Annotated in this window: 47 protein-coding genes and 1 riboswitch (1 of these 48 cut by a window edge); of the genes, 29 read left to right on the top strand and 18 right to left on the bottom strand. The window is 71.6% G+C overall.

Features of this window, described 5'->3' with window-relative positions; genetic code table 11:
- Nucleotides 1-1,116 carry the 3' portion of an MBL fold metallo-hydrolase gene (locus ACLQ2T_RS11730; RefSeq protein ID WP_425766033.1) on the top strand. 24 nt of this gene lie to the left of the window's left edge, so only the last 1,116 of its 1,140 coding nucleotides appear in the window; its start codon lies off the left edge, out of view; the stop codon is at nucleotides 1,114-1,116.
- 87 nt (nucleotides 1,117-1,203) lie between these two features.
- Nucleotides 1,204-1,866, top strand: a complete 663-nt coding sequence (locus ACLQ2T_RS11735) for a NeuD/PglB/VioB family sugar acetyltransferase (RefSeq protein ID WP_425766034.1) — start codon at nucleotides 1,204-1,206, stop codon at nucleotides 1,864-1,866.
- Between the two features lie 9 nt (nucleotides 1,867-1,875).
- Here ACLQ2T_RS11735 and ACLQ2T_RS11740 read toward each other — a convergent pair whose 3' ends face one another.
- Nucleotides 1,876-3,387: a deoxyguanosinetriphosphate triphosphohydrolase family protein gene (locus tag ACLQ2T_RS11740; RefSeq protein ID WP_425766035.1), complete on the bottom strand. Its 1,512-nt coding sequence runs from the start codon at nucleotides 3,385-3,387 to the stop codon at nucleotides 1,876-1,878.
- Nucleotides 3,388-3,446: 59 nt separating this feature from the next.
- Between ACLQ2T_RS11740 and ACLQ2T_RS11745 the strand changes: the two genes are divergently transcribed.
- The 10 genes from ACLQ2T_RS11745 to ACLQ2T_RS11790 all read left to right on the top strand — a co-directional run bounded on the left by ACLQ2T_RS11745 (nucleotide 3,447) and on the right by ACLQ2T_RS11790 (nucleotide 15,777).
- Nucleotides 3,447-5,900 (top strand): Tex family protein, encoded by a 2,454-nt coding sequence (locus tag ACLQ2T_RS11745; RefSeq protein WP_425766036.1) that lies wholly within the window; start codon nucleotides 3,447-3,449, stop codon nucleotides 5,898-5,900.
- Between the two features lie 124 nt (nucleotides 5,901-6,024).
- Complete coding sequence (locus ACLQ2T_RS11750; RefSeq protein WP_425766037.1) at nucleotides 6,025-6,441, top strand: hypothetical protein; 417 nt, start codon at nucleotides 6,025-6,027, stop codon at nucleotides 6,439-6,441.
- Between the two features lie 197 nt (nucleotides 6,442-6,638).
- Nucleotides 6,639-7,271: a sugar transferase gene (locus tag ACLQ2T_RS11755; RefSeq protein WP_425766038.1), complete on the top strand. Its 633-nt coding sequence runs from the start codon at nucleotides 6,639-6,641 to the stop codon at nucleotides 7,269-7,271.
- A complete protein-coding gene (locus tag ACLQ2T_RS11760) occupies nucleotides 7,268-8,416 on the top strand; it encodes a DegT/DnrJ/EryC1/StrS family aminotransferase (protein ID WP_425766039.1) in 1,149 nt (382 codons plus the stop codon). The genes ACLQ2T_RS11755 and ACLQ2T_RS11760 overlap by 4 nt, the downstream gene beginning before the upstream one ends.
- Before the next feature lie 34 nt (nucleotides 8,417-8,450).
- The gene (locus ACLQ2T_RS11765; protein WP_425766040.1) at nucleotides 8,451-9,296 is read left to right on the top strand and encodes an FkbM family methyltransferase; all 846 of its coding nucleotides are present in this window, start codon (nucleotides 8,451-8,453) and stop codon (nucleotides 9,294-9,296) included.
- Between the two features lie 43 nt (nucleotides 9,297-9,339).
- The gene (locus tag ACLQ2T_RS11770; protein WP_425766041.1) at nucleotides 9,340-11,142 is read left to right on the top strand and encodes an ABC transporter ATP-binding protein; all 1,803 of its coding nucleotides are present in this window, start codon (nucleotides 9,340-9,342) and stop codon (nucleotides 11,140-11,142) included.
- A 17-nt stretch (nucleotides 11,143-11,159) separates the two neighbouring features.
- Nucleotides 11,160-12,320 carry a glycosyltransferase family 4 protein gene (locus ACLQ2T_RS11775; protein WP_425766042.1) on the top strand — a complete coding sequence of 387 codons (1,161 nt, stop codon included), beginning with the start codon at nucleotides 11,160-11,162 and terminating at the stop codon, nucleotides 12,318-12,320.
- The gene (locus tag ACLQ2T_RS11780) at nucleotides 12,317-13,423 is read left to right on the top strand and encodes a polysaccharide pyruvyl transferase family protein (RefSeq protein WP_425766043.1); all 1,107 of its coding nucleotides are present in this window, start codon (nucleotides 12,317-12,319) and stop codon (nucleotides 13,421-13,423) included. The genes ACLQ2T_RS11775 and ACLQ2T_RS11780 overlap by 4 nt, the downstream gene beginning before the upstream one ends.
- Nucleotides 13,416-14,651, top strand: a complete 1,236-nt coding sequence (locus ACLQ2T_RS11785; protein WP_425766044.1) for a hypothetical protein — start codon at nucleotides 13,416-13,418, stop codon at nucleotides 14,649-14,651. The genes ACLQ2T_RS11780 and ACLQ2T_RS11785 overlap by 8 nt, the downstream gene beginning before the upstream one ends.
- Nucleotides 14,638-15,777, top strand: a complete 1,140-nt coding sequence (locus ACLQ2T_RS11790; RefSeq protein WP_425766045.1) for a glycosyltransferase — start codon at nucleotides 14,638-14,640, stop codon at nucleotides 15,775-15,777. Before ACLQ2T_RS11785 ends, ACLQ2T_RS11790 begins: the two co-directional genes overlap by 14 nt.
- Before the next feature lie 10 nt (nucleotides 15,778-15,787).
- Here the strand turns inward: ACLQ2T_RS11790 and ACLQ2T_RS11795 are convergent, their stop codons facing one another.
- Nucleotides 15,788-16,792, bottom strand: coding sequence for a glycosyltransferase (locus ACLQ2T_RS11795; protein WP_425766046.1), 1,005 nt, complete (start codon nucleotides 16,790-16,792; stop codon nucleotides 15,788-15,790).
- A 272-nt stretch (nucleotides 16,793-17,064) separates the two neighbouring features.
- On the opposite strand from ACLQ2T_RS11795, the gene ACLQ2T_RS11800 reads away from it, so the two are divergent.
- Nucleotides 17,065-19,065 (top strand): heparinase II/III domain-containing protein, encoded by a 2,001-nt coding sequence (locus ACLQ2T_RS11800; protein ID WP_425766047.1) that lies wholly within the window; start codon nucleotides 17,065-17,067, stop codon nucleotides 19,063-19,065.
- Complete coding sequence (locus ACLQ2T_RS11805; protein ID WP_425766048.1) at nucleotides 19,062-20,231, top strand: glycosyltransferase family 4 protein; 1,170 nt, start codon at nucleotides 19,062-19,064, stop codon at nucleotides 20,229-20,231. Before ACLQ2T_RS11800 ends, ACLQ2T_RS11805 begins: the two co-directional genes overlap by 4 nt.
- Nucleotides 20,232-20,240: 9 nt before the next feature.
- Here the strand turns inward: ACLQ2T_RS11805 and ACLQ2T_RS11810 are convergent, their stop codons facing one another.
- Nucleotides 20,241-22,406: a bi-domain-containing oxidoreductase gene (locus ACLQ2T_RS11810; protein WP_425766049.1), complete on the bottom strand. Its 2,166-nt coding sequence runs from the start codon at nucleotides 22,404-22,406 to the stop codon at nucleotides 20,241-20,243.
- Between the two features lie 187 nt (nucleotides 22,407-22,593).
- Here ACLQ2T_RS11810 and wecB point away from each other — a divergent pair, with 187 nt between their 5' ends.
- Entirely contained in the window at nucleotides 22,594-23,667 is a 1,074-nt protein-coding gene (gene wecB, locus ACLQ2T_RS11815; protein WP_425766050.1) for a non-hydrolyzing UDP-N-acetylglucosamine 2-epimerase, read from the top strand.
- A 49-nt stretch (nucleotides 23,668-23,716) separates the two neighbouring features.
- On the opposite strand, the gene pgm is transcribed toward wecB, so the two are convergent.
- Both pgm and glgC read right to left on the bottom strand, forming a co-directional pair.
- Nucleotides 23,717-25,369, bottom strand: coding sequence for a phosphoglucomutase (alpha-D-glucose-1,6-bisphosphate-dependent) (pgm, locus tag ACLQ2T_RS11820; protein ID WP_425766051.1), 1,653 nt, complete (start codon nucleotides 25,367-25,369; stop codon nucleotides 23,717-23,719).
- 108 nt (nucleotides 25,370-25,477) lie between these two features.
- Nucleotides 25,478-26,710 (bottom strand): glucose-1-phosphate adenylyltransferase, encoded by a 1,233-nt coding sequence (gene glgC / locus ACLQ2T_RS11825; protein ID WP_327026918.1) that lies wholly within the window; start codon nucleotides 26,708-26,710, stop codon nucleotides 25,478-25,480.
- A gap of 71 nt (nucleotides 26,711-26,781) precedes the next feature.
- On the opposite strand from glgC, the gene glgA reads away from it, so the two are divergent.
- Nucleotides 26,782-27,978 (top strand): glycogen synthase, encoded by a 1,197-nt coding sequence (glgA, locus tag ACLQ2T_RS11830; RefSeq protein ID WP_425766052.1) that lies wholly within the window; start codon nucleotides 26,782-26,784, stop codon nucleotides 27,976-27,978.
- Between the two features lie 71 nt (nucleotides 27,979-28,049).
- On the opposite strand, the gene ACLQ2T_RS11835 is transcribed toward glgA, so the two are convergent.
- A complete protein-coding gene (locus ACLQ2T_RS11835; protein ID WP_425766053.1) occupies nucleotides 28,050-29,201 on the bottom strand; it encodes a helix-turn-helix domain-containing protein in 1,152 nt (383 codons plus the stop codon).
- Between the two features lie 457 nt (nucleotides 29,202-29,658).
- Here ACLQ2T_RS11835 and ACLQ2T_RS11840 point away from each other — a divergent pair, with 457 nt between their 5' ends.
- The 4 genes from ACLQ2T_RS11840 to glgB all read left to right on the top strand — a co-directional run bounded on the left by ACLQ2T_RS11840 (nucleotide 29,659) and on the right by glgB (nucleotide 35,360).
- The gene (locus ACLQ2T_RS11840) at nucleotides 29,659-29,886 is read left to right on the top strand and encodes a winged helix-turn-helix domain-containing protein (RefSeq protein ID WP_357530859.1); all 228 of its coding nucleotides are present in this window, start codon (nucleotides 29,659-29,661) and stop codon (nucleotides 29,884-29,886) included.
- A gap of 385 nt (nucleotides 29,887-30,271) precedes the next feature.
- The gene (locus ACLQ2T_RS11845; protein ID WP_425766054.1) at nucleotides 30,272-31,117 is read left to right on the top strand and encodes an SDR family oxidoreductase; all 846 of its coding nucleotides are present in this window, start codon (nucleotides 30,272-30,274) and stop codon (nucleotides 31,115-31,117) included.
- A 62-nt stretch (nucleotides 31,118-31,179) separates the two neighbouring features.
- The gene (locus ACLQ2T_RS11850) at nucleotides 31,180-33,270 is read left to right on the top strand and encodes an alpha-1,4-glucan--maltose-1-phosphate maltosyltransferase (RefSeq protein WP_425766055.1); all 2,091 of its coding nucleotides are present in this window, start codon (nucleotides 31,180-31,182) and stop codon (nucleotides 33,268-33,270) included.
- Complete coding sequence (glgB, locus tag ACLQ2T_RS11855; protein WP_425766056.1) at nucleotides 33,258-35,360, top strand: 1,4-alpha-glucan branching protein GlgB; 2,103 nt, start codon at nucleotides 33,258-33,260, stop codon at nucleotides 35,358-35,360. Before ACLQ2T_RS11850 ends, glgB begins: the two co-directional genes overlap by 13 nt.
- Nucleotides 35,361-35,413: 53 nt before the next feature.
- Here glgB and ACLQ2T_RS11860 read toward each other — a convergent pair whose 3' ends face one another.
- Nucleotides 35,414-36,454 (bottom strand): App1 family protein, encoded by a 1,041-nt coding sequence (locus ACLQ2T_RS11860; protein ID WP_425766057.1) that lies wholly within the window; start codon nucleotides 36,452-36,454, stop codon nucleotides 35,414-35,416.
- Nucleotides 36,455-36,637: 183 nt separating this feature from the next.
- On the opposite strand from ACLQ2T_RS11860, the gene ACLQ2T_RS11865 reads away from it, so the two are divergent.
- From ACLQ2T_RS11865 to ACLQ2T_RS11880, 4 genes are all read left to right on the top strand, one after another.
- A complete protein-coding gene (locus tag ACLQ2T_RS11865) occupies nucleotides 36,638-38,263 on the top strand; it encodes an ArnT family glycosyltransferase (protein ID WP_425766058.1) in 1,626 nt (541 codons plus the stop codon).
- Nucleotides 38,264-38,329: 66 nt separating this feature from the next.
- A complete protein-coding gene (gene yaaA / locus ACLQ2T_RS11870; RefSeq protein ID WP_425766059.1) occupies nucleotides 38,330-39,124 on the top strand; it encodes a peroxide stress protein YaaA in 795 nt (264 codons plus the stop codon).
- 99 nt (nucleotides 39,125-39,223) lie between these two features.
- Complete coding sequence (locus tag ACLQ2T_RS11875) at nucleotides 39,224-39,898, top strand: hypothetical protein (protein WP_425766060.1); 675 nt, start codon at nucleotides 39,224-39,226, stop codon at nucleotides 39,896-39,898.
- A 99-nt stretch (nucleotides 39,899-39,997) separates the two neighbouring features.
- The gene (locus ACLQ2T_RS11880; RefSeq protein ID WP_425766061.1) at nucleotides 39,998-40,960 is read left to right on the top strand and encodes a TAXI family TRAP transporter solute-binding subunit; all 963 of its coding nucleotides are present in this window, start codon (nucleotides 39,998-40,000) and stop codon (nucleotides 40,958-40,960) included.
- Nucleotides 40,961-40,969: 9 nt separating this feature from the next.
- Here ACLQ2T_RS11880 and ACLQ2T_RS11885 read toward each other — a convergent pair whose 3' ends face one another.
- From ACLQ2T_RS11885 to ACLQ2T_RS11905, 5 genes are all read right to left on the bottom strand, one after another.
- Complete coding sequence (locus tag ACLQ2T_RS11885) at nucleotides 40,970-42,433, bottom strand: sensor histidine kinase (RefSeq protein WP_425766062.1); 1,464 nt, start codon at nucleotides 42,431-42,433, stop codon at nucleotides 40,970-40,972.
- A gap of 10 nt (nucleotides 42,434-42,443) precedes the next feature.
- Nucleotides 42,444-43,100 carry a response regulator transcription factor gene (locus ACLQ2T_RS11890; protein ID WP_425766063.1) on the bottom strand — a complete coding sequence of 219 codons (657 nt, stop codon included), beginning with the start codon at nucleotides 43,098-43,100 and terminating at the stop codon, nucleotides 42,444-42,446.
- 102 nt (nucleotides 43,101-43,202) lie between these two features.
- Entirely contained in the window at nucleotides 43,203-43,514 is a 312-nt protein-coding gene (locus ACLQ2T_RS11895) for a hypothetical protein (protein WP_425766064.1), read from the bottom strand.
- Nucleotides 43,515-43,654: 140 nt separating this feature from the next.
- On the bottom strand, nucleotides 43,655-46,021 hold the full coding sequence (locus ACLQ2T_RS11900) for a DUF6077 domain-containing protein (protein ID WP_425766065.1): 2,367 nt from the start codon (nucleotides 46,019-46,021) through the stop codon (nucleotides 43,655-43,657).
- A 159-nt stretch (nucleotides 46,022-46,180) separates the two neighbouring features.
- Nucleotides 46,181-46,780: a TetR/AcrR family transcriptional regulator gene (locus ACLQ2T_RS11905; protein ID WP_425766275.1), complete on the bottom strand. Its 600-nt coding sequence runs from the start codon at nucleotides 46,778-46,780 to the stop codon at nucleotides 46,181-46,183.
- Nucleotides 46,781-46,999: 219 nt separating this feature from the next.
- Between ACLQ2T_RS11905 and ACLQ2T_RS11910 the strand changes: the two genes are divergently transcribed.
- The 5 genes from ACLQ2T_RS11910 (at nucleotide 47,000) to ACLQ2T_RS11930 (ending at nucleotide 52,417) form a co-directional block, all read left to right on the top strand.
- On the top strand, nucleotides 47,000-47,899 hold the full coding sequence (locus tag ACLQ2T_RS11910; RefSeq protein WP_425766066.1) for an ABC transporter permease: 900 nt from the start codon (nucleotides 47,000-47,002) through the stop codon (nucleotides 47,897-47,899).
- A gap of 10 nt (nucleotides 47,900-47,909) precedes the next feature.
- On the top strand, nucleotides 47,910-48,710 hold the full coding sequence (locus ACLQ2T_RS11915) for an ABC transporter ATP-binding protein (protein WP_425766276.1): 801 nt from the start codon (nucleotides 47,910-47,912) through the stop codon (nucleotides 48,708-48,710).
- Nucleotides 48,711-48,858: 148 nt separating this feature from the next.
- Nucleotides 48,859-50,361, top strand: coding sequence for a D-ribitol-5-phosphate cytidylyltransferase (locus ACLQ2T_RS11920; RefSeq protein WP_425766067.1), 1,503 nt, complete (start codon nucleotides 48,859-48,861; stop codon nucleotides 50,359-50,361).
- Between the two features lie 33 nt (nucleotides 50,362-50,394).
- Nucleotides 50,395-52,092: a CDP-glycerol glycerophosphotransferase family protein gene (locus ACLQ2T_RS11925; protein WP_425766068.1), complete on the top strand. Its 1,698-nt coding sequence runs from the start codon at nucleotides 50,395-50,397 to the stop codon at nucleotides 52,090-52,092.
- Between the two features lie 103 nt (nucleotides 52,093-52,195).
- Complete coding sequence (locus ACLQ2T_RS11930) at nucleotides 52,196-52,417, top strand: hypothetical protein (protein ID WP_425766069.1); 222 nt, start codon at nucleotides 52,196-52,198, stop codon at nucleotides 52,415-52,417.
- A gap of 10 nt (nucleotides 52,418-52,427) precedes the next feature.
- Here ACLQ2T_RS11930 and ACLQ2T_RS11935 read toward each other — a convergent pair whose 3' ends face one another.
- The 6 genes from ACLQ2T_RS11935 to ACLQ2T_RS11960 form a co-directional block, all read right to left on the bottom strand.
- Entirely contained in the window at nucleotides 52,428-53,171 is a 744-nt protein-coding gene (locus tag ACLQ2T_RS11935; protein WP_425766070.1) for an alpha/beta fold hydrolase, read from the bottom strand.
- A gap of 107 nt (nucleotides 53,172-53,278) precedes the next feature.
- On the bottom strand, nucleotides 53,279-54,151 hold the full coding sequence (locus tag ACLQ2T_RS11940) for a C39 family peptidase (protein ID WP_425766071.1): 873 nt from the start codon (nucleotides 54,149-54,151) through the stop codon (nucleotides 53,279-53,281).
- A gap of 228 nt (nucleotides 54,152-54,379) precedes the next feature.
- A riboswitch (cyclic di-AMP (ydaO/yuaA leader) is annotated at nucleotides 54,380-54,521 on the bottom strand.
- A 300-nt stretch (nucleotides 54,522-54,821) separates the two neighbouring features.
- The gene (locus tag ACLQ2T_RS11945; protein ID WP_425766072.1) at nucleotides 54,822-55,160 is read right to left on the bottom strand and encodes a hypothetical protein; all 339 of its coding nucleotides are present in this window, start codon (nucleotides 55,158-55,160) and stop codon (nucleotides 54,822-54,824) included.
- The gene (locus tag ACLQ2T_RS11950) at nucleotides 55,138-55,575 is read right to left on the bottom strand and encodes a hypothetical protein (RefSeq protein ID WP_425766073.1); all 438 of its coding nucleotides are present in this window, start codon (nucleotides 55,573-55,575) and stop codon (nucleotides 55,138-55,140) included. The genes ACLQ2T_RS11945 and ACLQ2T_RS11950 overlap by 23 nt, the downstream gene beginning before the upstream one ends.
- Nucleotides 55,576-55,728: 153 nt before the next feature.
- Complete coding sequence (locus ACLQ2T_RS11955; RefSeq protein WP_425766074.1) at nucleotides 55,729-56,145, bottom strand: hypothetical protein; 417 nt, start codon at nucleotides 56,143-56,145, stop codon at nucleotides 55,729-55,731.
- Nucleotides 56,146-56,246: 101 nt separating this feature from the next.
- Nucleotides 56,247-57,482, bottom strand: a complete 1,236-nt coding sequence (locus tag ACLQ2T_RS11960; RefSeq protein WP_425766075.1) for an acyltransferase family protein — start codon at nucleotides 57,480-57,482, stop codon at nucleotides 56,247-56,249.
- Nucleotides 57,483-57,671: the final 189 nt, after the last annotated feature.

The raw sequence follows: 57,671 nt of genomic DNA on the forward strand, positions 1-57,671 counted from the left end.
GGTCGACGGGTCAGTGCATCGATGGCCGGGCTCGCGGCCCTGGCCGGGCTGGCCGGCCTGGCCTGGGCGGCCCGGGAGGTCCCGGCCGCCCTGGGTGGTCGGCTCACCGGCCCCCGGGCGGACCGGGCGGCCCGCTCGCCGCAGTTCCGCGAGGGGGTCTTCCACAACCGGCCGGGTACCCCGATCACCGCCCCGGCCCCGGACCGTAACCTGCTGCGGGAACTGCTCTTCGGCAAGCAGAAGCGCCGCCCGAGCGCCCCGGTGCCACTGGTCCGGGCCGCCCCGTTCACCCCGGTCGACCCCGCCCGGGAACTCAACGTGGTCTGGTACGGCCACGCCACCACCCTGATCGAGATCGAGGGACGGCGGGTACTGCTGGACCCGGTGTGGAGTCAGCGGTGCTCGCCCTCGGCGGCCCTGGGCCCGCACCGGCTGCACGAACCGCCGGTACGCCTGGACGAACTGCCCCGCCTGGACGCGATCCTGATCTCCCACGACCACTACGACCACCTCGACATGGCCACGGTGCGGGAACTGACGGCCCGGCAGTCGGCACCGTTCCTGGTGCCGCTGGGAGTGGGCGCCCACCTGGACCGGTGGGGGGTGCCGGCCGACCGGATCGTCGAACTGGACTGGGGGCAGACCCACCGGCTGGCCGACCTTCAGATCACCTGTGCCGCCGCTCAGCACTTCTCCGGTCGAGGACTGCGCCGCAACGGCACCCTGTGGAGTTCCTGGGTGGTGGCCGGGCAACAGCGCCGGGTGTACTACACCGGGGACTCCGGCTACTTCCCCGGCTACGCCGAGATCGGGGCGGCGCACGGTCCCTTCGACGTGACCCTCATCCAGATCGGGGCGTACGACCGGGCCTGGCCGAGCATCCACATGTTCCCGGAGGAGGCGGCCGCCGCCCACCTCGACCTACGCGGCGGGCTGCTCGTACCGGTGCACTGGGGGACCTTCAACCTGGCCCTGCACGACTGGTCCGAGCCGGTGGACCGGCTCTGGGCCGAGGCCAAGGCCCGCGACCTCCGACTGGCGGTGCCCCGACCGGGCGAGCGGGTGGTGGTCGACGACCCCCCTGCGGTCGACGGTTGGTGGCAGGCGGTCGCCTGAGACTCGCCGAGTCGGCCGGATGAATCCGACCTTTGACGGCACACTGGCTAATCTGCTCCCAGATCGGTCAGCGGTCGAAGGAGGGACATGCGGGTACCTGGGCAGGACGGTACCGGTCTCGTCATCGTCGGCTGCGGCGGCCACGGGCGGGAGATCGCCCAACTGGTGGCCGCGGTCAACGAGGCGGCGGGCCGGCTGATCTGGCGGCCGGTGGGGTTCGTCGACGACGCCCCCTCGGAGGTCAACCGTAAGCGGGCGGAGGGCACCGGCCTGCCGTACCTGGGCACCCTGGCCGCGCTGGCGGACCTGCCCCCGCAGACCCATCTCACCCTGGCCCTGGGTGACCCCCGCATCCGGCGGACGGTGGCCGCCCGGGTCGAGGGGTTCGGCCTGCCGGTGGCCAGTCTGGTGCATCCCGACGCCACCGTGGGTGCCGATCTGGTCTGCGCCGAGGGTCTGGTGGTGTTCGCCGGGGCCCGGATCACCACGAACGTCACCGCCGGACGGCACCTGCATGTCAACCAGAACGCCACCCTCGCGCACGACTGCGTGGTCGGCGACCATGTCTCGCTGCACCCGCTGGCCGCCGTCTCCGGCGACTGCCGGCTGGACACCGCCGCGCTGATCGGCGCGGGGGCGGTGGTGCTGCCCGGGCTGCGGGTGGGGGCCGGCGCGACCGTGGGCGCCGGGGCCTGCGTGGTCCGCGAGGTGCCGCCGGAGACCGTGGTCAAGGGGGTCCCGGCCCGCTGAGTCACCCCCTCACAGCACGAAGGCGTCCGTCCACAGGGCACCGGAGCGGCCGGAGAGGGCGTCCAGCATGGCCACCGCCTGCCCGTCGGTCAGTTGGGCCACGAAGTCCACGATGGCCCGGCCCCGGGCCTTACCGATCCGATCCGGGGTACGCGGATGCAGTTCCGCCTCGGCCAACTCGACCAGGTCGTGCAGGCGTCGGGGCAGGCGGGACTCCTCCTGCGGATCGAGCAGCCACTCCAGCAGCGCCTCGACCAGGGTGCCGAGCAGCCGGGCCTGGCCCCGCTGGTGCAGGGCCAGGTCGGGGCGGGCCAGCACGAACCGGTGGTGGACGAACTTGAGCACCTGCACCTCGTGCCACTGCGGTGGGGCCAGCAGCACGTGCCCGGAGCGCAGCGACGGCTTCTCGGTGAGGGTGATCGCGTCGACCAGCCGGGTGGTCCACCGGGCGGAGAACCGGGCCACATACTGCTCCGCCTCGATCGAACCGTCGAACGGCATGGCCAGCAGCCCCTCGACCAGTTCCTCCCGGACGTGTTCGACCGCCGAGGCGAAAGCCGCGTCGTCGGCTACCCAGCCGTCCTTGCGGTGCAGTTGGCGGCGCAGCCGTTCGATAGCCGCTCCGGGGCGGCGGGCCGAGGTGGCCAGCGCCGCGTCCGTGATGGCCCGCAGGTGCCCACCCTCGCGCTGCCAGGCCATCAGTTCGGCGGCCACCGCCCCCTGCTGGAGCACCCCCACCCGGTAGAAGTCCTCCACGTCGTGGATGGCGTACGCGATGTCGTCGGCGATGTCCATCACCGAGGCCTCGACGGTCTGCTGCCAGTCGGCGATCCGCCCGACGAAGGGTGCCCGGGCCTGCCGCAGATCGTCCAGCTCGGTGCGGTACGCCCCGAACTTCGCCGAGCCGCTGTCCGGGTCCTCCGGCAGCGGGGCCGCCCCGCGTGGCGGCGGATCCATCAGGCGCGGGTGGGGGTCGGGGTGGTCCAGCCGGGTCCAGGGGTACTTCAGCATGGCCGCCCGCACCGCCGCGGTCAGGTCCAGGCCGGTGGTCGCCGCCCCCCGGATCTCGGTCGAGGTGACGATCCGGTACGACTGGGCGTTGCCCTCGAAGCCGTCGGTCAGGCCGAGCCGGTGCCGGGCCAGCCGGTCCAGCACCCGCTCCCCCAGGTGCCCGAAGGGTGGGTGACCGAGGTCGTGGGCGAGGGCGGCGGCCTCGACCACGTCCGGGTCGCAGCCGCCCAACTTCTCCGCCAGGTCACGCTGCCAGCCGTCGGCGGTCAGGCGTTCGGCTATCGCCCGGGCCACCTGGGCGACCTTGAGGCTGTGGGTCAGCCGGTTGTGCACCAGCAGCCCGGACCCGCCGGGGCTCACCACCTGGGTGACCCCGCCGAGCCGGGCGAAGAACGGCGAGCCGATGATCCGGTCCCGGTCGGCCCGGAAAGGGCTGGTGGCCAGGTCGCCGAGGGCCCGGGCACTGCCGCCGAACAGTCGCCGCGCCCGGGGCTCCACAGGTGCTTCCATGATCGCCACGGTAGCCCGGCAGAATGCACGGCGGAACCCACATCAGAAGGCGGAGCATCGTGACCCTCTCTGTTCATCAGCGCATCGCCGGGGAGCTCGGGGTCGCCGAGCACCAGGTATGCGCGGCCGTCGACCTGCTCGACGGCGGCGCCACCGTGCCGTTCATCGCGCGGTACCGCAAGGAGGCCACCGGGCTGCTCGACGACACCCAGCTGCGCACCCTGGAGGAGCGGCTGCGGTACCTGCGCGAGCTGGACGAGCGGCGGGCCGCGGTGCTGGAGTCCATCCGCAGCCAGGGCAAGCTGGACGAGGCCCTCGAGGCGCAGATCATGGCCGCCGAGTCGAAGTCCCGGCTGGAGGACATCTACCTGCCGTACAAGCCCAAGCGGCGCACCCGGGCCCAGATCGCCCGGGAGGCCGGGCTGGAGCCCCTGGCGGACACCCTGCTCGGTGACCCGACCCAGGACCCGAAGACGGTGGCGGCCGGGTTCGTCGACGCCGACAAGGGGGTGGCGGACGCCGCCGCCGCGCTGGACGGGGCCCGGGCCATCCTGATCGAGCGGTTCGCCGAGGACGCCGACCTGATCGGCACCCTGCGGGAGCAGATGTGGTCGCGGGGTCGACTGGTGTCCCGGGTACGCGAGGGGCAGGAGACCGTCGGGGCCAAGTTCGCCGACTACTTCGACTTCGCCGAGCCGTACCCGAAGCTGCCCTCGCACCGGATCCTGGCCATGTTCCGGGGCGAGAAGGAGGGCGTACTCGACCTGACCATGGACCCGGAGGCCGACGGGGACGCCGATGCGGTCGTCACCGGCCCGACCCGGTACGAGGCCGCGATCGCCGGCCGGTTCGGGGTCACCGACCAGGGGCGGCCGGCCGACAAGTGGTTGACCGACACGGTGCGTTGGGCATGGCGTACCCGCATCCTGATCCACCTCGGGGCGGATCTGCGGATGCGGCTGTGGCAGGCGGCCGAGGAGGAGGCCGTCCGGGTCTTCGCCACCAACCTGCGGGACCTGCTGCTCGCCGCGCCGGCCGGGGCCCGGCCCACCATGGGGCTGGATCCGGGTCTGCGGACCGGGGTGAAGGTGGCCGTGGTGGACGCCACCGGCAAGGTGGTCGCCACGGACACCATCTACCCGCACGAGCCGCGTCGGCAGTGGGACGCGTCCCTGCACACCCTGGCCACCCTGGCCGCCGCGCACCAGGTCGAGTTGATCGCCATTGGCAACGGCACCGCCAGCCGGGAGACCGACAAGCTGGCCGCCGACCTGATCAAGCGGCACCCCGAGCTGAAGCTGACCAAGCTGGTGGTCTCCGAGGCGGGCGCGTCGGTCTACTCCGCCTCCGCGTACGCCTCGCAGGAGCTGCCCGGATTGGACGTGTCGCTGCGTGGTGCGGTCTCCATCGCCCGCCGCCTCCAGGACCCGCTGGCCGAACTGGTGAAGATCGACCCGCGTTCCATCGGGGTCGGGCAGTACCAGCACGACCTGTCCGAGGTGAAGCTCTCCCGGTCGCTGGACGCCGTCGTGGAGGACTGCGTCAACGCCGTCGGGGTGGACGTCAACACCGCCTCGGCTCCCCTGCTCACCCGGGTCTCCGGCATCGGCGCCGGTCTGGCCGAGAACATCGTGCTGCACCGGGACGCCAACGGCCCCTTCCGCACCCGGGCCGAGTTGAAGAAGGTGTCCCGGCTGGGCCCGAAGGCGTTCGAGCAGTGCGCCGGCTTCCTGCGCATCCCCGGCGGCGACGACCCGCTGGACTCCTCCAGCGTGCACCCGGAGGCGTACCCGGTGGTGCGCCGGATCCTCGCCTCCACCGGTCAGGACCTGCGCTCGATCATCGGCCGCAGCGCCATCCTGCGGGGGTTGCGCGCCACCGACTTCGTGGACGACACCTTCGGTCTGCCCACGGTCACCGACATCCTCGCCGAGTTGGAGAAGCCGGGCCGCGATCCACGCCCGGAGTTCAAGACGGCGACCTTCGCCGAGGGGGTGGAGAAGATCAGTGACCTGACCGCCGGCATGGTGCTGGAGGGTGTGGTCACCAACGTCGCCGCCTTCGGCGCGTTCGTGGATGTCGGGGTGCATCAGGACGGCCTGGTACACGTGTCGGCGATGTCGCGCACCTTCGTCAAGGACCCGCACGAGGTGGTGAAGTCCGGCGACGTGGTCCGGGTCAAGGTGCTGGACGTGGACGTACCACGCAAGCGCATCTCGCTGACCCTGCGCTTGGACGACGAGGCCGAGCCGGGCACCCGCGGCGGCCAGGACCGGCAGGGCCGGGGCGGCCAGGGTCGGGGTGGTCAGGGCCGGGACGACCAGGCTCGCGGTGGTCAGGGCCGGGAGGGCCAGGGTCGCGGCGGCCAGAATCCGCAGGGCCGCGGCGGCCAGGGCCGTGGTGGCCAGGATCGGCAGGGGCGCGGTCAGGTACGGCAGGGGCGCGGCGGGGCGTCGCCGGCACCCGCCGACAGCGCGATGGCCGACGCGCTGCGCCGCGCCGGCCTGCTCTGAACCGACGACCCGACGGGCTCGACGCACGGCGGCTCGGCGGTGAGGGTGTCTCACCGCCGGGCCGCCGCACGTCGGGCGTACCCGCCTGGTGCCGGGTCGGGATCGGTGGGCGTACCGTCTGGGTGTGGGTGACGACGACTGGCAGACGGCGCGGGCGCACGCGGTGCTGGCCCATGCGGCCGCCGCCGAGCGTCGCCGCCTCGCCGAGCAGGCCGAGGCGGCGACCCTGGTCAGCGAATTCGTCGCCGAGGCGCGGCGGCGCGGGCTGCCCACCACCCGCCTGGTCGCCCGGTCCTCCGACGGGCGGGCCCGCTACCGGACGCGTCTGCACGGTTGGTACATCGACCGGGCGCGCAGCCGGGCGATCGATGTGGACGGACGTTTCCATCTGCTGACCGTGCCGCGTACGCTGCGCGCCCGGCTGTTCGGCGCCGATCCCCAGCCCAGTGCGGCGCCGCTGATCGTCGGCGCGGGCGGGCGCGACGGCGAATCCCTGCCGCTGCGCACGATGCTGCAACGTCGACTCGACGACGGACACTGAGCCGCCCTCGACACATCGACCGGCGCGATCCGACGCGCCGACAGACCGCATCCTTTCCTTCCGTTCGCGGGTTGTTGTGCCCGGGATCAGCCTCGCTGTCGCCATTTGCCCTCGCAGATAGTGATCGAGCTGATACAACCCTTTAGAGCGCAATGACCGTTTGACGGACGGAGATCAACACCGTGCCGGTATCCTCGGTGGCTACACCCGCACACCCGCGCCGGGCCGTCCGATCCGAGGATCGGACGAAACGAATATTCGACGTCGTCGTGGCGGCCGTACTGCTGCTGCTGACCGCACCGCTCATGGCGGTGGTGGCCGTGGTGGTGGCCGTCGGGTTGGGCCGACCGGTGCTGTTCCGGCAGTGCCGGATCGGGCTGCACGAGCAGCCCTTCGAGCTGGTCAAGTTCCGCTCCATGCACGAGCCCCGGGGCAACCGGGTCAGCGACGCCGATCGGCTCACCCCGCTGGGTCGCTGGCTGCGCTCCACCAGCCTGGACGAACTGCCCTCCCTGTGGAACGTGGTGCGCGGCGACATGAGCCTGGTCGGCCCCCGACCCCTGCTGCCGCAGTATCTGAGCCGGTACTCCCCCCGGCAGGCCCGACGCCACGAGGTCCGGCCCGGTGTCACCGGCCTGGCCCAGGTCAGCGGTCGCAACAGCCTCGACTGGGAGGTCCGGCTGGGCCTGGACGTCGACTATGTCGAGCGCCGCACCTTCCGCCTGGATCTGGCGATCCTGATCGCCACCATCGGTACCACCCTGCGCCGGGAGGGGATCTCCGCCGAGGGCCACGCGACCGCCCCGGAGTTCCTCGGGAGCCGACGATGACCGAGCCCATCTACCTGTCCACACCGGATGTCGGGGCGTTGGAGGAGTCGTACCTGATCTCGGCGCTGCGATCCGGCTGGGTGACCCCCTTCGGGCCGGATGTCGAGGCCTTCGAGCAGGAGGTGGCGGCCCGGGTCGGCACCAGCGGTGCGGTCGCGGTCAGTTCGGGCACCGCCGCCCTGCACCTGGCCCTGCTCGGGCTGGGCGTCGGGCCGGGGGACGTGGTGCTCGTGCCGACCCTGACCTTCGTCGCCACCGCCAACGCCGTCTCCTACACCGGCGCCCGGCCGGTCTTCGTCGACTGTGACCCGCACACCGGCAACCTCGATGTCGGGCTGGTCGCCGACCTGCTGCACCGGCTGCGCAGCCGGGGTGAGCGGGTCGGGGCGGTCATTCCGGTGGACCTCTTCGGCTCCTGCGCCGACTACACCGCCCTGCTGCCGGTCTGCGCCGCCGCCGACGTACCGGTGGTGGAAGACGCGGCGGAGGCCCTGGGCGCCACCCATCTGGGTCGTGGTGCCGGTTCCTTCGGCCGGGTCGGTGCCCTCTCCTTCAACGGCAACAAGATCATGACCACCTCGGGGGGTGGGATGCTCGTCGGCGACGACACGGCCCTGCTCGCCCGCGCGCGGCACCTGGCCCATCAGGCCCGCGAGCCGATGATCCAGTACGAGCACCGGGAGATCGGCTACAACTACCGGCTCAGCAACCTGCTGGCCGCCCTGGGCCGAGCCCAACTGGCCCGGCTGGACGAGATGATCGACCGCCGGCGACGACTACGCGACCGGTACGCGAAGCTGTTCGCCCCGGTGCCCGGGGTGGAGCTGATCGGCGCGGAGGACTCCGGGTCCAACTGCTGGCTCACCGCCGTCCGGGTACACCCCCGGCGGTCCGGCTGGCAGGCCGCCGACCTCGGCGCCCACCTGGCCGAGCGGAACATCGAGACCCGCCAGGTGTGGAAGCCGATGCACCGACAACCGGCGTACGCCGACGCGGAGAACCTGCTCACCGGGGCCGCCGACACCCTGTGCGCCGAGGGACTGACCCTGCCCAGCGGCAGCGCCCTCACCGAGGGGCAGATCAGCCGGGTGCTCGGCGCCATCGACCGATTCCTGACCGCCCGGACCCCGGCCTCCTCCAGATGAGAACGCTGATCCGGCTGAACCCTGGGGAGAACGGATGAACTGGGCCGTCCCATCCACCCTGCGCAACAGCGGCAAGGTGCTGCACTACGTGTGGACCCACCCCGCCAACCGGGGGGCCCGACTCAGCGGGGTGGCCCGTGCGGTCCGCTTCCAGCTACGCGGTCGGATGGGTCTGCGTACCCTGACCCGGGTCGGGCGGGGCGGCCGGATGTGGGCCGAGCTGCACTGCAGTGCGGCCTCGAAGGTGGTCTACGCCCCGCCTCCGGACTGGAACGAGATGCTGGCCTGGCGGCGGATCCTCAAGCCGGGTGACCTGTTCGTCGACGTGGGCAGCAACGTCGGCGCGTACGCCCTGTGGGCCGCCGACGCGGGCGCCGAGGTCATCGCGGTGGAGCCGGGCCGCGACGCGGCCCGACGCCTGCGGGAGAACGTGGACCTCAACGACTTCCCGATCACCGTGCTGGAGTGCGGGCTGGCCGACCGGCCGGGGCGGCTCCAGTTGACGGTCGGCCGCGACTCGACCAACCACCTGCTGCTGGATCCGGCGGATGCCGGGGAGTCGATCGAGGTGGACACCCTGGACAACATCCTCGGCGACCGGTTCGCGACAGGCGTGAAGATCGATGTCGAGGGTGCCGAGCGGCTGGTGCTCGACGGTGCCCGCGAGGCCCTGCGGCAGCGCCGGATCGGGGTGCTGCAACTGGAGTGGAACCACCTGAGCCACCGGCTGCTGGGCGAAGACCGGATGCCGATCGCCGCCCTGCTCAGCGAGTGCGGCTACGAGTTCGTCCGCCCGAATGAGCAGGGGCTGTTCCAGGACACCGAGGTCACCGCGACGGCGGCGGAGGACATCTTCGCCGTGCTTCCGGAGTACCGGTGACGCAATGCAGGCGACGGATGCGGGCCGCGGGGGCGGCGGCGGGATGACGCGTACGCTGCGCCGTGCCGTGGCGCTGCTCGATCGCCGCTCGCGCCGTCGCTACGCGCTGGCGGTGCCGGCCGCGCTGATCGTCATGGTGCTCGAACTGGTCGGCTTCATAGCGTTGGCCGCCGTGGTGCAGGTGCTGACCACGCCTAGCCTGCTCACCACCGCCGGGCCGAGAAGCCTGATCGGCCTCGCTCAGAACATCGTGGGGGCGCAGTCACCCACCGGCTTCGTCGCCACCGTCGGGGCGTTCGCGGTCGGTCTGCTCATCGCCCGGGGCGTGTTCGCCTCGATCGTGGCGTGGTGGCAGGCCGGCGTACTGGCCCGGGCCGAGGCGGTGCTGTCGACCCGGCTGTTCCGCACGTTCCTCTCCGCCGACTACGGCTTCCACCTGGAACACCACTCGGCCGACCTGACCCGCACGGTGGCCCAGTCCGTACGGTCGCTCATGGGCCGGGTGCTGCTGCCCGGCGCGGCCGTGGTCATCGAGGGCGCCCTCATCGTCGGGCTCGGTGCCGCACTGGTCATCATGGAGCCCGCGCCGGCCCTGACCTCGATGACCACCCTGGGGCTGGCGATGGCCGGCTACCTGGCCGTCGTCCGCCGCAAGGCACGGCGCATCGGCATCGAAGACGAGCAGCTCAACGCGGCCGATCAGCGGATCGTCCAGGAGGGTCTGGGCGCGGTCAAGGTGCTCACCATCCTCGAACGGCGCTCGCACGTGATCGCCCGCTTCGACACCTCCCGCCACCGGCACGCCCAGACCCTGCGCGGGTTGCTGTTCATGTCCAACTTCTCGCGCTACTACCTGGAGGCGGTCGTTCTCGTCATGGCCGCCACGATCGCCGCGGCGGCCCTGTCCAGCGGTCAGGCGGCGGCGCTCGGCTCGATCGGGGTGATCCTCGCCGGTTCGATGCGCCTACTTCCCTCGGTCCAGCGGATGATGACCGCGCTGAACACCATCAGGGTGGGCGCCGGCAGCATCGACACCATCGAGCGGGACCTGCTGCTGGCCAACTCCAGCACGCCGGAACAGCCACGGTCGACACCGCCGGCGCCCGTCCCGTTCCGCCGGCACATCGAGTTCCGCGACCTCGCCTACCGGTATCCGTCCGCGGCGACACCCGCACTGCACGACATCAACCTGACCATCCGGTACGGCGAATCGGTGGGCATCGTCGGCACTTCGGGTTCGGGGAAGACGACTCTCGTGGACGTCCTCACCGGCCTGCTGCCGCCCTCGGAGGGTGCTCTCCACGTCGACGGTACGCAGATCACGCGCGCGAACCTGCCGTCCTGGCGCGCCCAGATCGGCTACGTGCCGCAAGAGACGATCGTCGTGGACGACACCGTCCGGCGAAACGTCGCCCTGGGGCTCGACGACGCGGACATCGACGACCGGGCGGTCTGGCGGGCGCTGGAGCAGGCGCAGTTGCAGGACCTGGTCGAGGCGCTGCCCGATGGCCTGGACAGCCGCCTCGGCGAGCGTGGCGTGCGCATGTCGGGTGGGCAGCGCCAGCGCATCGGCATCGCCCGCGCGCTGTATCACCACCCGCGGGTGCTGGTGCTCGACGAGGCGACCGCCGCCCTCGACAGCGGCACCGAGAGCCAGATCGTCTCCACCATCGAACGGCTCCACGGTGCGGTCACCATCATCATGATCGCCCACCGGCTCAGCACCATCGAGCACTGTGACCTGCGCGTACGCCTGGAGCACGGACGCATCGAGACCGTCCGCGCCCGCTCGGCGGTGCAGCCGCCGCACCAGCACGCACTGCCCGAAGTACCCGCGACCGGCTGAGTGGGAAGCGAGCACCCGTGACCGTACGCACCGCCGCGGACCGCCAGCTGACGGTCGCGGTCTTCACACCCTGGTATCCCGAACCCGAGCGGCCGTGGGACGGCACGTTCGTCGCCAACCAGTGCGACGCCCTGCGCGACCTAGGCGTACGGATCCGGGTGTTCAAGCTGACCCGCGACGGCCTGACCGCGCGGATGCACGAGATCGACCCGGCCGACCGTACGGCGGTCCCGCACACCCGGCGTCGGATTCTCGGCGCGCACCACCTGGCGTCGCTGGTGCACGGCGGACGCCTGTGGTCCGCGCCGGTCGACGCCGTGCTGGCCGAAGGGGTGTGGGCGAGCAGCCTGCTGCGCCGCGTCGTGGCGCCGATGGTGGTGGTGGTGCTGCACGGGCGGGCCCCGATGACGGCTTCCGGCGCGCGCACCGACCCGGTGCGACGCAGCATCATCGCCGGCTCGTTGCGGCGGGCCAAGGCGCTGGTGGCGGTGGGTCCCGACATCGTCGACGACCTGCCACCCGAGCTTCGGACCGGGTGCCACGTGGTGCCCAACGGGGTGCTGCTCGACGCCTTCGCCCCGCGCGCCGGGTCCGCCTCCCAGCGCCTGGATGCCGACGACTTCCCCCGTTTCGTCACCGTCGGCAACGTGGACACGAACAAGAACCAGGAGACCCTGCTGCGGGCCTTCGCCGCGATCCGGGACAGGTGGCCCGCGGCGAGCTGGTGGGTGGTCGGCGACGGACCCGAGCGGCACCGGCTGGAAGGGCTACGCGACCAGTTGGGCCACGGCGACCGGATCCACTTCACCGGCCGGGTCGCTCCCGCCGAGGTGGCGAAGGTGCTCGGCGAGTCCGACCTGTTCGTCCTGCCGTCGCGTACCGAGGCGTTCGGCTGTGTCTATCTGGAGGCGATGGCCGTGGGCGTGCCGACGCTGGTGTCCCGCTCCGCCGGCCTCGCCGCACTCATCGACGACGACCGGTATCTGCACGATCCGGACGACAGTCGGCAACTGCTCGCCAAGGCCGACGCGATTCTGTCGACGCCGGCGCAGTACGAGCAGGCCGTCGCGTTCGGTCACGCCCTCGCCGAGGGATGCACCTGGCAGGCCCACGCCGAGTCCCTGGTCGACGTGCTCACCCATTCCGTGCTGAACAAGAAGGCGGTGACGGCATCGTGACGCCGACCGTACGCAGACTGGGTCGCCGGCTCATCACGTACGCGCAGGACACCGCCCGCCTCAACGGGACCGAGGCGGGAACCTGCGTGTACGTCGGCCCACGGGTACCGGGCAACCTCAACCTCGGCGACAACCTCCTGTACTGGGCGCATCAGCATGCGCTGCCCGACATCCCGCTACGCCAGGTGCACACCGTTCCCGCGCTGGCCGGCGCCCGCGCCGTACGGCGTCGGCAGCTGCGCGGGACGGTCCTGGGTGGTGGCACGCTGATCGGTTCGCCCAGCTTCCGGCGGGGTCTGGAATCGAGTCTGCGCCTGCTGGACGCGCTGCCGGTGGTCAACATCGGCACCGGTGTCGACGACCCGGTCATGCCGTCCACCGGCATCCCGGGTGACAACCGCGAGTTGCGGGCGTGGGTGCCGCTGCTGCGCAGGATGCCGAAGGTGTGGGTGCGCGGGCCGCTGTCCCGGCACCTGCTGCGGGAGGTCGGTGTCGACGCCGAGATCAGCGGCGATCCGGTGCTGTTGTTCGCGCTCGACGCCGACCTGCGCCACCGGCCCGCCCTGGGGCGGATCGGCATCAACCTCGGCATCACCGGCAACCAGTGGCAACGCGACCCGGCCGAGTTGGTCCGCGCCGTGGTGTCGTACGGCCGCAGGATGCGCGAGCGCGGTGTGGAGGTGCTGCTCATCTCGGTCTGGGACCGCGACGACGAACTCACCGCGTCGGTGGCCGACGAGTTGGGCTGCCCGGCCGTCCTGGCCGCACAGCTGCGCACCGCCGGCGCGATGCGACGGGTCATGCGCAACATCGACATCCTCGTCGCCCAGAAGCTGCACGCGGTCGTCGGGGCCGCCTGCGTGGCCACGCCCTCGATCGCGTTGGAGTACCGCCCGAAGTGTCGGGACTTCCAGGAGTCGGTGGGGGCGGGACGCTGGACGATCCGCACCTCGGAGGCGACCGGGGGTGCCCTGGCCGCGATGACACATCAACTCTACGACGAACGGGAGAGCGTGATGAAGACGCTCGCCGAGCAGGTGACGGACCGTCGCGCGGCCATCGGCCTGGCGGCGCTCGAGGCGTACGGGACGCTCGATGGATAGCGGCATCGGCATCGCCTGGGACGTCGTACTGGCGGGCACGGTGGTGTTGTTCCTGTTCAGCGTGCTGCGCATCCCGGCCACCCCGATGATCGCCATCTCGATCGGTCTGGTGCTGTGTTCGTCGACCTATGTGGAACGCTCGACCAACACCGGGTTCTCCGAGGTGGTCCGGGTCGCCGGCGTCCTCGTGCTGGCCCGGTTCATCTGGAGCGCGGCCGGTCAGGACCACAGCGAGGATCCCGCTCTGGCGGCCCGGTGTGGTCGGTTCGTCCGGGTCCTGGCCGCCACCATCGTGGCGTACCTGGCGTTCGCCACCATCGGCCACGGGATGTACCAGGAGTTGCTGCTCTACAGTGCCGGCGCGGTGCTGACCGTGGTGTACGGCTCGCTGATCGCGCGGCGCATCAGCGGGCCGCAGATCCGCGCGGGGATCCTCATCGCGCTCGTCCTGGCGATCTCGGGCAGCGTCGTGTTCGGCATCGTCCGGGCCGGCGACGGGATCCTGGGTGAGCGGCTCAGAGGTCTGGTCAGCAGTCCCAACCTGCTCGGCTTCTACGCGGTGATGGTCTTCGCGCTGCTGCTGTCGTACCGCACGTTCCGCCTCTGGATGCTGCCCGTCGGGGCGGTGACCGGGGCGGCTCTGGTCTGGACGGCCAGCCGTTCCTCGCTGATCGCGACGGTGCTGCTGGTGACGGCGCATCTCGCGCTGAGGCGGAGTCGGCTGCGGGCGCTGTGGATCCTCCTCGGGGCGACCGGCCTCGTGCTGCTGCTGAGCAACCCGGCCTGGATGACGGACAGCGACCTGGCCATCCTGCGGTTCAACAACTCGCGGCACGACTCGTACGCGTACACGATGACGGTCCTGGCCGACAGCGGGTGGCGGGGCATCGGGTTCGGTAACGAGTTGGTGCAGGTGGCGAGCACTCCGCTGCGCGCCCTCGTGCACGCCGGGCTCGCCGGTGGCCTCCTGGTGGCCGCCATGTACGCGGTGATCGTCTACTACTCGGCGAAGGTCGGCCGGCAGACCCTGCTGTTCGGCGGCGTGATGGTCGTGCACAGCCTCTCCGAAGGCTGGCTGCTGTCACCGGTCGGGCCGATGACGATGTGTTTCGTGGCCGTCTGGTGTGCCCTGGCGAAGTGCGAGACACCGCCGCCGTCGGTCCCCCGCCACGCCGCTCGTACGCCGATGCCGGCCACCACCAGGGAACGCAGCTATGCCGTCGTCTGACCCGATCGTCTTCTGGCAGAACACACCGTCGATACACCAGGCGCCCCTGATGCGGGCGCTCGCCCGGCAGACCCCCGCCCGGGTCGTCGTCATCACCGAGTTCGGCCTTCCCCCCCGACGTCAGCAGTTGGGCTGGCACCTGCCGGACTACGGCGCGGCGACCCTGGTCGTCGCCCCCGACCAGGCCGAGCGCAGGCGACTCGAAGCGAGCCTGGCCGGGGGCGTGCACGTCTTCTCCGGGCTCGGCGCCTATCCCGCGACCACCCGATCCCTGCTGTCGATGGGCGGCCACGGTGACACTCTCGTCGGCGTCTACGCCGAGCCGTGGGACCCGGCGGGCTGGCGGGGCCGGTTGCGGCCGCTGCGATACCGGGCCGCGGCACGCCGACTGCGCGCGAGCGTCGACTTCCTGCTCACCACCGGGCCGCTCGGACAGCAGCAGTACGTCCGGGTCGGCTTCCCGGCCACGCGCGTGTTCCGGTTCGGGTACTTCGTCGATGGGCACGACGGGATGGGCGGCGATGCCGCCGCAGCGGGCCGGGACGCGGTACGACTGGTCTTCGTGGGCTCGGTCAACCGGGGCAAGCAGCCGGAGTTGCTGCTCACCGCTCTGGCCCGGCTCGCGTGGGACTGGACGCTGGACGTCGTCGGCGACGGGCCGCTGCGGGAGCGTGCCATGGCGCTGGCCCGCCGGCTCGGCATCGACCGCCGGATCCGCTGGCACGGGCGGGTGGGCAACGCCACGGCCCGGGACATCGTCGGCGCGAGCGACATCCTCGTGCTGCCGAGCCGGTACGACGGCTGGGGTGCGGTGGTGAACGAGGCGCTGCTGGCCGGTACCCGGGTCGTGGCCAGCGATCGGTGTGGCGCCCAGGATCTCGTCGTCGCCGACGAGCGGAGCCGGGTCTTCCCGGCAGGTGACGTGACCTCGCTGACCCGGGCCCTGACCGCGTCAGCCGGCCACGGGCGGGTCGACGACGAGGAACGGGCGGCCCGCATCCGGTGGGCGACGGCGCATCTCGCCCCCGAACGAGGCGCCCGGTACCTGCTCGACGTCGTCGCCCATCTGCGCGACGGCGCGCCGAGGCCGGTGCCGCCGTGGGCCCGGGCCACGAGCGTACGGTGACCGGCGCCGGTCAGGCCGGCACGTCCCGCGCCAACTCGCCCTGACCGGCCCGCACGCTGCCGACCGGGGTGCGGTGGTCGAAGAGCCAGTCGAAGTACGAGCCCGCGGCGAAGGGCTCCGGATCCGGTGTGAGTACGGCGTACAGCGCGGCCTCGACGGCATCGCGCAGGCTCGCGCTGCGGCCCGGATCGAAGGGATGCAGCGCCAGCGCGGCGATCTCGCGGTTGTGCGCGCTGTCCTGGGCGATCACCGGGATGCCGGCCGATCGGGCCTCGGCCAGCGGGTATCCGAACGACTCGACGGCCGTCGGGTAGTAGACGGCAGCACACCGGGCGTAGTACTCGGCGAGACGATCGCGGTCGAGGACCCCCACGAACTGGAACCGCGGGTCGTCGCGAAGCTCCGGCGGGGCGGTGTCCGGCCGCATGGTGGAGACCACCCGCACGCCGGACGGCAGCACCCGCGCCAACTCCGTCAGGTGCACACGCATCCGCTTGAACGGCGAGTCCACGATCGGGCAGAGCAGGAACTGCTCGTCGGGGCTACCGGCCGTCCGGCCGGGTTGGCGCAGCGGATGGAACCGCACGACCACCCGGTCCCGCACGCCGGGCAGCACGTGCCCGACCCGCTCGGCCATCGAGGAACTCGGTACCACGATGACGTCGGCGCGGCGCAGACCGGCGCGTACCCAGGCGATCTGCGCGGCGAAGCCCGGCCGGAAGTACCGCTTGCTCCGGGCCCACTCCTGCTCGGTGAGGAAGTGGTTCGCGTTGCGGACGAGCGTGACGCGCACCCCCCGGCCGGTCGCGAACCCCACGTTGTTGGTGGACACGACGCGGGTGGCGGAGCGCACCATCAACTCCCGCCGCAGCAGCCAACGGGCGGTGACCCGCCGGTCGGCCCCGAGCACCCGCACCGGTGCGGAGTCCGGCTCGGCCAGGTAGCGCAGGCACTGTTCCCGGAAGCGTCCCGAACCGCCGGAGGGACCGCCGGACAGGTCGACCACCTTGTTCACGAATTGGCCCCCGATCGACAATTCCTCAGCCGTACGCGAATTAATCACGGAACATGCAGTCGGGCGTCCGCACTGCGGAGACACAGGAGGAACGATCGAGAATTCGACCGGTTACCGGTGTGCCCCGTACCGGCCTGGCCTGGCCAGATCCCCTTTCTGTCGGCGTACGTAACTCGCCACTGATTCTCGCCGTTAATCGTCTGGCGCGCAGTTTCGCGGGACAGCGCCGTATCGGCCCGCGTCGGCCCGGGCGAGTTGCGGAGGGAGAACTGATGAGGAGACCGGTTCCGCGCACGATTGTCGCGGACCTGCGGACGTTGGGCCGCGCCGCACCCCTGCGCGCCGCGTACGAACTGTCGAAACGAAGCGGCTTCCATCAGGTGCTGTTCCGCGGTGCGCCACCGCAGCACCACCGGGCCACCGTGGTGCCGCTGACCACCAGCGTGCCGGCCGGCCTCAAGGCCCGGCAGCGATGTCTCGACGACGCCCGCCGCGTACGGCAGGAAGGGCTCCGCGTCTTCGGGCACCGGGCGGCGACGGGGGTGACGGCCGACTGGTCCACCGACCCGCTCACCGGACGGTCGTGGCCGGCGCACGAACCGTGGTGGCGCATCGACATCCGGTCCGAGGCCCGGCTCTCCGACGTCAAGTACAGCTGGGAGGCGGGACGGCATCGCGACCTGGTCGTGCTGGCCCGCGCGGCCCGCCTCGACCCGGACGGCCCGTGGTGCGACGAACTCACCGGGCTGTTGCGCTCCTGGCACGAACAGTGCCCACCCGAACAGGGCGTGCACTGGCATTCCAGCCTCGAACTCGCGCTGCGCGCCATCAGTTGGAGCCAGGTCCTGGCGCTGGTCGGCGAGCGGATCCCGGTCGAGGTGGTGACCGCCACCGAACGGCTGCTGCTGGCCAGCGCCCGGCATCTGATGATCGAGTTGCCGTACACGGTGAGCAGCATGCGCAACAACCACATGCTCGGCGACGCGCTCGGGCTCATCCTGCTGGCACGGATGTTCCCCACCGCACGACACGCGACCCGCTGGGCGCGTACCGGCGAGCGGATGTTCGCCGCCCAGTGGCACCGGCACCTCGCCCCGGACGGCCGGATGATCGAGGACTCGCTGTCGTACCACCGGTTCGTCCTGGAGATGCTCATCGTGCGGGTGCTGCTCGGCAACGCACCGGCACAGCTGCGACGTGACCTGCACTCGGCCAGCCTGCACCTGGCCCGGCTCGGCGTGTTCGACGGCGAACTCCCGCAGTACGGCGACTGGGACGAGGGACGGGTGCTGGCGTCCTCCGGCGACCCGCTCGACGTGGCCGGCTCGGTCGCGCTCGGGCTGGTGCTCAGCGGCGAACAGGTGCCCGCGCAGTGGTACGCCGACTACGACGAGTTGGCCTGGTACGCGCCCGCCCCACCGGAGGCCACCGCGCCCGCCACGACCACCCGCGCCGCCGGGCGGCCGGGTGCGGTGGTCTCCGGGGGCATCGGGTACGTCAGCCGGGGTCCGTGGCAGGTCTGGTTCAAGGTGGCCGGTGGGCCGTCGCACGGACATGCCGACCTCACCTCCGTCTGGGTCAAGCACGACGGTCGGTGGCTGATCGCGGACCCGGGCACCGGCACCTACAACGGGCCGCTGACCGTCCGCAACGGACTGCGTACCTCCGCTGCCCACCCGGTGCGCCGACCCGACGGTCAGGACCAGCTCGTGCCACACCGCGCGTTCCGCTGGCTGCACGCCGCGTCCGGGCACCTCGGAGCGCCCCTCGTGCTGGCGGACCGCACCATCCTGTTCGGCTGGCACGACGCGTACGCGCGAGGTCCGCGACCGGTACGCGTCGGCCGAGCGGTGGTGGTGGCCGACGGGTACGTGGCGATCGTCGAGTTCGCCGACGAGCCGGCCGCCGGCCGGACGTGGTCGCTCACCGTACCGCTGCACCCCGACGTCACGATCGAGGACAACACCCTGGTCAGCGGCGGGACCAAGGTCGACCTGTTCGGCCTGCGCGGGCACACGCCGGTGCGGGGACGGTCGACGCCGTTCGCGGGTTGGCACAGCCACACCTACGGATCCTGGGAACCGGCGACCTGGATCACCGTCGAGGACCGGGCCGACACCACCGTCTGGGGGCTCGGCGCGGTGCCCGGAACACCGCAGGCGCACGCGCTCGACGGTCTCGGATTCGCGGTGACCTGGCAGCCCACCAGCGCCTCGCTCGCCGTCACCGACCTCCTGTCCGGGGAGGTCCAGCACCGGGAAGTGCCGACATGACCACTCGCAAGATCGCTGTGTTCAACCAGTTCGCCGTGCCCCGGGGCTATCCCGGCGGGACCCGGCACGTCGAGATGTTCGGCCGGCTACCCGGCTGGGATTACGTGATCATCGCCGGTCGGCGCAACCTGATCACCGGCCTGCCGCAGCGCGCGGAGCCGGGATTCCACCCGGTCGCGGTGACCCCGTACCGGGGCAACGGTCTGGACCGCGTACTCAACTGGGTCAGCTACACGGTGACCGCGGCGATCGCCGGCCTGCGGCAACCCCGGCCCGACGTGGTGTACGCGTCCTCGCCGCACCTGCTGGCCGGGCTGACCGGCTGGGCGGTCGCGGCACTGCGCCGTACCCCGTTCGTGCTGGAGATCCGGGACCTGTGGCTCCGCTTCCTCGTCGACATGGGAGTGCTGTCCGAGACGTCGTTGGCGTACCGGGCGCTGGCGCGGCTGGAACGGTTCCTCTACCTGCGGGCCGACCGGGTCGTCGTGATGGCACCCGACGTGGTGCAGGTCGTCGCGGCGCAGGGGGTGGCGCCCGAGAAGATCGCCTACATCCCCAATGCCGCCGACCCGGACGACTTCGTGCCCAGCGCCGACCGGGACACGCTGCGGGCGCGGTACGGATTCACCGGCCGGACCGCCGTCTACGCCGGCGCGCACGGCCCGGCCAACGGACTGGATCAGCTTCTGGACGCCGCCCGATCGGTGCCCGAGATAGACGTCGTGCTGGTCGGCTCGGGTGTGGAGAAGGAGCGGCTGCGAGCTGCGGCGACCGGAATCGACAATCTCCGCTTTCTTGATCCCGTGCCGAAGACCGAGGTGCCCGATCTCCTGCACGCCGCGGACGTCGGCGTGCACGTCCTGGCCGACGTCGAGTTGTTCCGCTCCGCGGTCAGCCCCAACAAGGTGTTCGACTACCTGGCCGCCGGGCTGCCGGTGGTCACCAACAGTCCGGGCGTGGTCGGCGACCTGGTCCTGGGCGCCGGCTGCGGCTACGTGACCTCGCCCGGTCAACTCGCACACGGTCTCACTCAGATGGCTGGGGCCGGCCGGGACGAGCTGACGAAGATGGGCGCGTCCGGCCGGCGTTGGATCCGCGCCAACCAGTCGCGTACCGCGATGTCACACGCCCTCGGGCAGTTGCTCGCCCCACTCGTCGAACGCTGATTCCACATCTCAAGCCGAGCGGGACGTCACGCTGAAGCCGTCGCCCGCCCGCGTGGGCGGAATCGACGGCTGTTCGGCGAGGCCGGTCAGCGCCGCTACCGCGGCCAGCGCCGTCCGGGTGCTGACGAACGAGGCCTCGATCTCCCGCTCGTCGGACCGGTGCCCGACGATCGTCTGCCGGACCAGGGCGAGCAACTGCTGATGTCCCTTGCCTGCGGCCACCCGCCGCACCTCCCGGCCGTCGACCTCCAGCCGCCGGAAGTCGTCGATCAGTACGGTGTGCCCACGGCCGAGGATCTCCACCCGCTCCTTGGGGGTGCTCCGGTTACCGCCGGTGCAGTAGGTGATCGTCGCGGTGGAGCCGTCCGGGTATCCGAGCAGGATGCTCACGTCCTCCTCCAGCCCCGGCTCACCCCGTCCGCTGCCGTACGCGTGCACGACCCTCGGTGCCGACCCCACCAGCCAGGAGGCCAGGTCGATGAAGTGGCACACCTCGCCACGGATCCGGCCGCCCTGCCGTCGGTCGTGGTACCAGTGCGAGTCGGGCAACCGTCCCGCGTTGATCCGATACGCGACTGTCACCGGCCCGCCACCGGCGGCCAGGATCTTCTTCGCGTGGCCCACCATCGGCGCGTACCGCCGGTTGAAGCCGACGAACAGGTGACCGGAGTTGCGGTGGTAGGCGGCGCCGACCTCGTCGAGTTCCTCCTGCGTCAACGCCAATGGTTTCTCCACGAACACGTGCTTGCCGGCGTCCAGCGCCTGCCGGACCAGGTCGGCGTGCGAGTCGTGCCGGCTGAGGACGAACACCATGTCGATGTCGTCCCGACCGATCAGCTCTGTTGCGGTCCCGACCACGAGCGGGATGCCGTTGCGCTCGGCGAGATGTCGTGCGGACAGCCCTTTGGCGGAGGTGACGGCGGCGAGGTCGTCCGCCCAGCCGGCGGCCTTGAGCGCGGGCAGGAACGTGGCCTTTGCGTACAGCCCGGCGCCGATCAGCCCGGCCCGGGACCGCGACGAGGCACGGCGTGGACGCAGCAGCACCGCGTCGGCGCGGGGTTCGGTCGGGGCCGCGTAGCTGAGCTGCACCGCGAGCGAGCGTGGATCGGCGGCCAGCGCCTCGTACGCCGCGGTCGCCTGCGCCACCTCGAACACGTGGGTGACCAGGTCGTCGACCGCGACCCGACCACTGTCGACCAGGTCGAGGTAGGTCTCGATGTTGCCGCGCGCCGTCCAGCGCACGTGCCCGGCCGGGTAGTCGACGCCCCACTGCTCGTAGGCCCGGTCGTAGCGGCCGGGACCATAGCTGCGGGCGAACCGCAGGTCCAGTTCCCGCTCGTAGAACGCCCGCCGGTCGAGTTCCAACCCGACGTCGCCGACCACGACCAGCCGGGCGCGGTCCCGGGCGATCTCCGCGCTGCGGGTGACCGGCCCCGAGGAGCGGGTCGCCGCGGTGATCAGGACCGCGTCGACGCCCCGCTCCCGGGTCAGCTCCATGATCTGTTCGGTGGTCGCCGCGCCGGCCTCGACCAGGCCGGTCGCACCACCGCTGGTGGCCAGTTCGGCCGTCCACTCGCGCAGGTCGACACCGATGACGCGAAGCCCCGAGGCGAGCGCCAACCGGACCGTCAACTGCCCGACCAGGCCGAGGCCGACAACGGCGACCGTGCCGCCCACCCCCACCTCGGCCTGCCGCAGTCCCTGCATCGCGATGGCCGCCACCGCGCCGAAGGCGGCGGCCTGATCCGACACCCCATCGGGTACGGGGACCGCGAGCAGGCCGGGCACCGTCTGGTACTCGGCGTGCCCGGCCGAGGCCGTGGCCACCCGCATGCCCGGCCGCAGACCGTCGGTGGCGACACCGGCGGCGACGACCACCCCGGCCGCGCTGTACCCCAGCGGCATGTCCTCGTCGAGTCGACCGCGTACGGCCGCGATGGTGGTGCGGAGCCCGTCCGTGCGGGCCTTGTGCACGACCTGACGAACCAGGTCCGGTCGGGCCCGTGCCTTGCTCAGCAGGCTCGCCGACGCCAGTTCGCGGACGGCACGTTCGGTCCCGGCGGAGAGCAGGGACCGGCGTACGGCCACGAGCACCTCGGTGGCGGTCGGTTCGGGTTGCGGAACCTCCACGATCCGGACCTCGCCACCGGACACGGACTGGACGACCTGCTTCACGGGACCTGCCTTCGGAGGGAGAACCACTGGCGTCCTGCCGCCAGCCACCCCTTCCGGCGGCGACGCCTCCGTCGCTCGCACTGTACGGCGAATACCCCTATCAAAGGGGGATATCTTTGTATTATTGGCGCGTCTTCGATCAATAGCATCCGAATCAGGCGAGGAATATTTGCTTACCCCCAGCGTGGTGCACATCGCGGGCGCGCGGCCCAACTTTCCCAAAGCGGCGCCGGTGATCCGGGCGCTGGAGCGGCACGGCGTCGCGCAACGTCTGGTGCACACCGGCCAGCACTACGACGAACGCATGTCCGAGGTCTTCTTCCGGCAACTGGGGCTACCCGAGCCGGACGAGAACCTGGCCGTCGGCTCCGGCAGCCACGCCCGACAGACCGCCGAGATGATGACCCGGCTGGAGACCTACTTCCAGGACACCGGGCCCGCTCTGGTGGTCGTCTACGGTGACGTCAACTCCACCCTGGCGGCCACCCTGGTCGCCACGAAGCTCGCCATTCCGGTGGCGCACGTGGAGGCCGGGCTGCGCAGCTTCAACCGCGCCATGCCGGAGGAGATCAACAGACTGGTCACCGACCGGCTGTCCGACCTGCTCTTCGCCACCAGCCCGGAGGCCCTGGTACAACTGGGCAACGAGGGGATCGCCGCGCAGAAGGTGCACTTCGTCGGCAACCCGATGATCGACACGCTACTGGCCAACCGGGATCGGGTCGAGCCAGCGACCATCCGCGACCAACTGGGCCTTTCCGAACGGTACGTGGTGGCCACCCTGCACCGACCGGCCAATGTGGACGATGCCGCCGACGCCGCCGAACTGGCCAAGGCCATGCACGGGGTCGCCGAGCAGATCGAGGTCGTGCTGCCGCTGCACCCGCGCGGGCGGCACCGCCTGGCCGCCGCAGGGCTGTTCCCCCATCCCGGCATCCGGGTCGTCGACCCCCAGGGCTACCTGGAGTTCCTCGGCCTGATCCAGGGCGCCCGGGCGGTCCTCACCGACTCCGGCGGAGTCCAGGAGGAGACCACCGTGCTGGGGGTGCCCTGCCTGACCCTGCGGGCCGAGACGGAACGCCCGGTGACCATCACCCACGGCACGAACCGGCTGGTGACCCGGGCCGGCCTGGCCGACGAGGTACGCGCCCTGCTGGCCGCGGATCGGCGGACCGCCGACTGGCCGGTGCCGCCGCTGTGGGACGGGCGGGCCGGGGAACGCATCGCCGAGGTGATCGCCGAGTTCGTCGGCTCCCGCTGAGACCCCGACCCGGCCACCGGCTCAGTCACCGGCTGGGCCATCGGCGTCCCTAGGAGCCGGTCAGCACCGAGTCGACCACGTCCTTCGCCTCCTGCTGGATGCGGGCCAGATGCTCCGGGCCCTGGAAGGACTCGGCATAGATCTTGTAGACGTCCTCGGTGCCGGAAGGGCGGGCGGCGAACCAGCCACTGGCCGTGGTCACCTTCAGCCCACCGATCGGGGCCCCGTTGCCGGGTGCCCGGGTGAGGGTGGCCGTGATCGGCTCCCCGGCCAGCTCGGTGGCGCGTACCTGCTCCGGGGAGAGCTTGCCGAGGGCGGCCTTCTGCTCCCGGGTGGCCGGTGCGTCGATCCGGGCGTACGCGGGGGCACCGAAGCGTTCGGCAAGCTCGGCCCAGTGTTCGCTCGGCGTACGGCCGGTCATGGCGATGATCTCGGCGGCCAGCAGGCAGAGCAGGATGCCGTCCTTGTCGGTGGTCCAGGTGCCACCGTCCCGGCGCAGGAAGGAGGCCCCCGCGCTCTCCTCCCCACCGAAACCGACCGCACCGTCGAGCAGCCCGGGAACGAACCACTTGAAGCCGACCGGCACCTCCAGCAGCGGACGCCCCAGATCGGCCGCCACCCGGTCGATCATCGAGGAGGAGACCAGGGTCTTGCCGACCGCGGCGGCCGGACCCCACTGCTCCCGGGTACCGAACAGGTGGGCGATCGCCACCGCGAGGTAGTGGTTCGGGTTCATCAGGCCCGCGTCCGGGGTGACGATGCCGTGCCGGTCCGCATCGGCGTCGTTGCCGGTGGCCACCTGGTAGTCCGCGCGCATGGCGATCAGGGAGGCCATGGCGTTCGGCGAGGAGCAGTCCATCCGGATCTTGCCGTCCCCGTCCAGGGTCATGAAGCGCCAGGTCGGATCGACGATCGGGTTGACCACCCTGAGGTCCAGGCGGTGCCGGTCGGCGATCTCACCCCAGTAGGCCACACTGGCCCCGCCGAGCGGATCCGCGCCGATCCGGACCCCGGCGGTCCGGATCACGTCCAGGTCCAGCACCGCCGGCAGGTCGTCGACGTACGCACCGAGGAAGTCGTACCGGCCGGTGGTGTCGACCGCGCGGGCCCGGGCGTACGGGATGCGGCGCACCTCCTTGCCCCCGGCGGCGAGGATCGCGTTCGCCCGGTCCTGGATCCACTTCGTGGCGTCGGAGTCGGCCGGACCCCCGTGGGTGGGGTTGTACTTGAACCCGCCGTCCTCCGGCGGATTGTGCGAGGGGGTGATCACGATGCCGTCGGCCAACCCGGTGGTGCGGCCCCGGTTGTGGGTCAGGATCGCGTGGGACACCGCCGGCGTCGGGGTGTAGCCGTCCCGGCTGTCCACCAGCACGGTGACCTCGTTGGCGGCCAGCACCTCCAGGGCGTCCACGGCAGCCGGAGCGGACAACGCGTGGGTGTCCCGGCCGAGAAAGAGCGGGCCGTCGATGCCGTTGGCCCGGCGGTACTCACACAGGGCCTGGGTGACGGCGAGGATGTGGTCGGAGTTGAAGGCGTTCCGCAGACTCGACCCCCGATGCCCGGAGGTGCCGAAGGAGACCTGCTGGGCCGGGTCGGCGGGATCCGGATGCTCGGCGTAGTACGCCGTCAGCAGTCGCGGCACGTCCACCAGGTCGCCGGGCTCGGCCGGCTGCCCGGCACGCGGGTGACTACCACCACTCACGGGGCTGACCTTTCGTTCGCGACTGCGGGGCTCGCAAGCTCACTCCTCGCGCTCACGGGGCTGACCTTTCGTTCGCGACTGCGGGGCTCGCAAGCTCACTCCTCGCGCTCACGGTTCCACCTTTTGTCCTTTGCCGATGACCACGATGCCGTTGTCGGAGACGGTGTAGCGCTGCCGGTCGCGTTCCAGATCGACGCCGATCTCGGCGCCCTCGGGAACGTGGACATTCTTGTCCAGAATGGCCCGACGCACCACCGCGTGCCGACCGATCTCCACCCCCTCCATCAACACCGAGCCGTCCACATGTGCCCAGGAGTGCACCTTCACCTTCGGCGAGACGATCGAGTTCTCCACAAGTGAGCCGGAGATCACCGCCCCGGGGGAGACCATCGAGGCGACCGCCCGACCGACCCGCTCCCCCCACTGGTGCACGAACTTGGCCGGCGGGTACGGCGGCTGCTCGGTGTAGATCGGCCAGTCGAAGTTGTAGAGGTTGAACACCGGGTGCACGTTGATCAGATCCATGTGGGCGTCGTAGAAGGAGTCCAGGGTCCCCACGTCCCGCCAGTAACCCCGGTCCCGGTCGGTGCTGCCGGGCACCTCGTTGTCGCGGAAGTCGTAGACGTTGGCCTCACCCCGCTCGACAAGCATCGGGATGATGCTGCCGCCCATGTCGTGCTTGCTGGAGCGGTCCTCGGCGTCCCGTTCGACCGCCTCGACGAGCGCCCGGGTGGTGAAGACGTAGTTGCCCATCGAGGCGTAGATCTCGTCGGGGGCGTCCGGCAGCCCCACCGCGTCGGTGGGCTTCTCCCGGAAGGCCCGGATCCGCCGGCCGTCCTCGGCCACCTCGATGACCCCGAACTGATCGGCCGTGGACAGCGGCTGCCGGATGCCGGCCACGGTCACGGCTGCCCCGGAGGCGATGTGCTCCTCCACCATCTGCCGTGGGTCCATCCGGTAGATGTGGTCGGCACCGAAGACGATCACGTAGTCGGGCTGCTCGTCGTAGATCAGGTTGAAGCTCTGGTAGATCGCGTCCGCCGAGCCGGAGAACCACCACGGGCCCCGACGCTGCTGCGCGGGCACCGGGGTGACGTAGTTGCCGAGCAGGGTCGACATCCGCCAGGTCTTGGTGATGTGCCGGTCCAGGGAGTGGGACTTGTACTGGGTCAGCACGACGATCTTGAGGTACCCGGCGTTGGCCAGGTTGGAGAGGACGAAGTCGACCATGCGGTACATCCCGCCGAACGGGACGGCCGGTTTGGCCCGATCCGTGGTGAGCGGCATCAGGCGCTTGCCCTCTCCGCCGGCCAGGACGATCGCGAGCACCTTCTCAGCCATGACCAGACGCTATCCATCCCGGTGCCGCTTCACCACTCGTACGGCCACACTTCTGGACTAGGGTGCCGGGCATGACCGACTCCATCCCGCTGCGCGTCGACCTGCTCACCCGGGAGTACCCGCCGGAGGTCTACGGGGGCGCCGGGGTGCATGTCGAGTACCTGGCCCGGGAGCTGCGCCGGCTGACCCAGGTCCGGGTGCACTGCTTCGGCGCGCCGCGTACCGAGCCGGGAGTGCGGGCGTACCCGGAACCGGCCGGCCTGGCCGGCGCGAACCCGGCGCTGCGGACCATGGGTGTGGACCTGGAGATGGCCGCCGGGTGTGCCGGCGCGGACGTGGTGCACAGCCACACCTGGTACGCCAACCTGGCCGGGCACACCGCGAAGCTGCTGTACGGGGTGCCGCACGTGGTGACCGCGCACAGCCTGGAGCCGCTGCGCCCCTGGAAGGCCGAACAGCTCGGCGGCGGGTACGCCCTCTCCTCCTGGTGCGAACGCACCGCCTACGAGTCGGCCGACGCGATCGTGGCGGTCAGCGCGGGGATGCGTCGGGACGTGCTGACCGCGTACCCCTCGGTGGACCCGGACCGGGTGCACGTGATCTACAACGGCATCGACACCGCGCAGTACGCCCCCGACCCGGGCACGGACGTGCTGGCCCGACTCGGCATCGACCCGGCCCTGCCCAGCGTGGTCTACGTCGGGCGGATCACTCGGCAGAAGGGCCTGCCGCACCTGCTGCGCGCCGCCCGCGACCTGCCCCCGGACACCCAACTGGTGCTGCTGGCCGGGGCACCGGACACCCCGGAGATCGCCGCCGAGGTGGAGGGTCTGGTCGCCGAGCTGCGGGCGGGCCGCTCCGGGGTGATCTGGGTGGCCGAGATGCTGCCCAAGCCCGAGGTGATCCAGGTGCTCACCCACGCCACCATCTTCGTCTGCCCCTCGGTGTACGAGCCGATGGGCATCGTCAACCTGGAGGCGATGGCCTGCGAGACCGCGGTGGTGGCCACCGCCACCGGCGGCATCCCCGAGGTGGTCGTCGACGGCGAGACCGGCCTGCTGGTCCCGATCGAGCAGGCCGGCCTGGACGGCACGCCCGCCGACCCGGCCCGTTTCGAGGCCGACCTGACGGCCCGGCTCAACGAGCTGCTGGCCTCCCCCGACCGCGCCGCCGCCCTGGGCCGGGCCGGACGTCGCCGGGCGGTCGAGCACTTCTCCTGGGACGCGATAGCCGCCCGCACCCTCAACCTCTACCGCTCACTGATGTAAGGAAGGGCCCCCTGTTAACGCCTCGGGTAGCGGAAGGGCCCCCTGTTAACTGATCGGTCGCGGGTGACGAGTCAGGTGACGTGGAGGGTGGCCGCGAGGCGGGTCAGGGCGGCGGGTGCGGCGGTAGACCGGGCCACGGCGGCCACCAGGTCCCGGGCCGCCGGCCGGTCGTGCACCTCGCTGCGCGCGGTGCCTTCCGCGGCCAGCAGCGCCCGTCCGGCCCGGGACATCTCGCCGGCCGAAGCGTACGCGCGGGCCACGTCGAGCAGGTATGCGGCCCGGTGCTCGGGCGGTAGCCACCGCCAGCCGTCGCTGGTGAGCAGCCGCTCGTGGCGTACCGTCGCCACTGGAAGGTCTCCACGCGCGGCCTCGACGAGCACGCGGGCCGCCTGCACCGCCGCCGGGCCGAACCCCTCACCGCCGAAGCTCCCCTGGTCGGCGAGCTCAACGGCCTGGTCGACCAGGCCACGAGCGCTCTGGTCGTCGGCCCGAACGGCGGCGGCCAGAGCGGCCTGAAGCAGGAGCGTCCCGCGCAGCGACCCGGAGCGGGCAGCCGGGTCGAGGGGTCCGAGGCGGTGGGCGGCCACGACGGCAGCCCGCAACGCCGCCCCGTTGCGGTCGCAACAACGCAGGGCCTGACACAGGGGTACGGTGGCGACGGCCGCCACCTGCGCATCCTCTGTGGCCAGCGCAGCGGTCATCCCCCGGTCGGCGGCCAACCACGCCAACTCGCCATGATCCACCTTGACCAGTGTCAACGCGATCAGACCATAGACCGGCACCAGCAGCGTGTCGGTGACCCGGCCGATGCGGGCGGCCCGCACGGCGTCGAGCAGACCGGGCAGCAGGGTGAGCAACGCCGGGTAGCGCGCGTGCCGGTAGCTCTGCTTCGCGTGTTCCAGACCGGCCCGTAGCTGCGCGACGTCGGGCGGCCGGGGCGAGGCCGACACGTCATACTGAGCCAACGCGGCCCGGATCCGTTCCACACCGGCGTCGGCCTGTCCCGGCCGCGCGGGCCGTTCGGCGAGGAGGACCTGCACGTCGATCCGAAGAGCGTCGGCGACCTCCCGAAGGTTCGACACTCGTTCCAGCCGACGTGCCCCACGCTCGATCTTGTCGACCCAACTTTTGGACTTGCCGAGCCGGTCGGCGAACTGCTGCTGCGTCATGTTGCGCCGTACCCGCCACTGCGCGACCCGCCGCCCCACCGGCAACTCGTTCACCGCAAGATCCAAATCATCAAGAGCACGAGTACGAGAACCGCGACCCCCACGCGGTGGGCGTACCGCCGCCGGGCCAGCGCGGCACGAGCAGGCCGGGCCGGCCCGAGCACCCGGTCGCCGTCGGGGTGCGGAGGCCGAGCGCCGGGAACCGGGTACGCCGGTGGCAGCGGCCCGTCATGTGGGCGCTCACGCATCTGTTCCTCCTTCCTGTGGGTGCGTTTGTTGTCGTCACAGCCACAACAAACGCACCCAGATCCGGGGTAATGGCGGTGGGGTCAGGAGCAGGGCGGGGAGGGGCAGCACGGGACACCACCCCGCCCGCGTGAAGGCACTCCGTTGCTGACGAGAGAACCTCTGGCACTTCAACTTAGAAGGCTATGCCTGCACAGTCAACAGAGAATGCACGGCGCGTCACTCGGGGTGCGAAGATCAGAGCGCTGACGAGAGGTGATGCCCCATGCCGCAAGCACCGCTATACGAGCAGATCATCGCTGATGTCATGGCCGCAGTCCGCGCGGGCACCCTGAAGCCCGGCCAGAAGCTGCCGTCCATCGCCGAGCTGCGCGAGCAGTACGAGTCGAGTGCCTGGCCCGTCCGATACGCTCTTCGGATCCTGGAGGAGCGCGGCTGGATCGTCACCCGCCAGGGCAAGGGTTCCTTCGTGGCGAACGAGCCGCCCGCCTGACAAAGGCACTGAAACGCAGAACTACCCACCGGTTGTCGCACCTGAGCTACCGGAAACGCTGGTCAGGATCAACTACGTCCAGCGCTTCGACCAGCGGTACCGCAACAGCTACGTCTTCGCCGGCACGCAATTCCCTCGCGCCCCGCCGCCAACGCCTTCGGCCGCACCTACCCGGGTGCCGGGGCGACCATCGGGCAGGGCCTGGTCTACGGCTACATCGTCGGACGGCACGCGGCGGGCAAGCTCCCCGCCGCCGACCAGGCCCCGGAGGACCCGACGGTGGAATAGGCACGGTTTCTGTCGCGATCGTCGCACCCGGGGCCGCCCGGCGTGCCAGCATCCGGCAAGACGCAAGGGGCCGTCGGCGAAGCGGAGAGGAACCGACATGGGTACGTACGCGGTGACCGGCGCGGCCTCGGGCATGGGCCGGGCGTCCGCCGAGCGGCTGCGGCGCGACGGGCACACCGTCGTCGGCGTGGACCTGCGGGACGTGGAGGTCGTCGCCGACCTCTCCACGCCGACCGGGCGCGCGGCGGCGGCCACCGAGGTGCTGGAGCGCGCCGGAGGGCGGCTCGACGGGGCGGTCTGCGCCGCCGGGCTCGGCGGCATCCCCGGCCGGGACCGGGTCGTGCAGCAGGTCAACTTCTTCGGCGTGGTGGAGCTGCTCGAGGCGTGGCGACCGACGCTGGCCGCCGCCGGCAACAGCAAGGTCGTGGTGTTCGGCTCGAACTCCGTCACGCTCACCCCGATGGTGCCGGAGCGCGCCGTGCGGGCCCTGCTCGACCGCGACGCCGGCAGGGCGCTGCGCGTGGTGGGGCGCTTCGGCAAGCGCTCGGCGCCGTTCGCGTACGCGAGCTCGAAGCTGGCGGTGACGCGGTGGGCACGCCGCGCCGCGATCTCGCCGGAGTGGGCCGGCGCCGGCATCCGGGTGAACGTCCTGGCCCCCGGCATCATCGCCACCCCGCTGCTGGAGGAGCAGATCGCCCGGGGCGAGAAGGAGTCGGTCGAAGGGCTGCCGGTGCCGATCGGCGGGCGCGGCAACCCGGCGGACGTCGGCGAGTGGGTGGCGTTCATGCTCTCGCCGGCCGCCGACTTCCTCTGCGGTTCGGTGATCTTCCTGGACGGCGGCTCGGACGCCTACTTCCGCACCGACGACTGGCCCGTCTCGACCGGCCCGGTCGGGGTGCTGCGCTACCTGCGGCGCGCCAAGGCGTGGCGGGCGCGGCGCTGACCGGCGTGGTGGAAGCAGCCCGCAACCGAGCGCGAAAGGATCTCGCACAGTAGGTTGAGGCGGTGAGCGGACGGTTCCCGATCGAAGACGTTTCCCCCGTGGTCGCCTGTGGTCGTTACCCCGCCCGCGCGGTCGTCGGGGAACTCGTGCCGGTGTCGGCGACCGCGTACCGGGAGGGGCATGACGCCCTCGGCTGCAACGTGGTCTGGCTGGGCCCGGACGGGCGGGCGCGGCCGTTCACCCGGATGCGTCCCGGGGAGCCCGGCCGGGACCGGTGGCACGCCACCATCACCCCGGACGCCGTCGGGGAATGGGTCTTCACGGTGGAGGCGTTCAGTGACCCGTACCTGACCTGGCACAACGCGGTGACCAAGAAGGTCGCCGCCGGCCAGGGCGCGGAAGACCTGGCCAACGACCTGGCCGAGGGGGTACGCGTGCTGACCGCCGCCGCCGACCTGGTGCCGGCGGCCGAGCGGGCCCGGATCGAGCAGGCCGTGGCCGCCCTGGGTGACTCGACGTTGCCGCTGCCGCAGCGCAGCGCCCCGGCGCTGGCGCTGGCCGACCTGCTCTGGGCGCACCCGGTACGGGAGTTGGTCACCACCGGCGAGGCGTACCGCATCTGGGTGGACCGGGAGCGGGCCCTGTACTCCGCCTGGTACGAGTTCTTTCCCCGCTCGGAGGGGGCGATCCTGGCCACGGCCGAGACACCGGCCCGTTCCGGGACCTTCACCACCGCGACCGAACGGCTGCCCGGGGTGGCCGCGATGGGCTTCGACGTGCTGTACCTGCCGCCGATCCACCCGATCGGCCGGGTCAACCGCAAGGGCCCGAACAACAGCCTGGTCGCCGGGCCGGAGGATGTGGGTTCGCCGTGGGCCATCGGGGCCGCCGAGGGCGGCCACGACGCCATCCACCCCGATCTGGGTACCCCGCAGGACTTCCGCGATTTCGTGGCCGCCGCCGCCGAACACGGCTTGGAGGTGGCGATGGACCTGGCGTTGCAGTGCGCGCCGGACCACCCGTGGGTCACCGAGCATCCGGAGTGGTTCACCACCCGCGCCGACGGCAGCATCGCGTACGCGGAGAACCCGCCGAAGAAGTACCAGGACATCTACCCGCTGAACTTCGACAACGATCCCGAGGGCATCCGCGCCGAGGTGCTGCGGGTGGTGCGGCACTGGGTCGGCGAGGGCGTGAAGATCTTCCGGGTGGACAACCCGCACACCAAGCCGGTCGACTTCTGGCACTGGCTGATCTGGGAGGTCAAGCGGGTCGACCCGGAGGTGCTCTTCCTCGCCGAGGCGTTCACCCGACCGGCGATGATGCACGGGCTGGCCAAGGTCGGCTTCACCCAGTCGTACACGTACTTCACCTGGCGGACCTCGCCCGCCGAGATGCGGGAGTACTGCGCGGAGCTGGTGGCGGCGGCCGACTACATGCGGCCGAACTTCTGGCCGAACACCCCGGACATCCTGCACGAGAGCCTCCAGCACGGCGGGCCTCCGATGTTCAAGATCCGGGCGGTGCTGGCCGCGTTGCTCTCCCCCTCCTGGGGCATGTACGCCGGTTTCGAGCTGTTCGAGCATGTCGCGCGCCCGGGCGCCGAGGAGTACCTGGACAACGAGAAGTACGAGCTGCGCCCCCGGGACTGGGTGCAGGCCGAGGCGCAGGGGCGGTCCCTGGCGCCGTTCATCGCCACCCTGAACCGGGTCCGCCGGGAGAACCCGGCCCTGCACCGGCTGCGCAACCTGGTCTTCCACGACATCGACAACCCGGCGTTGCTGTGCTGGTCCAAACACGACCCGATCACCGGCAACACCGTGCTGGTGGTCTGCTCCTTCGACTCGCACACGGTGCAGTGGGGCAACACCACACTGGACATGCCGGCCCTGGGCCTGGACTGGCACGACCGGTTCACCGTGCACGACGAGTTGACCGGGGCCCACTACGAGTGGGGGCAGCACAACGCGGTCCGGCTGGACCCGTACCTGCAACCCGCCCATGTGTTCACCCTGCGCCGTCCCGCCGCAGCCGCACCCTCTCCGGCGACCACCACCTCCGCGCCGATCACCACCACCGTGCCCGCCACTGCCGCCGGTCCCCGTGGCGGCACCGCCTCCGCGACGAAGGACGACGCCCGATGGACCAGCTGATCTCCGGGGAGACCCACGACCCGCACGCCGTGCTCGGGGCACACCCGGGCGACGGGCGTACGGTGATCCGCACCCTGCGACGGGGCGCGACCGAACTGTGCCTGCTGGTGGGTGAGCAGCGGTACCCGATGACCCGGGTGCACGAGGCCGGGGTCTTCGAGGCGACCGTGCCCGGCGAGGTGTCCGACTACCGCGTCGAGTGGGACGGGCAGCCGCACGACGACCCGTACCGCCACCTGCCGACCCTGGGTGAGCTGGACCTGCACCTGATCGGCGAAGGGCGACACGAGCGGCTCTGGGAGGCCCTCGGCGCCCGCGTTCTCGACGGCGGGGTGGCCTTCACGGTCTGGGCACCCAACGCCCGGGGGGTACGGGTGGTCGGTGACTTCACCGGCTGGGCGCCCGACGACGGATGGCCGATGCGGTCACTGGGCTCCACCGGGGTGTGGGAGATCTTCGTGCCCGGGGTGCAGAAAGGGGCCCGCTACAAGTACCGCGTCCTCGGCGCCGACGGTCACTGGCGGGACAAGGCCGACCCCCTGGCCGGGTACGCCGAGGTGCCGCCGGCCACCGCCTCGGTGGTGCACCACTCGACGTACGAGTGGGGCGACGCGGACTGGCTGGCGCGGCGGGCCACCCGGCAGCCCCACCAGGAACCGATGAGCGTGTACGAGGTGCACCTCGGTTCGTGGCGGCCCGGCCTCGGCTACCGGGAACTGGCCGAGCAGTTGGCCGGGTACGTGACGGAGCTGGGCTTCACCCATGTGGAGTTCCTGCCGGTGATGGAGCACCCCTTCGGCGGCTCCTGGGGCTACCAGGTGACCGGCTACTTCGCCCCGACCTCCCGCTTCGGTGACCCGGACGACTTCCGTCACCTGGTGGACCGGCTGCACGCCGCCGGCATCGGGGTGATCCTGGACTGGGTGCCGGCCCACTTCCCGAAGGACGAATGGGCCCTGGCCCGCTTCGACGGCACCCCCCTGTACGAGCACCCCGATCCGCGCCGGGGCGAGCACCCGGACTGGGGCACGTACGTCTTCGACTTCGGCCGTCGCGAGGTGCGCAACTTCCTGGTCGCCAACGCGCTCTACTGGCTGGAGGAGTTCCACATCGACGGGCTGCGGGTGGACGCGGTCGCCTCGATGCTCTACCTGGACTACTCCCGCCCCGACGGGCAGTGGCTGCCCAACCAGTACGGCGGCCGGGAGAACCTGGAGGCCATCGCCTTCATGCAGGAGACCAACGCGACCGTCTACAAGCACCATCCCGGGGTGGTGATGATCGCCGAGGAGTCCACCGCCTGGCCGGGGGTGACCCGACCGACCAGTGAGGGCGGGCTGGGTTTCGGGTTCAAGTGGAACATGGGCTGGATGCACGACACCCTGCTCTACACCTCGAAGGACCCGGTCTACCGGCAGCATCACCACCATCAGCTCACCTTCTCCCTGGCGTACGCCTGGAGTGAGAACTACGTGCTGCCGATCAGCCACGACGAGGTGGTGCACGGCAAGGGTTCCCTGCTGACGAAGATGCCCGGCGACCAGTGGCAACGACTGGCCAACGTCCGCGTGCTGCTCGCCTACATGTGGGCGCACCCGGGCAAGCAACTGCTGTTCATGGGCTGCGAGCTGGCCGACGACCGGGAGTGGAGCGAGGAACGCGGCCTCGACTGGTACCTGCTGCACGACCCGGCCCGGGCCGGGGTGCAACGCCTGGTCGGCGACCTCAACCGGGTCTACCGGGACACCCCCGCCCTGTGGGCGCAGGACACCTCCCCCGCCGGTTTCCGCTGGCTGGCCGGGGACGACGTCGCCAACAACACGATCTCGTTCGTCCGGATCGCCCCCGACGGCGCCACCCTGGTCTGTGTGGCCAACTTCTCCGCCCTGCCCCTGGAGGACTACCGCATCGGCCTGCCGGCCGCCGGGGCCTGGGCCGAGGTGCTCAACACCGACGCCCACCACTACGGCGGCTCCGGGGTGGGCAACCTCGGCACCGTGCACGCCGAACCTGTCCCCTGGCACGGGCTCCCCGCCTCGGTGGCGCTGCGCGTCCCCCCGCTGGGCGCCCTCTGGCTCCGCCCCGCCTGAACGGCTGAGCAGACCAGACCGGCTCAGGGCCCACCGACTCAAGGCCGACCGGCTCAGACCAGGCCGGCGCCGCGTAGCAGGGTCCACAGGCCCGCGCCGTCGGGAGCGGAGAGCAACTTCTGTCCCACCGGCCCCTCGGTCGGGCGGTCGTGGGGAACGGGCAGGCTACCGGCGAGCACCGCCTGGGCGGGTGAGAGGCGGCGGATCGCCACGCCGGCCACGTTGTCCGGGTGGGCGGCGGCGAACTCCCGGTAGATCTCCTGGTCGTGCTGACCGTCGTCGCCGACGAGCAGCCAGCGTACGTCGGGGAACTCCTTGGCCAGCCGGGCCAGGGTGGCCCGCTTGTGCTCCCGACCGCTGCGGAACCAGCGGTCCTGGGTGGGTCCCCAGTCGGTGAGCAGCAGCGGCCCCGCCGGGTAGAGGTGCCGGGACAGGAAGCGGGTGAGGGTCGGGGCGACGTTCCAGGCACCGGTGGACAGATAGAACACCGGGGCTCCGGGGTGGGCGGTGACCAGCCGCTCGTACAGCACGGCCATGCCGGGCACGGCGGCCCGGGCGTGCTCGTCCAGGACGAAGGTGTTCCAGGCGGCGAGCAGCGGGCGGGGTAGTGCGGTGACCATCACGGTGTCGTCGATGTCGGAGAGGACGCCGAAACGCACCTCCGGATCCAGGATGCGCACCGGCGCCTCGACCGGTTCGGCGTCCGGCATGCTGATCCGCACCGAGCCCCAGCCGGGAGGCAGATCCGCCTCGACCGTGGTGTCGATGAAGCCGCTGCGGTCGGCCTGTGCCTCGTGCACCACCCCACCGGTCTCGATGGTCACCGTGACGTGCTTGGCCGGCAGGGTGGTGAAGCTGCGCCAGCCTCGGACCTTCTCCAGCCGCCCCCGTTGGCGGGTGTCCGGCCGTCCCAGCAGCACCCGGCACATCACCCGCGCCCAGCCGGGGGCCCCGTACCCGGTGTAGGCGATGATGTTGGTCCGCCAGCCGGTCCGCCGCAGTCGGCGTTCGACCAGTGCGTGCACGGCGTCCTCGATCCGCGCGGCCCGGTGCAGGCTGGGTATGGCCAACTGGCCAGCGGGTGTGGGTGGCACGTCTGCAACCCTGCCACACCCCGCCGACCTCGGCCACGCGAGACCGGGGCTTCTTGATCGTCTGCGGGGTGCATTCCCCCAAGCCGCGACGGCAGACGACACATCAGGAGATACCTGGCAAATACCCCCGAGTCGGCCGCTACCGTGAAACACTCCCGTCGGAACGGCGACGGGGGCGAGGTCGTGCCACGACCAGGGTCGGAAGCACAGCGACGGCGGAGCCGGTGGCAGCCACGGCTGGATCGTCCGGCCCTGGTCGCACTGATCCTCGGCGTACTCGGGGTCGGCTACCGGCTGTACCTGGTGCTGAACACCGTGCCGGTGGCCAACAGCGACGAGGCCACCTTCGGGTTGGCCGCCCTGCACATCGCGCAGGGCCGGGAACATCCGGTCTTCCTGTACGGCCAGCGGTACATGGGCATGTTGCAGTCCTACCTGGCCGCCCCCCTGCTCGCGGTGACCGGGCCGAGTTGGCCGGCGCTGCGGCTGCCGGTGCTCGCGCTCTACGCCCTGTTCCTCTGGCTGATCCACCGGCTGACCCGAAGGATCGGCTCACCCTGGTTCGCCACCATCATCGTCGGGCTGCTGGCGCTGGGCTCCGAGCGGGTCATCCGCGACCAGGTGACGACGGTCGGCGGCCGCCCGGAGGTCAAGGTCGCGGTGCTGGCGATGCTGCTGATCGTGTTGGGGTTGGCCCGGGGCACGGTACGACACCGCTGGTGGGCCGTCGGCGGCTTCGGACTGCTCGCCGGGCTGGCCCTCTGGTCGGACTGGCTGATCGCGCCGTACCTGGCGGTGGCCGGGCTGGCGCTGCTCTGGGTGCTACGCCGGGAACTGTTCGGGTGGGCCGGTCTGCTGCTGGTCCTCGGCTTCGGTGTGGGGATCGCCCCGATGATCCGCGACAACCTGGTGGCCCCACCCGGACAGGACTCCCTGTCCGTGCTGGGTCGGATCAGCGGCACCCAGGGGCCGACCCCGTCGTGGGGGCAACGGCTCGACGGCGGGCTGCTGGAGGGGGTTCCGCAGGCCACCGGGCTGTGTCCGCTGACCGGCTGCGCCCGCTGGCAGGAGTGGTTCGGCCTGCTCTACCCGGTGCTGCTGGTAGTCGCGGCGGTGCTGGCCGGGTTCGCGTACCGGCGGATGACCGGACCGGGCGAGCGGGTGGTCGCGGTGGTGCGCCTGGCCCTGCTCGTCGGCGCGGCGCTGACCCTGCTGGCGTACGTGCGGAGTTCCCTCGCCGCCACCGACCCCCTGGACAACGCCCGCTACCTGTCGGTGCTGCAACTGTCCCTGCCGGCGGTGCTCTGGCCGCTGTGGGTGGCGGCGGTGGCCTGCTGGCGGGGCACGGTCGGCGCGGCGGGGCGGCTGGTCGGCGCGGCGGCCACCGCCGCCCTGGCCGCCTTGGCGGCCACCGCCCTGGTGGTCACGGTGCTGTTCGCCACGGTCGGTGCGGAGCCGGGCCGGGTGCAGGAACGGCAGTCCCGCCAACTCGCGGAGCTGGTCCGGGCCGCCGGGCTGCGCGAGGTGTACGGCGAGTACTGGACCTGCAACCGGCTGGTGTTCAACACCGGGGAGCAGGTGGTCTGCGGGGTGCTCGACAGTGACCTGCGGCCCGGGCAGAACCGTTACCCGGCGTACTGGTGGCGGCTGGCCCGCGCGGCACGGCCCGGATACGTGTTCGAGGCCGGTGGACCGGCGGACCGCCGACTGCGGGAGTTGCTCGGCGACCGGGCGGACGCCGACCTGCTGGCCGAGGTCGGCGGCTTTCGGGTCTACCACCCGCCCACGCCGCTGCGACCGTGGCGGTGAGGAGGGTCGTACGCTGGCCGGATCCCGGCGCGGATGGCCCGGTCCGGGAGGTCGAGGAGTCTGTCGATGCTCATCCTGCTGCCGCCCTCGGAGGGCAAGGCCGAGGTCGGCGCCGGTCGCCGTCTGGACCTGGCCCGGCTCTCGCTGCCGGAGCTGAATCCCATCCGTGAGCAGGTGCTGGCCGCGCTGCTGAGGCTCAGCGACGGGCCTGCCGAGGCGGCGCTGACCGCCCTGGGACTCGGTGCCGGCCAGCACGGTGAACTGCGCCGCAACGCCCGTCTGGAGCGGGCGGCGACCGCACCGGCCGGTCGGATCTACACCGGGGTGCTCTACGAGGCGCTGGACCTGGCCACCCTGCCACCGGCGGCGCATCGGGCAGCGGCCCGGCAGGTGTTGATCAGCTCCGGCCTGTGGGGGGCGGTACGGATCGGTGATCGGATTCCGCCGTACCGTTGCCCGATCGGAGCGCGACTGCCCGGGGTCGGCGCCCTGCCGGCGCTCTGGCGGCCGGCGCTGGGGCCGGCGCTGACCTCGGCCGCGGGTACCAGGCCGGTGCTCGACCTACGCTCGGGTGCCTATGCCACCGCCTGGACCCCCCGGGGTGCGCCGGCCGAACGGACCCTCACCGTACGGGTGCTGCACGAGCGGGAGGTGGACGGCGTACCGGTGCGCTCGGTGGTGAGTCACTTCAACAAGGCCACCAAGGGCCGGCTGGTGCGGGACCTGCTGCTGCACGGGGTCCGCCCGCGCAGCGTCGATGCCCTGGTGGGGGCGCTGCGCGAGCTGAAGTACACCGTCTGCGAGCAGCCCTCGGCACCGGGACGGCCACGTCAGGTGGACGTCGTGGTTTCCGAACTGTAAACAGCCGCAAGATTTCCTCAAGGCTCGACCTGATCGGTACCACCACGCGGCGTCTCGGGTCACTGTAACTACACCCGACACCACGAGGAGGCCCTCCGGGTGGTTGCCGAACCGATTCTGCTCGACCGACACCGCACCCCGTCGACCCTGCCGCCCCTGGACTGGACGACCCTGGCCGACGCCTTCGAGGCGGCCTGTCTGCTGCGCTGTATGCCGCCCCCGGCCACACCCGGTCAACGTAACGCCGGACAACAGCCCAGCCTGCCCACGGCCATCGAGTTCAACCGGGAAGAGGCGGCCCGCCGCACCCGACAACTGCTGGACCGGCTCGGTATCCCGGTACGGCACGAGTTGGCCGTCGGTGGCCTGCGCCGTCGCTACGAACTGCACCGGCTGCACGTGTCCCACGAAGACCGGCTGGAGTACGCGGCACTGATGGAGAACGGCTGGCGTCGGGGCCGACGGGAGCTGCTCGGCGGTCCGGTGCCCGGTGCCTCGACGGCTCGCCGGCAGTGGCGCACCCGGTTGGCCTCCGCTGCCTGGCGGGCCGCTCTGCTGGCCGGTGGACGGCACGTACGGCGACACATCCTCGGCGTACGGATCACCGACCGGGAACTCGCCGCCGTCCTGGTTCGCGGGGCCGCCCTGCTCGACGTACCGGCGCTGCTGCGCGCGGGCACCGGCTGTTACCTGGTCAGTGTCGCCCACGGCCCGGACCGGGATCGCATCCTGCACCATGCCGGCGAGGAGGTGGCCCACCGGCCGGTCGCCTGAGTGAACCACCGGCGGTCTGGACGAACTGCACCGCGGTCGGGACAAACTCCGCCATCCTGGGGTTGCGCCGCAGGGGTCCGGCGGCGCACAGTGCTGCCCGTGACCCGTTCCCGGTATGCCGCCCGAGACCGGCGGCCCGTCGCCAGCGCGGTCGTCCTGGTCGCCGTGCTGCTGGTCCTGCCCGGCCTCAGCGCCTGCCGGGACAATCCCGACGAGCCGGTACGCATCCGCATCGCCACCGGCAGCCCGACCGCCGTCTACCACGCCTTCGGCACCTCCCTGGCCGCCATCCTGAACCGGGAACTGCCGAACGTACGGGCTGAGGTGTTGGTCACTGCCGCCTCGGTGGAGAACGTCCGGCTGCTCAAGGCCGGCGAGGTCGAGCTCGGGTTCACCCAGGCCGACGTGCTGCCGGCCTATCCGGGGCCGGATCCGCCGGTGGTGGCGGTAGCCCGGGTCTACGACGACCTGTTGCACCTGGTCACCACCGCGGACAGCCCAATCCGAAAGCTGACCGACCTGGTGGGTCGGCGGGTGTCCATCGGCGCGGCCGGCTCCGGGACGGAGATCACGGTCAACCGGCTGCTCACCGTGGCCGGGCTGGACGACGCCGAGATGCACCGGGTACAGCTCGGCCTGGACGATTCGGTCAGCGCGCTGCGCCGTGGTGAGATCGAGGCCTTCTTCTTCTCCGGCGGCCTGCCGGTACTGGCCGTGGCCCAACTCGTCGAGAACACTCCCGCCCGCATCGTCGACCTCGGCGAGTGGACGGTGCCGTTGCGCCGGGGCAACCGGGAGGTGTATGTGCCCCGGGACATTCCCCGGTCGGTGTACGGCATCGACCCGGTCACCGCCGTGGCCAACCCCAACTACCTGCTGGTCCGGTCCGACCTGCCGGAGGACCTGGTCCGCCAGGTGACCCGGCTGCTGATGGAGCGCCGCGCTGAGCTGGCCGAAGCCCATCCGGCGGCCGGACGGATCAGCCCCCGTTCCGCGATCGCCACCCCGCCGCTGCCCCTGCATCCGGGTGCCGCCGAGTACTACCGCGACAGCAAACCCTGACCGAGCCGGTCAGGCGGGACGGGCGGCCGACTCCAGCTCGGCGGGTGGTCCGTCGGTGGCGGACGGCTCGTCGAGGGCGGACGGCTCGGCCGGGGTGGAGGGCTCGTCGGGGGCGGGGAACCACAGGGCGGCGACCAGTCCACGGGGCGAGTTCGGCTGCATGGTGAGGCGGCCGTCGGAGGCGTCCACGAGCACGGCCGCGATGGTCAGCCCCAGCCCGGCTCCGTCGACGTTCTGCACCTCCGGGGCCCGCCAGAAGCGTTCCGTAGCCTGGCCGAGCTGACTGCGGGTCATTCCGGGGCCGGTGTCGCGTACCTCCAGGGCGCAGCCGCCGTCGCGGACCGTGACGGTCACGGTCACCTCGCCGCCCGCGCCGCTGAACTTGACCGCGTTGTCGATCAGGGCGTCCAGCGCCTGGTCGATCGCGGTCGGTACGGTCCGGGCGTACACCGGGTCGGAGTTGGCGGTCAGACGCAGGGTGACCGACCGGTACCGAGCCAGGGGCTCCCACGCCGCCACCCGGGACTCCGCCACCGCGACCGCATCCACGATCACCCGCTGGTTCTCCTGGCGCTCGGCCCGGGCCAGGGTGAGCAGGCCGTCCAGCAGCAGGGCCAACCGGTCGGTCTCCTCCAGGGCCAGCTGATGTTCGGCGCGCCCCTGGTCGTCGATCAGGCTGGGCCCGAGTTCCTCCACCCGCAGCCGCAAGGCGGTCAACGGGTTGCGCAGTTGGTGGCTGGCGTGGGCGACGAAGGCCCGCTGTCGGTCCATCACGTCGGAGACCACGTCGGCCATGTGGTTGAAGCTCGCCGCCAGGCGACGCAGTTCGGGCGGGCCGAGTCGGTGCTGCACCCGGGCCCCCCGGTCCCCCTCGGCGATCTCGTGGGTCACCGCGTCGAGTTCGGTGACCGGGCGCAACACCCAACCGGCCAGCCCGAAGGCGGTCAGCACGCAGGCCAGCACGGCGATCAGCCCGGTGCCGGCCAGCAACAGCCACCAGGTCGTCACCGTACGACGGACCCCGTCGGCCGGGCTGGCGGTGATCACCGCCCCGAGCACCTCGCCCCCGTCGTTGATCGGCACCGCCACCACGATCGGCCCGTCGACCCACGGCCAGACCGAGTCGGGCCGGCTGGTCTGCTGTCCGGACAACGCGACGTCCAGCGCCTGGCGGGTGCCCAGGGTCCACTGCCAACCGGGCGACGGGATCACCGCCGCGCCGTCCCGGTCGACCACCGCCGCGTTGATGCTGTACAGCCCCTCATAGCTGGTCAGTTCGCTGGCCAGCGGGCCGGTCGTGCCGTCGCGCAGAGCCGGCCCGGCCAGCGAGGCGAAGCGGGTGGCGTCGGCGATCCGGTCGGCCCGGATCCGGTCGGTCTCCCGGGTGGCCAGCGTCATCGCCAGTGGCGTACCCAAGGCCACCAGCACCAGCACCATCAGCAGCAGATAGCTGATCACCAGGCGGCGTCGCACACCCGGCCCCTCACTCGGCCCGCAGCCGGTAACCGACGCCGCGCACGGTCTCCACCAGGCGAGGGTCGCCCAGCTTGTTGCGCAGTGACCCGACATGCACCTCGACGGTGTGCCGATCGGCGAAGGTGGTCCCCCAGGCGTCGAGCAGAATCCGGTCCCGGGGTACCGCCACCCCGGGCTGCCGGGCCAACGAGAGCAGGACGTCGAACTCCTTGCGGGTCAGCGACACCGGACGGTCGGCCACCGTGACCGTACGGGCCGCCGCGTCGACCCGGACCGTGCCGACCTCGATCAGGGTGCGCTGCGGTGGGGTGTACGAGGCCCGCCGCAGCACCGCCTCGATCCGGGCCTGCAACTCCACCATCGAGAAGGGTTTCACCACATAGTCGTCGGCACCGATGCGCAGGCCGAGCACCCGGTCGCGTTCCTCGCCCCGGGCGGTCACCGCGATGATGCCCAGTTGGCTGCTGCGTCGGCGCAGCTCCCGGCACAGGTCGGTGCCGTCCCCGTCGGGCAGGGTCAGGTCGAGCAGCACCAGGTCGCATGGGGCGGCGCAGAGGGCGGCGGCCACGGTGGCGGCGTGCTCGACCTCGTAGCCGCGCCGGTTCAGCGCCAATGACAGCGCACCGGCCACCCGGCGGTCGTCCTCGACCAGCAGGATCCGCACACCCGGCCTCCCATCAGGTCTGCTGCGCTGCCGAAATGGTTCGGGTTGATGGTGGCAGAAGACCGGCCGGGGTGACAGGCCCGGGGGAGGTTTTGACCTTGTTCAGAGGCCGAAGACCTCATCGGAGGTGGCGTCCCGCACCCCGTCCACGAAACCCTTGAAGGCGGGGTCGTCGTGGCTGGCCGGTACGGTGGTGAAGACCTCGCCGGTGGCCTCGGTGACCGCGTCGATCAGCGGCGGAAAGTCGATCTCGGCGTCGGCCAGGGTGTCGTCGTCGGCCTCACCGAGATTGATCACCTGCTGCACGTCCTCGGCCGGGGTCGCCGGGTCCTCGGCCCACTCGGCACCACGGCGGTAGCACTCGTCGTAGAGCGCGCGTTGGCTGTCCGTCCAGTCCTCGTGGTAGCTGTCCATGCCCACCTCCCGTGTACGACGGCCCTGCCCTGTGAGCATGCCCGCCCCGGCGGCGGACCGGGCGGGTACCGCTCAAGCCGCCGGACCCGGCCGCGCGAATTCCGGCCGGACCGTCGCCGTCGACGGCCCGGCCGCCCCGGTCACCCTCGGACCATGCAGGTGACCGCATTGGGGTGTACGGGCGGTTCGGCGGGCCGCTCGGCGGCCAGGGTGTAGCCGGCCCGCTCGGCGGTACGCAGGGCGAACCGGTTCTGGCTGTAGAAGCAGATCGTGCCCACCTCCAGCCGATCCAGCGCGGCGATCACCTCGTCACGCTCCGGCCGCTCCGCCCTGGGGCCCCCGTTGGCGAACCTGGTCAGCAGCAGCCGGTCCTGGGAGAACTGCGAGTTGATGTCGTACTCGACCAGGAAGAAGTCGCGGGGCAGCACCACCCGGGGCCGGGCGGACATCACCGGGATGGTCCGCATGATGCTCGCCGGGGCGAGCACCAGGCCCGCCGGGCGGTCCAGGTCGATGATCAACTGCGCGATGGCCTGCCGCTCCGGCCGGATCTTCCAGGTCGGCTCGGCGTGCACCAGCACCCCGCTGCGCTCGTCCCACATCGGCACGGCGTAACCGGCGAAGGAGGTGATCATCGCGGCGGCCAGCACCACACCGACCAGGGCCCGCACCACCCGCAGCCGGGTGGGCAGCCAGACGGTGCAGAGCAACCCGATCAGCGCCGGCACGGCCAGCAGCCAGGGGACCCGCCAGAGCACCACCGAGATGCCGGTGACCGCGCTGAGCCACTCCAACACCCCGGGAACCAGCAGTACGCTCAGCGTCAGGGCGCCGCCGGCCGCGAGCAGCGCCGGGGTGCGGCGGCGGGCCAGCAACGCACCACACCACAACGCCAGTCCGCCGATCACCCCCACGATGCCGATCTCGAAGGTCCGCCGGTAGGTGTGCGCGGCGTCGTAGAAGTTGACGTCCGCGGCCGCCTCGTTGGCCGAGGTGCCGAGGACCAGCTGGGTGACGACCACCGCCCCGACCGGGTACGCCAGCGCGGCCACCCCGGCTACCAGCGCGGACTTCCAGCGTCCCACCAGCAGCATCATCAGGGCCGCCCCGCCGACCAGCATCGGCAGGATGATCGCCGCCGTGGTGGTGAGCCCGATCGCGGTGATCGACAACGCCACGATGAGCAGCAGCCCACGCTTGGACCGGTCGTCGAACCAGCGGGTCAGGTACAGCCACATCAACGGCACGACCGCGGAGACGAACATCCCCTTGCCCTGGTAGAGGCGGGGCAGGTGGAAGGTGCCCAGCGCCGCGTCCGGGCCGCAGACCAGGGCCAGGAAGGTCACGGCCACGGTGAAGGCGAGCACCGGGCGGCGCGGGGCCCACCGCTGCACCAGCCGCCACAGCGCCAGCACCGCGAGCACGGCCAGGACGGGCAGCAGCAGGTACCAGGTGGCCGAGGCGGCCGGGATGCCGAAGAACCGGGCGAGGGCCCCGGCGAAGACCTCGATGCTCGCGACCGGGGGCTGGGAGGCCATCGCCGGGAGGACGTTCTCGCTGAACAGGAAGTCGTTGAGGGGGACGTTGTCGCGTTCGGCCACCCACACCGAGCGGCCCACGTAGTAGATGTCGTCCGGGGTGCTGCGGGCCAGGTAGAGCGAGGCCACCGCGGCCACCCCGGCGATCAGCAGGGCGTACGCCGACTGCCAGGCCGTCGTGGCGGGGGCCTCCGACCGGCTGGGCGGAGTGGCGCGCCAGGTCCGCCAGGTCAGCAGCACCGCACCGATCGCGGCCACCAGTCCGGCGGAGCCCGGTACCCACCAGGAGATGCCCGCACCGGCCGGCGTACCGGCCAGACCGGCCGTGATCGCCGCGCCGGTGCCGACCAACAGGGTCAGCGCCGTCCACCACCGCTGGGCCACGCTCATCGGCCTGGCCCGGTCACCGATCGACCCGGTCTGGTCGGTCGACCCGGTCTGGTCGGTCGACCCGGTCTGGTCGGTCGACCCGGTCTGGTCGGTCGACCCGGTCTCGGGCACGGGGCGCGCCGCACTCACCCGGTCCGGGTCCGCCGAGTCCGCCGAGACCGTCGGTTTCGTCGGGTCAGCCAGGTCGCTTGGGTCAGCGGGGTCGTTCGGGTCCGTCGGGTTCGCCGGGTCGGCGGGGGCCTGCTGGTCGGCCGGGCCTTGGGTCGCGCGGCGGCGTCGCCACCGGAGGGTCAGCCGGAGGAGTACGGCGAGCACCGCCAGCACCGATCCGGCGACCAGCCAGATCCGCAGCGTCAGCGAGGGAGCCAGCCCCAGCGGGAGGGCGGCGTGGTAGAGCAGGGTCCAGAGCGCGAACGCCAGCACGGCGCAGTCGGTGAGCAGTGCGGGTATCGCGGCGATGCCGTCCCGGACCCCACCCAGCACGACCCGGATCGGGCTGCGCCGGATCTCGGCGGGTGCGGCCGACTCGTCGGCCGCTGCCGATCGGGATGCGGCGACGGTGTGGGCGGTCAGCGACACGAGGTTCCTTGTCGTCGTACGGGCAGGTGCGGCTGCGCCGGAGGTTCGCCGGGCGGTGGCGCGGGCGAACCCCACCGAGAGTAGTACCGGTGCGGAGAAAACCGGTCATGCCGGGCCCTGAGGGTGGACGCAACCAGCCTTACCCCGGACCCGGCAGGCTCAACCCGAGGTCGGTGCGGGGCGCTGGCGAGGCAGGGGGTCCCCGGCACCCAGCGCCCGCGCCACCGAATCCACGAGGGTCTCCAGGTAGCTGTCGGTGAAGGGGGTACGGGCGATGGCCAGCCGCCAGTACAGCGGCCCCACGATCAGGTCGACCGCCGTGTCGGGGTCGGTCGTGGCCGGCAACTCTCCCCGGTGCACCGCACGAGTGATCAGCCCACCGACGACCTCCTGCTGCCGGGACCGCAGCATCTGCTGGAAGGTCTCGTCGATGGTGGGGTTCCGCGCGGCCTCGGCCAGCAGGTCCGGGATGATCTGCGCGGCCAGTGGGTGGGCCAGGGCGTGCGCCACCACCTGGAACAGCAGAGCCAGATCGCTGCGTAGACCACCGGTGTCCAGGGCGGGCAACCGGGCACCGGCGGCGGCGGTGACCACCTCCAGGACCAGATCGAGCTTGGAGTTCCACCGGCGATAGATCGCCGTCTTGCTGACTCCGGCCCGGCGGGCCACCGCCTCGATGGAGAGCCGGCCATAGCCGACCGCGGCGAGTTCCTGCATCAGGGCCCGGCGGATGGCCGTGGTGATCTCCCCACGGAGCACCGCCGCACCGGCCGGCGCACGCCTCTTCCCGGTCGTCACCTGGGACTCTTCTCGGCTGTCACGCAGGACAATGTACCGCAACGACGGTACGGTTGCGTCCCGACGGTTCTGGGACTACTGTCCACGCAGCGGCGAGGCGACGCTCCGAGTTACGAACACGCTAGATTCCATCGTCGCGAACGCACCCGCCGGCTCGACTAGATCGGAGCGCCCATCCCCATGGCCAACAGCACGCTGGCCGATCCCGACTCCGGCCTGCCTCCGGCCCAGCTGGCCGCCCGGTACGGGCTGCGCATGGCCGGTCAACGCCCCTCCCTGGGCAGCTACACCCGCCACCTCTGGCGCTACCGGCACTTCATCACCGCGTACGCCAACGCCAAGCTGGCGGCCTCGTTCAGCAACGCCCGCCTGGGGCAGCTCTGGCAGGTACTCACCCCGCTGAGCAATGCGGCGGTCTACTACCTGATCTTCGGTCTGATCCTTCAGCAGAGCCGAAACATCGACAACTTCATCGCCTACCTGACCGCCGGGCTGTTCATCTTCAACTTCACCCAGACCAGCGTGCAGCAGGGCACCCAGGCGATCAGCGGCAACCTGGGGCTGATCCGGGCCCTGCACTTCCCCCGGGCCTGCCTGCCGCTGGCCATCACCATCACCCAGTTCCAGCAGTTGCTCGGCTCGATGGTGGTGCTGATCGCCATCGTGCTGGTCACCGGCGAGCCGATCACCCTGATGTGGCTGATGCTGGTGCCGGCGGTGCTGCTCCAGACGGTCTTCAACGCCGGGCTGACCATGACGGTGGCCCGGCTGGGCGCCAAGGCCACCGACCTCAAGCAGGTGATGCCCTTCATCCTGCGGACCTGGATGTACGGCTCCGGGGTGCTCTACAGCGTCCAACTGTTCGCCGAGAACCTGCCGGGCTGGGCCACCGCCATCGTGCAGTTCAACCCGATGCTGGTCTACATCGAGCTGGCCCGGGTGGCGCTGCTGGAGAACACTCCCCTGCTCAACGACTCCCTGCCGGTGACCTGGCTGGTCGCGATCGGCTGGTCGGTGCTGGTGGGTGTCGGGGGTTACCTTTACTTCTGGCGCGGCGAACAGGAGTACGGCCGTGGTTGATCACCTGGCGATGTCCAACGACGTGACGGTCACCCTGCCCCGGATCCAGGAGCGGATCCCGACGGTGGTGGTCGACGACGCGCATGTCGTCTACCGGGTGCACAAGGGTGCCGCCGGCAGCCACAGCCCGGTGGCCGCGCTGCGGCGGTTGGTGACCCGTACCTCGACACCGAACGTGCGCCAGGTGCACGCGGTGCGGGGGGTCACCTTCACCGCGTACCGGGGCGAGGCCATCGGGTTGATCGGCACCAACGGCTCCGGCAAGTCGACCCTGCTGCGGGCCATCGCCGGGTTGCTGCCGGTGGAGCGGGGAGCGGTCTACACCGAGGGCCAGCCCTCCCTGCTCGGGGTGAACGCGGCCCTGCTCAACGACCTGTCCGGGGAGCGCAACGTCACACTGGGTTGCCTGGCCATGGGCATGGCCCCGGACGACGTGCAGCGCCAACTGCCGGAGATCATCGAGTTCTCCGGGATCAACCAGCGGGGCGACTTCGCCTCCCTGCCGATGCGCACCTACTCCTCCGGCATGTCGGCCCGGCTGCGGTTCTCCATCGCCGCGGCCAAGCAGCACGACGTCCTGCTGATCGACGAGGCCCTGGCCACCGGCGACAAGCGGTTCCGCAAGCGCAGCGAGGCCCGGGTACGGCAGTTGCGGGAGAACGCCGGAACGGTCTTCCTGGTCAGCCACCAACTCTCCTCGGTACGCGACACGTGTGAACGGACGATCTGGCTGGAGTCCGGATTAATCCGGATGGATGGCCCCACAGCCGAGGTTTTGAAGGCGTACGAGGCATTCACCAACGGGAAGTAGAGTTTCGGCGGATGTCCGGCGTCGTCCGGGCGACAACGCCGCACCAGGGTGCTCCGCACCCGCGTTATCGTTCATCCCGTCGCCATGCCGACGAGACATTCCAGCCATGCACGACATCGCAGCCATGCACCGAGAGCGAGGACCGGCAATGACGCAGGACCAGACCACCGATTCGGGCACCACGCCGCAGCACGCGGCACCGTGGCGACCCTCACGGACGGTGGCCGTGGTGCTGGCCGGCGGTACCGGTACCCGGCTCGGCCTCGGCATCCCCAAGCAGCTGTTGAAGATCGCCGGTAAGCCGATCATCGAGCACACCCTGGCCGTCTTCGAGGCCGCACCGGAGATCGACGAGATCATCGTGCTGATGGCCAGCGGTCACGTCGCCGATGCCCAGCAGATCGTGGACAAGGCCGGCTTCCGCAAGGTCACCAAGGTCATCGAGGGTGGGGACACCCGCAACGCCACCACCCGCATCGCCCTGGACGCGGTGGGCGAGCAGGACTGCAACATCCTCTTCCACGACGCGGTACGGCCCCTGCTCAGCGGCCGGATCGTGCGGGAGTGCGTGAACGCCCTCTGGACCTACCCGGCGGTCGACGTGGCCATCCCCTCGGCCGACACGATCATCCAGGTCGACGAGAACGAGTGCATCACCGACATCCCGGTGCGATCCACCCTGCGCCGGGGGCAGACCCCGCAGGCCTTCCGCTCCAGCACCATTCGGGAGGCGTACCGGCGGGCCGCCGGCGACCCGAACTTCGCCGCCACGGACGACTGCGGTGTGGTGCTGCGTTACCTGCCCGAGGTGCCGATCAAGGTGATCGACGGCTCGGACGAGAACATCAAGGTCACCCACCCGGTCGACGTACACCTGGCCGACAAGCTCTTCCAGTTGGCCGCCGCCAAGGTGCCCCGCCTGGCCGACCAGCGCGCCTACGGCGACGAGGTCTCCGGCCGCACGATCGTCGTCTTCGGCGGCAGCTACGGCATCGGCCACGACCTGACCGAGCTGGCCCGGCGCTACGGCGCTCAGGTCTTCCCCTTCAGCCGTTCCAGCACCGGCACCCATGTCGAGCGCCCGGCCGACGTCGAGGCCGCGCTGCGGACCGCCTTCGAGGCCACCGGCCGCATCGACCACGTGGTGGTCACCGCCGGCATCCTGGAGAAGGGCGCCCTGGCCGAGATGGACCAGGAGACCATCGACCGGGTACTCCAGGTCAACTTCGTCGGCCCGGTCACGGTGGCCCGCCAGGCGCTGCCCTACCTTCAGCACACCAAGGGCCAGTTGCTGCTGTACACCTCCAGCTCCTACACCCGGGGCCGGGCGGACTACGCCCTCTACTCGGCGACCAAGGCGGCCCTGGTCAACCTCACCCAGGCCCTGTCGGACGAGTGGGCCGAGCTGGGCGTACGGGTCAACGTGATCAACCCGGAGCGGACGGCCACCCCGATGCGGACCAAGGCCTTCGGCGCGGAGCCCGAGCACACCCTGCTCGCCGCCGAGATCGTCGCCCAGGCCTCCCTGGACGTGTTGATCTCGGATCTCACCGGCCAGGTGATCGATGTCCGCCGCCCGCCGGGCGAGGCCTCGGGTGCCGTGGTGCCGGCCCAGGGCAGCCGCCAGAACAGCAGCGCCCCGGTCGCCTGACCGACCCACGACGACCCGGAAGGCAACACCGAGATGCGTGGTGACCTGGTCAGGAAGCTGGCCGCCCGGGGCCTGGCCACCGGGGCGGCAGTCCTGGCGTTCATCGTGGTCGCGCTCACCGGCGCGACCACCTGGGGACTCGGACTCTCGCTGCTCGCCCTCGCCGCCACGGTCTGGGAACGTCGGGTCCGCCCCGGAGCCGACGGGGTCGCGGAAACCACTCTGATCGCGGCCGGGGTGCTGGTCGGCTACTCCCGGCAGCTCGACGCCGGCTTCGATGTGGCCCTGACCGGCACCGCCGGGATCCTGCTGGGGCTGATGGTGCTCACCGGCCCGCTGCGCGAGGCGGGGAACCTGGAGTTGCTCGCCGCCAACCTCCCGGTACGCACCTGGGTACCCCGGATCACCGCCCGCCTCGGCGAGGTGGTGGCCGGGCTGCTCGCGGTGTTGGCCCTGGCCGCGCTGGCGGGACTGCCCGCCACGGTCGCCCTGGCGGCCAGCCTGCTGGCCGGTGGTGCCGTGGGGGCGGTCGCCGGCAAACTGGTCATGCGGCGGCTGCGTCCCGGCACCGGTGGCTCCCCGGTCACCCGGGAGTTGCGCCGGCACCAGCCGGAGTTCCTGCTGTACTTCTCCGCTCCCCCCGGTTCGGAGTACCAGGTCACCATGTGGCTGCCGCACCTGGAGCGGATCGGTCGGCCCTTCGTGGTGATGTTGCGGGAGCCGGAAGCGTTGCCGGTCATCGCCGCGAAGACCACCGCCCCGGTGCTCTACTGCCCGACCCTGCGCAGCATGGACGAGGTGCTGGTGCCGAGCCTGCGGGTGGCCTTCTACGTCAACCACGGCGCCAAGAACAGCCACTGCCTGCGCTTCACCCAGCTGACCCATGTGCAGTTGCATCACGGCGACAGCGACAAGGCCTCCAGCGCCAACCCGGTGTCGGCGATCTTCGACCGGATCTTCGTCGCGGGCGAGGCGGCCATCGACCGGTACGCCCGCGCCGGGGTGGACATTCCGGCCGAGAAGTTCGTGGTGGTCGGCCGCCCTCAGGTCGAGGCCATCGAGGTACGTACCGGCCCGGTCCGCCGCCTGCCGAACCCCACCGTGCTCTACACCCCCACCTGGACCGGGCACCACGCCGACGCCGACTACTGTTCCCTGCCGTTCGCCGAGACCCTGCTGACCCGGCTGCTCGACCGGGGCGCCACGGTGATCGTGCGGCCCCACCCGTACACCGCCCACAACCCGGCCTCGGCCCGCCAGTTGGGGCGGCTGCACGACCTGCTGGCCGCCGACCGGGCCCGCACCGGTCGCCCGCACCTGTTCGGTGCCGCCGCCGGCGCGCTGACCCTGGCCGAGTCGGTGAACCGCGCGGACGCCCTGATCTCCGACGTCTCCGGGGTGGTGTCCGACTGGCTGCACTCCGGCAAGCCGTACGCGGTCACCGACACCGGGGTCGACGGCGACCGGTTCCTGGAACGGTTCCCGCTGGCCGCCTCCGGTTACGTACTGCGTCGGGACCTGACCGAGGTGGACGAGGTGCTGACCCGACTGCTGGACACCGACCCCCTGGCCGAGGCCCGATGGGCCACCCGCCGCCGGTACCTGGGCGACTTCCCGACCGAGACGTACGCCGAGGCGTTCCTGACCGCCGCCCGGCGCGAACTGGACCCGCACTGGGCCGCCCCGGCCCCCCGGTCCGCCAGCGACGCCCCGTTCTCCCCCGCCACCTGAGCGAGGCCGCCGCCGGGTACCGGCCCGGCGGCGGCCGGCTCAGTTTTGAACACTGTGGACGGTGCCCGACGGTCGCTCGCGGCGCTGTGCTCCAATGAGGGCCATGATTATCCAGCGCGTCGTCGCCGTCGTTCTGCTGCTGTACTGCTTCGTGGGGATGGTCCTCTCGCGTGTCTATCCGTTCATGGACGACTGGCCCGAACTGGCGGAGACGGCGATCGCGATCAGCAGCGCAGTGGCAGGAGTGCTCGGGGTGGTCCTGTGGTTACGCAAGTCCCCCGACCATGCCTCCCCCGAGCAGGCCGGCGACGGCGAACGCTCCTGACCGGGACCGGTCACCGTACGGCGTCGAGCAGCGCCAGTACCGCCGCCGGATCCTCGACATGGGCGTTGTGACCGAGCCCGGGCAGGGTCACCACCGGTACGCCGTACTGCTTGAGCTGTGTCTCGGAGACCATCGGGTCGTGCTCGCCACGGGCCAGCAGCACCGGCGCCTCGATCCTGGCCAGCAGGGTGGCCAGGTCGGGCTCGCCGACGCCGAAGGCGGCCGGGTCCATCGCCAGCCGCCACCGGCCGTCCACCTGCCGCAGCCCGGCCGCCACGGCCGGATCATCGGGGCTGAGCAGATCGGCCAGGCCGGCTACCCGCAGATACCGTCGGGCCGCCTCGTCGCGGCTGTCGAACCAGGTGACCGGGCGGGCCGCGAGATCACCGGCGCGAGCCAGTTCCGCCGGGGACCAGACCGCCTTGATGCCGAGCCCGACCACCGCCTCGACCGTGACCGCCCGATTCGCGGCGGCCAACGCCAGACCGACCACCCCGCCGAGGGAGTGGCCCAGCACGATCACCCGGTCGCCGGGGTGCAGGCCGGCGGCGACCTGGTCGGCGAGCCCGGCGAAGGAGTACCCCGACAGCGGAGGCGACGCGCCGTGGCCGGCCAGATCCGGTGCCGCCCACCGCCCGGGCCAGCGCTGATCCAGCAGCGGGGCCGAGGGCAGCCACACGTCACCGCTGGCGCCCATGCCGTGCAGCAACAACAGCATCGGCGAGCTGGCCCGCCCATCCGACTCCGTGATCATGTCAGGCAGTCTGCCACCGCCCGCACCGGCCGGGCGAGAGCCACGACCGGGATACGACACCGGGCGCCGACCCCACTGGGGTCGGCGCCCGGCACGAAACAGGTCGATCAGGAGGAGTAGCCGCGGGTGGCAGCCCAGTTGGCCAGATCGATCGTGCTCACCCAGTACGAGTAGTAGGAGGGGTCGGCCGAGTCGGCGATCTTGACCATCCGACCCTCGTCCTCGTAGCCGACCACGGCGACGTAGTGGCCGCCCGGGAAGGAGTGCCAGCCCCCGGCGGTGTCCGTGACGCTGCCGGCGACGTTCACCACGACCCCGCGGCCGTCGGTGATGGCCGCCACGACATCGGCCTGAAGCTGATCCATCTGGGCCGGGGTGGCCGCGCCACCGGGAATCATCGTGGTCCGGTACGGGCTCCCCTTGGCCATGGCGTTGAGGACCCGGGTGGTGTCCCGGGCCGAGTTGGTGCCCAGGTAGGTGGTGCCGAGCTGGGCGGCCAGGGTCTCCTGGTCCCGGTCGATGCCGGCGGCGCTGAGCGCGTTGCGCACCGCTGCCGGGCCGCAGTACCACCCGTTGATCTGGGCCTGGTAGTCGTACGACAGCACCTTCTTCGCGGGCGGCTTCGGTGCGGCCTCCTTGCTGGCCAGGTCCGGGTCCGCCGAGGCGGCCTCCGGTGCGGCGGCGGCGCTGGACGGGGAGCTGCCGGGCTCCGCGCTCGGCGCGGCACTGCTCGGGGCGGCGCTACCGGGCGCGGGGCTGCTGGGTGCGGTGGCGGCCCGGGCCAGGCCACGGGAGGCGGCCGGCTCCTCGCGCAACTCGGCCACCGCGGCGGTGGTGTGCGTCTCGGCCGGGTCGTCGATCTGGGTGACCACGGCGCCGGCACCGGCGGCCAGGGCCAGCGCCAGCGCCGAGGTGGCCACGAGCTGGTAGGGGCGTTCGGTGGCCAGCCGACGAAGCTGACGCTTGAGGGTGTGCTTCACGAATCCTCCACGGGCTCAGGGGTGGTGTGGCACAGCGGCTCCGGCCATCCGGTGGACACCCGGAGGCGGAGTACGGGGCGGTGCCGTTTCACGGGATGCGCCCGGGGATCGGGCGGCTGCGGTGGGCCTGGGTCAGCGCGCGGACAGCGGACCGGCGAGCGCAGGCACCACGGTGCCGTGGAGGCGCAGGAATATCGGGGGGCGCTGATTGTGCTGCACGAGGAAAGGAGCTCCTTCCGACACCGCCGACCGGGTTAGCTGACGGATTCGGGCGGGAGGATCGCCCTACCGCGGGCCGTGGCTCGCGGATTCACCCCAATGGTGCAGTGGGTCCCCGGTTCGTGAGATCACGATTGAGCGGGTCGGCACGGCGTCGCCACTTGCGAACGGTAACCGCACCGGACGGGGTCGACATTACTGTGCGTCACAGCTCCTGCCAAGGCTGCCCTGAGCTGGCTAAACCTTCTTCCCGGTCAAATTTTTCGGGTATCGCGGAACTGTCGTCGCTCAATGGGACTCCGGGTCAGGAAGGCACTGTCGGTCGACAATCGGACCCGAGGTTGACAATTCCCCGGAGATTGCGCCCGGCATTCGATGTCTGCCCCACGATGACCGATTCCGCGATGACCGTGACCGGGGTCACCGAATAAATGGGAAAGAACCGTGCGCCTCAACCGGCCCGGGCCACCCGCCAGCGCGCCACGGCCCCCTGAGGGCCGGAGACGACCCGGGGTGAGGTCGGCAGCGGGTACGCCCGCGTCCGCTGCGCTGCGGCGTACGCCTCGGTGGACAGCGCCCGGGCCGCGTCGACGGCCAGTTCCGCGGCCCGCCAGGCCTCCCGCTCCTGCTGCCGAGCCGCCTGATAGGCCGCCTGGCGCCCGTCGCGTACCACCCGAGCCAGAAGAATCTCCTGTTCGGCGGGGTGACGCCGGGGATCCCAACCGGCCCGGTGCGCCAGCGCGTCGGTGAGTTGCCGGGCCGACAGATCACCCCGCCAGTACGCCGTCATCACGGCGTGGCGCAGCCAGCGTTCCCTGGCGGCGTACTCGGCGGGGGTGTGGGGGGGTACCGGGGGCGGGCAGCGCGCCGGCGGCGGCCAGTCGTCGGGCGGCGGTCTCCGCCTCGTCGTACGCGGCCCAGGCCCGGTCGAGTTCCGCCTGGGCGCGCTGCCAGGCCTCGCGGCGGCGGGCGGCGTTCTGGGCGGCCCCCGCCGCGGCCACGGCCACCTCGCCGGCATAGCGCCGCAGGTCCGCGGCGGCGGCATCCTCGTCGGGGAGGTCCGGGTCCCGGTCGGGCGAGGGGGCCGGTTCGGGTCGGGCCACCAGCACGGTGAGCACGCCCAGCGCGAGCACCAGCAGCACCGACCAGATGGCGGCGGCTCGGGGCACGTCGATCAGGAACTGGTAGAGAAGGGTCTTCTCCATGTCGGCACCTCGGGGAAGCTGATGTGGCGGTCTCGGCGGCGGGACTCGGGCCGTCCGTCACTCCGGGCCCTGGGGGACTTCCGGGGCACTACCGGAGGCCCAGGGGGTCCAGGCGGGCGAGGTCCGGGTGACTACGGCGGTACGGGCGCACGATCAGCGAACGGGTGGTGCACGGGCGCAGCCCGGGCCCGGGGTGACCACCGCTGGAGGCAGCCCGTGGGTAGCCCTGATGATCAGGGCGGCTTCCGGCGGCAGCGGCAACGGTGACACCGGCGTCGTAGCGGGCCCAGCCTCCGGGCGGTCGTCGCCACCGGGCCCCCACCTCTCGACAGGCAGGGCTACGGCGGCGCAGCCATCGGCGACCGAGGACGCCGGGGCACCCTCTGAAGACCAGACAAGGCCGGCTGCCGTGGGCTGCCCGGCCGGACCGAGGTCCTCGATCGCCCCGGGGTGGGTGGGCATGGCCCAGACCCCGACGGTGAAGGCGGCGGCGACCGCGAACCCGGTCAGCAGTCGTGCCACCCGGCGCGCAAACCACCACAGGGGACGGGTGGAGAGGACCGGGAGCACGATGTCACGCTACCGCCGGTGTCCGCAGCCCGCACCGCCGCCCGGCGTGTCGCGCCGAGGAACCTGATTCGGGTTGCCGCCCTGGTCGGCAGGCCAGAACCCTACCGTCCAGCATGGAGGTCAGCCGATGCCTCGGCACCGGAGACAGGCTCGGCACGGGGGGCGGGCACCGCACCGGGCGCAGCCTCGGAGGTGGGCGCAGGCCCGGTGCCGGGTGTGGGGTTGGTGGCGCTGGGGCGGGCCGTGCGGCGGGGAGGCGCCAGGCGACGCATCATCGGCTGTTCGACGAAGCGGTGCACCAGGGCGGCGAGGCCCAGGGTCAGCAGCAGGAAGCCGATCACCGCGGCCGGGCCCCACCAGCCGGGCAGACCGGTCCCCCAGTCTCCGGTGACCCGGAGAATCGTCATGATCACGAAGACGTGCACCAGGTAGAAGGCGAACGACACCTCACCGAGCCAGACCATCGGGCGCGACCGCAGGGGCGAGCGACGACCCCGCACATCGGCGTCCGCCGCGGCGGCGATGAGCACCACGTACGCCGCCGACAGCAGCGCCGCCCAGAACTCGGCCGGAATCCACTGCGCGGCGACCACCCAGGTGACCACGAAGATGAGGCTCGCCAGGGGCAGGCCGGGACCCCGCCAGCGGCCCCGCAGCATGAGTTCGGCGGCGGCCACCCCCATCCAGAACTCCAGCGAGCGGACCAGGGGGAACACCTGGGTGAACCACCACCGGCTCTGCTCCGGCACCAGGGTCTGCCCGGGCCACAGCGCCAGGATCAGCAACGGTACGGCGATCACAACCGCCCACAGCAGCCAGGGGCGGGCCCGCCGCACCAGGGGCAGGGCCAGCGGCAGGCACAGATAGAAGAAGAGTTCGCAGGACAGCGACCAACTGACGTTGTTCACGCTGTAGAAGTAGCCGGGACGGGGATCCCAGGCCTGGAGCAGGAACAGGTTCTCCAGCGCCGCGACCGGGTTGATCGGATCGGCGAACCAGAGGGCCGCCGCCATGGCCAGCACCCAGAGCAGTACGTGGTTCGGATAGATCTTGGCGAACCGGCGTCGCCAGAACCCCCGTCGCGAGTCTCCCGGCCGGGCCGACCAGACCAGCACGAACCCGCTGAGGATGAAGAAGAACTGCACCCCGGACAGGCCCAGGGTGAAGATCTTGCCGACGACCGCCTGGTAATCCGGCTCTGCGATGATCCGCATGGTGCCGGCGTGGAAGCCGAAGACCAGCAGCGCGGCCACCCACCGCAGCCCGGTCAGCGAGGGTAGTCGGCTAGCCTGCCCCCGGCCGGGTGCGATGCCCGCCGCCACCGGTGCGCTGGTCATGCCGGCACCTGAGACGTCGACGGCGTCGGAGGCACGCGCCTCTCCTCCCAACGGGCCACCTGCCCGATCCGATCGGCTACCGGCGGCCACCCGTTCGGCGCCGCCCGTCGTGGCACCCTACCCAATCAGAGATCGACCCACTTCTGGGGACCGGGCGGCACCGCGATCACCAGGCAGGCGAGGGCACCC

The organism is Micromonospora sp. DT229 (assembly GCF_049844505.1).
Classification (GTDB): Bacteria; Actinomycetota; Actinomycetes; order Mycobacteriales; family Micromonosporaceae; genus Micromonospora.

Coding starts and splice junctions, on each gene's coding strand:
- ACLQ2T_RS11935 (WP_425766070.1), bottom strand. CDS start 53,171: ATGATCACGGAGTCGGATGGGCGGGCCAGCTCGCCGATGCTGTTGTTG.
- ACLQ2T_RS11805 (WP_425766048.1), top strand. CDS start 19,062: ATGACCACTCGCAAGATCGCTGTGTTCAACCAGTTCGCCGTGCCCCGG.
- ACLQ2T_RS11895 (WP_425766064.1), bottom strand. CDS start 43,514: ATGGACAGCTACCACGAGGACTGGACGGACAGCCAACGCGCGCTCTAC.
- ACLQ2T_RS11915 (WP_425766276.1), top strand. CDS start 47,910: ATGTCCAACGACGTGACGGTCACCCTGCCCCGGATCCAGGAGCGGATC.
- ACLQ2T_RS11800 (WP_425766047.1), top strand. CDS start 17,065: ATGAGGAGACCGGTTCCGCGCACGATTGTCGCGGACCTGCGGACGTTG.
- glgC (WP_327026918.1), bottom strand. CDS start 26,710: ATGGCTGAGAAGGTGCTCGCGATCGTCCTGGCCGGCGGAGAGGGCAAG.
- ACLQ2T_RS11840 (WP_357530859.1), top strand. CDS start 29,659: ATGCCGCAAGCACCGCTATACGAGCAGATCATCGCTGATGTCATGGCC.
- ACLQ2T_RS11765 (WP_425766040.1), top strand. CDS start 8,451: ATGAACTGGGCCGTCCCATCCACCCTGCGCAACAGCGGCAAGGTGCTG.
- ACLQ2T_RS11920 (WP_425766067.1), top strand. CDS start 48,859: ATGACGCAGGACCAGACCACCGATTCGGGCACCACGCCGCAGCACGCG.
- ACLQ2T_RS11770 (WP_425766041.1), top strand. CDS start 9,340: ATGACGCGTACGCTGCGCCGTGCCGTGGCGCTGCTCGATCGCCGCTCG.
- ACLQ2T_RS11790 (WP_425766045.1), top strand. CDS start 14,638: ATGCCGTCGTCTGACCCGATCGTCTTCTGGCAGAACACACCGTCGATA.
- ACLQ2T_RS11945 (WP_425766072.1), bottom strand. CDS start 55,160: ATGACGGCGTACTGGCGGGGTGATCTGTCGGCCCGGCAACTCACCGAC.
- ACLQ2T_RS11910 (WP_425766066.1), top strand. CDS start 47,000: ATGGCCAACAGCACGCTGGCCGATCCCGACTCCGGCCTGCCTCCGGCC.
- ACLQ2T_RS11930 (WP_425766069.1), top strand. CDS start 52,196: ATGATTATCCAGCGCGTCGTCGCCGTCGTTCTGCTGCTGTACTGCTTC.
- ACLQ2T_RS11740 (WP_425766035.1), bottom strand. CDS start 3,387: ATGGAAGCACCTGTGGAGCCCCGGGCGCGGCGACTGTTCGGCGGCAGT.
- ACLQ2T_RS11845 (WP_425766054.1), top strand. CDS start 30,272: ATGGGTACGTACGCGGTGACCGGCGCGGCCTCGGGCATGGGCCGGGCG.
- ACLQ2T_RS11735 (WP_425766034.1), top strand. CDS start 1,204: ATGCGGGTACCTGGGCAGGACGGTACCGGTCTCGTCATCGTCGGCTGC.
- ACLQ2T_RS11950 (WP_425766073.1), bottom strand. CDS start 55,575: ATGGAGAAGACCCTTCTCTACCAGTTCCTGATCGACGTGCCCCGAGCC.
- glgB (WP_425766056.1), top strand. CDS start 33,258: ATGGACCAGCTGATCTCCGGGGAGACCCACGACCCGCACGCCGTGCTC.
- ACLQ2T_RS11960 (WP_425766075.1), bottom strand. CDS start 57,482: ATGACCAGCGCACCGGTGGCGGCGGGCATCGCACCCGGCCGGGGGCAG.
- ACLQ2T_RS11760 (WP_425766039.1), top strand. CDS start 7,268: ATGACCGAGCCCATCTACCTGTCCACACCGGATGTCGGGGCGTTGGAG.
- glgA (WP_425766052.1), top strand. CDS start 26,782: ATGACCGACTCCATCCCGCTGCGCGTCGACCTGCTCACCCGGGAGTAC.
- ACLQ2T_RS11785 (WP_425766044.1), top strand. CDS start 13,416: ATGGATAGCGGCATCGGCATCGCCTGGGACGTCGTACTGGCGGGCACG.
- ACLQ2T_RS11925 (WP_425766068.1), top strand. CDS start 50,395: ATGCGTGGTGACCTGGTCAGGAAGCTGGCCGCCCGGGGCCTGGCCACC.
- yaaA (WP_425766059.1), top strand. CDS start 38,330: ATGCTCATCCTGCTGCCGCCCTCGGAGGGCAAGGCCGAGGTCGGCGCC.